The organism is Pseudomonas sp. MWU12-3103b (genome assembly GCF_023100615.1).
Classification (GTDB): domain Bacteria; phylum Pseudomonadota; class Gammaproteobacteria; order Pseudomonadales; family Pseudomonadaceae; genus Aquipseudomonas; species Aquipseudomonas putida_A.
In genome coordinates this window covers 1-55112 of the sequence record NZ_JALMEY010000011.1, presented here as the reverse complement: position 1 = coordinate 55112, position 55112 = coordinate 1, and the positions used below count along the sequence as shown (strand labels likewise).

General features: G+C 60.0%; 56 protein-coding genes and 3 pseudogenes (1 of these 59 running past the window's edge). 34 read left to right on the top strand and 25 right to left on the bottom strand.

Annotated elements, in window-relative coordinates:
• On the bottom strand, window positions 1-94 hold the 5' end (the start) of the coding sequence (trxB, locus tag M0808_RS17605; RefSeq protein WP_139054576.1) for a thioredoxin-disulfide reductase. It extends 866 nt beyond the left edge of the window; the window shows 94 of its 960 coding nt (coding positions 1-94); the start codon lies at window positions 92-94; its stop codon lies beyond the left edge, outside the window.
• Window positions 95-401: 307 nt separating this feature from the next.
• On the opposite strand from trxB, the gene M0808_RS17600 reads away from it, so the two are divergent.
• The 6 genes from M0808_RS17600 to cysG all read left to right on the top strand — a co-directional run bounded on the left by M0808_RS17600 (window position 402) and on the right by cysG (window position 8058).
• A complete protein-coding gene (locus tag M0808_RS17600) occupies window positions 402-2810 on the top strand; it encodes a DNA translocase FtsK (RefSeq protein WP_098968156.1) in 2409 nt (802 codons plus the stop codon).
• Between the two features lie 67 nt (window positions 2811-2877).
• Window positions 2878-3498, top strand: a complete 621-nt coding sequence (gene lolA, locus M0808_RS17595; protein WP_007966612.1) for an outer membrane lipoprotein chaperone LolA — start codon at window positions 2878-2880, stop codon at window positions 3496-3498.
• A gap of 172 nt (window positions 3499-3670) precedes the next feature.
• The gene (locus M0808_RS17590; protein ID WP_003223849.1) at window positions 3671-4993 is read left to right on the top strand and encodes a replication-associated recombination protein A; all 1323 of its coding nucleotides are present in this window, start codon (window positions 3671-3673) and stop codon (window positions 4991-4993) included.
• Window positions 4993-5367: a fluoride efflux transporter CrcB gene (gene crcB / locus M0808_RS17585; RefSeq protein ID WP_217830445.1), complete on the top strand. Its 375-nt coding sequence runs from the start codon at window positions 4993-4995 to the stop codon at window positions 5365-5367. Before M0808_RS17590 ends, crcB begins: the two co-directional genes overlap by 1 nt.
• 15 nt (window positions 5368-5382) lie before the next feature.
• Window positions 5383-6663, top strand: a complete 1281-nt coding sequence (gene serS / locus M0808_RS17580; RefSeq protein WP_007908080.1) for a serine--tRNA ligase — start codon at window positions 5383-5385, stop codon at window positions 6661-6663.
• Entirely contained in the window at window positions 6664-8058 is a 1395-nt protein-coding gene (cysG, locus tag M0808_RS17575) for a siroheme synthase CysG (protein WP_247842019.1), read from the top strand. It abuts the gene before it with no gap.
• A 117-nt stretch (window positions 8059-8175) separates the two neighbouring features.
• Here cysG and M0808_RS17570 read toward each other — a convergent pair whose 3' ends face one another.
• The 8 genes from M0808_RS17570 to M0808_RS17535 form a co-directional block, all read right to left on the bottom strand.
• The gene (locus M0808_RS17570) at window positions 8176-9177 is read right to left on the bottom strand and encodes a glutathione S-transferase family protein (RefSeq protein ID WP_247842018.1); all 1002 of its coding nucleotides are present in this window, start codon (window positions 9175-9177) and stop codon (window positions 8176-8178) included.
• A gap of 91 nt (window positions 9178-9268) precedes the next feature.
• A complete protein-coding gene (locus M0808_RS17565) occupies window positions 9269-10270 on the bottom strand; it encodes a glycosyl transferase family protein (RefSeq protein WP_247842017.1) in 1002 nt (333 codons plus the stop codon).
• The gene (locus tag M0808_RS17560) at window positions 10267-10602 is read right to left on the bottom strand and encodes a TusE/DsrC/DsvC family sulfur relay protein (RefSeq protein ID WP_097088100.1); all 336 of its coding nucleotides are present in this window, start codon (window positions 10600-10602) and stop codon (window positions 10267-10269) included. Before M0808_RS17560 ends, M0808_RS17565 begins: the two co-directional genes overlap by 4 nt.
• Window positions 10599-10892, bottom strand: coding sequence for a sulfurtransferase complex subunit TusB (gene tusB / locus M0808_RS17555; RefSeq protein WP_027614680.1), 294 nt, complete (start codon window positions 10890-10892; stop codon window positions 10599-10601). Before tusB ends, M0808_RS17560 begins: the two co-directional genes overlap by 4 nt.
• Window positions 10892-11248 (bottom strand): sulfurtransferase complex subunit TusC, encoded by a 357-nt coding sequence (tusC, locus tag M0808_RS17550; protein WP_047295096.1) that lies wholly within the window; start codon window positions 11246-11248, stop codon window positions 10892-10894. Before tusC ends, tusB begins: the two co-directional genes overlap by 1 nt.
• A 1-nt stretch (window position 11249) precedes the next feature.
• The gene (gene tusD, locus M0808_RS17545) at window positions 11250-11642 is read right to left on the bottom strand and encodes a sulfurtransferase complex subunit TusD (protein ID WP_027614682.1); all 393 of its coding nucleotides are present in this window, start codon (window positions 11640-11642) and stop codon (window positions 11250-11252) included.
• Between the two features lie 179 nt (window positions 11643-11821).
• Window positions 11822-12526, bottom strand: coding sequence for a YoaK family protein (locus M0808_RS17540; protein ID WP_027614683.1), 705 nt, complete (start codon window positions 12524-12526; stop codon window positions 11822-11824).
• Window positions 12527-12551: 25 nt separating this feature from the next.
• A complete protein-coding gene (locus M0808_RS17535; protein ID WP_247842016.1) occupies window positions 12552-12881 on the bottom strand; it encodes a DUF6388 family protein in 330 nt (109 codons plus the stop codon).
• 134 nt (window positions 12882-13015) lie between these two features.
• Between M0808_RS17535 and M0808_RS17530 the strand changes: the two genes are divergently transcribed.
• Entirely contained in the window at window positions 13016-13366 is a 351-nt protein-coding gene (locus M0808_RS17530) for a hypothetical protein (protein ID WP_247842015.1), read from the top strand.
• A gap of 110 nt (window positions 13367-13476) precedes the next feature.
• Here M0808_RS17530 and M0808_RS17525 read toward each other — a convergent pair whose 3' ends face one another.
• A complete protein-coding gene (locus M0808_RS17525; RefSeq protein WP_247842014.1) occupies window positions 13477-13902 on the bottom strand; it encodes a GNAT family N-acetyltransferase in 426 nt (141 codons plus the stop codon).
• Between the two features lie 147 nt (window positions 13903-14049).
• On the opposite strand from M0808_RS17525, the gene M0808_RS17520 reads away from it, so the two are divergent.
• From M0808_RS17520 to M0808_RS17510, 3 genes and pseudogenes are all read left to right on the top strand, one after another.
• A complete protein-coding gene (locus M0808_RS17520) occupies window positions 14050-14487 on the top strand; it encodes a hemerythrin domain-containing protein (protein ID WP_027614687.1) in 438 nt (145 codons plus the stop codon).
• A gap of 222 nt (window positions 14488-14709) precedes the next feature.
• Entirely contained in the window at window positions 14710-15345 is a 636-nt protein-coding gene (locus tag M0808_RS17515) for a lytic polysaccharide monooxygenase auxiliary activity family 9 protein (RefSeq protein ID WP_027614688.1), read from the top strand.
• A gap of 40 nt (window positions 15346-15385) precedes the next feature.
• A pseudogene (locus tag M0808_RS17510) lies at window positions 15386-16387 on the top strand (chitinase); the annotation flags it as partial.
• A 148-nt stretch (window positions 16388-16535) separates the two neighbouring features.
• Here M0808_RS17510 and M0808_RS17505 read toward each other — a convergent pair.
• Window positions 16536-17981 (bottom strand): PLP-dependent aminotransferase family protein, encoded by a 1446-nt coding sequence (locus tag M0808_RS17505; protein ID WP_247842013.1) that lies wholly within the window; start codon window positions 17979-17981, stop codon window positions 16536-16538.
• Window positions 17982-18169: 188 nt separating this feature from the next.
• Here M0808_RS17505 and M0808_RS17500 point away from each other — a divergent pair, with 188 nt between their 5' ends.
• The 11 genes and pseudogenes from M0808_RS17500 (at window position 18170) to M0808_RS17450 (ending at window position 29379) form a co-directional block, all read left to right on the top strand.
• A complete protein-coding gene (locus M0808_RS17500) occupies window positions 18170-19711 on the top strand; it encodes an FAD/NAD(P)-binding protein (protein ID WP_081730309.1) in 1542 nt (513 codons plus the stop codon).
• Window positions 19708-20919: an MFS transporter gene (locus M0808_RS17495; protein WP_247842012.1), complete on the top strand. Its 1212-nt coding sequence runs from the start codon at window positions 19708-19710 to the stop codon at window positions 20917-20919. The genes M0808_RS17500 and M0808_RS17495 overlap by 4 nt, the downstream gene beginning before the upstream one ends.
• A gap of 47 nt (window positions 20920-20966) precedes the next feature.
• A pseudogene (locus M0808_RS17490) lies at window positions 20967-22160 on the top strand (pyridoxal phosphate-dependent aminotransferase); the annotation flags it as partial.
• 209 nt (window positions 22161-22369) lie between these two features.
• On the top strand, window positions 22370-23149 hold the full coding sequence (locus M0808_RS17485; RefSeq protein ID WP_247842010.1) for a YqcI/YcgG family protein: 780 nt from the start codon (window positions 22370-22372) through the stop codon (window positions 23147-23149).
• Window positions 23149-23988, top strand: a complete 840-nt coding sequence (locus M0808_RS17480; protein ID WP_049827968.1) for an arginase family protein — start codon at window positions 23149-23151, stop codon at window positions 23986-23988. Before M0808_RS17485 ends, M0808_RS17480 begins: the two co-directional genes overlap by 1 nt.
• Window positions 23981-24838: a diaminopimelate epimerase gene (gene dapF / locus M0808_RS17475; protein ID WP_167797070.1), complete on the top strand. Its 858-nt coding sequence runs from the start codon at window positions 23981-23983 to the stop codon at window positions 24836-24838. Before M0808_RS17480 ends, dapF begins: the two co-directional genes overlap by 8 nt.
• The gene (cysK, locus tag M0808_RS17470) at window positions 24825-25787 is read left to right on the top strand and encodes a cysteine synthase A (protein WP_027614693.1); all 963 of its coding nucleotides are present in this window, start codon (window positions 24825-24827) and stop codon (window positions 25785-25787) included. The genes dapF and cysK overlap by 14 nt, the downstream gene beginning before the upstream one ends.
• 48 nt (window positions 25788-25835) lie before the next feature.
• Window positions 25836-26987: a homoserine O-acetyltransferase gene (locus M0808_RS17465; RefSeq protein ID WP_247842009.1), complete on the top strand. Its 1152-nt coding sequence runs from the start codon at window positions 25836-25838 to the stop codon at window positions 26985-26987.
• Window positions 26974-27717 (top strand): SDR family oxidoreductase, encoded by a 744-nt coding sequence (locus tag M0808_RS17460; RefSeq protein WP_027614694.1) that lies wholly within the window; start codon window positions 26974-26976, stop codon window positions 27715-27717. The genes M0808_RS17465 and M0808_RS17460 overlap by 14 nt, the downstream gene beginning before the upstream one ends.
• Before the next feature lie 48 nt (window positions 27718-27765).
• Window positions 27766-28680: a hypothetical protein gene (locus M0808_RS17455; RefSeq protein ID WP_098968172.1), complete on the top strand. Its 915-nt coding sequence runs from the start codon at window positions 27766-27768 to the stop codon at window positions 28678-28680.
• 108 nt (window positions 28681-28788) lie between these two features.
• Window positions 28789-29379, top strand: coding sequence for an NUDIX domain-containing protein (locus M0808_RS17450; RefSeq protein WP_096795624.1), 591 nt, complete (start codon window positions 28789-28791; stop codon window positions 29377-29379).
• Window positions 29380-29506: 127 nt separating this feature from the next.
• Here the strand turns inward: M0808_RS17450 and M0808_RS17445 are convergent, their stop codons facing one another.
• Complete coding sequence (locus M0808_RS17445; RefSeq protein ID WP_098968173.1) at window positions 29507-30022, bottom strand: methylated-DNA--[protein]-cysteine S-methyltransferase; 516 nt, start codon at window positions 30020-30022, stop codon at window positions 29507-29509.
• 150 nt (window positions 30023-30172) lie between these two features.
• On the opposite strand from M0808_RS17445, the gene ggt reads away from it, so the two are divergent.
• Together ggt and M0808_RS17435 are read left to right on the top strand one after the other, a co-directional pair.
• On the top strand, window positions 30173-31900 hold the full coding sequence (gene ggt, locus M0808_RS17440) for a gamma-glutamyltransferase (protein WP_027614698.1): 1728 nt from the start codon (window positions 30173-30175) through the stop codon (window positions 31898-31900).
• A gap of 66 nt (window positions 31901-31966) precedes the next feature.
• Window positions 31967-32500, top strand: coding sequence for a cysteine hydrolase family protein (locus tag M0808_RS17435; RefSeq protein WP_247842008.1), 534 nt, complete (start codon window positions 31967-31969; stop codon window positions 32498-32500).
• Between the two features lie 731 nt (window positions 32501-33231).
• Here the strand turns inward: M0808_RS17435 and M0808_RS17430 are convergent.
• Window positions 33232-33873, bottom strand: a complete 642-nt coding sequence (locus M0808_RS17430; protein ID WP_247842007.1) for a TetR/AcrR family transcriptional regulator — start codon at window positions 33871-33873, stop codon at window positions 33232-33234.
• A 241-nt stretch (window positions 33874-34114) separates the two neighbouring features.
• Between M0808_RS17430 and M0808_RS17425 the strand changes: the two genes are divergently transcribed.
• Entirely contained in the window at window positions 34115-34750 is a 636-nt protein-coding gene (locus M0808_RS17425) for a hypothetical protein (protein WP_150369646.1), read from the top strand.
• A gap of 41 nt (window positions 34751-34791) precedes the next feature.
• On the opposite strand, the gene M0808_RS17420 is transcribed toward M0808_RS17425, so the two are convergent.
• Entirely contained in the window at window positions 34792-35337 is a 546-nt protein-coding gene (locus M0808_RS17420; RefSeq protein ID WP_027614702.1) for a hypothetical protein, read from the bottom strand.
• 82 nt (window positions 35338-35419) lie between these two features.
• Window positions 35420-35710, bottom strand: coding sequence for a hypothetical protein (locus M0808_RS17415; RefSeq protein ID WP_027614703.1), 291 nt, complete (start codon window positions 35708-35710; stop codon window positions 35420-35422).
• A 157-nt stretch (window positions 35711-35867) separates the two neighbouring features.
• Here M0808_RS17415 and M0808_RS17410 point away from each other — a divergent pair, with 157 nt between their 5' ends.
• Window positions 35868-37313: a SulP family inorganic anion transporter gene (locus M0808_RS17410; protein ID WP_134786023.1), complete on the top strand. Its 1446-nt coding sequence runs from the start codon at window positions 35868-35870 to the stop codon at window positions 37311-37313.
• Window positions 37314-37424: 111 nt separating this feature from the next.
• On the opposite strand, the gene M0808_RS17405 is transcribed toward M0808_RS17410, so the two are convergent.
• Window positions 37425-38318, bottom strand: coding sequence for a DMT family transporter (locus M0808_RS17405; RefSeq protein WP_096795618.1), 894 nt, complete (start codon window positions 38316-38318; stop codon window positions 37425-37427).
• Window positions 38319-38406: 88 nt separating this feature from the next.
• On the opposite strand from M0808_RS17405, the gene M0808_RS17400 reads away from it, so the two are divergent.
• Together M0808_RS17400 and M0808_RS17395 are read left to right on the top strand one after the other, a co-directional pair.
• Window positions 38407-39738 carry a PLP-dependent aminotransferase family protein gene (locus tag M0808_RS17400; protein WP_247842006.1) on the top strand — a complete coding sequence of 444 codons (1332 nt, stop codon included), beginning with the start codon at window positions 38407-38409 and terminating at the stop codon, window positions 39736-39738.
• A gap of 64 nt (window positions 39739-39802) precedes the next feature.
• Complete coding sequence (locus M0808_RS17395; protein ID WP_027614707.1) at window positions 39803-40189, top strand: cytochrome c family protein; 387 nt, start codon at window positions 39803-39805, stop codon at window positions 40187-40189.
• Between the two features lie 63 nt (window positions 40190-40252).
• Here M0808_RS17395 and M0808_RS17390 read toward each other — a convergent pair whose 3' ends face one another.
• From M0808_RS17390 to M0808_RS17380, 3 genes are all read right to left on the bottom strand, one after another.
• Window positions 40253-41896 carry a sensor domain-containing diguanylate cyclase gene (locus M0808_RS17390; RefSeq protein WP_027614708.1) on the bottom strand — a complete coding sequence of 548 codons (1644 nt, stop codon included), beginning with the start codon at window positions 41894-41896 and terminating at the stop codon, window positions 40253-40255.
• A 226-nt stretch (window positions 41897-42122) separates the two neighbouring features.
• Complete coding sequence (locus M0808_RS17385; RefSeq protein WP_247842005.1) at window positions 42123-42485, bottom strand: hypothetical protein; 363 nt, start codon at window positions 42483-42485, stop codon at window positions 42123-42125.
• A 124-nt stretch (window positions 42486-42609) separates the two neighbouring features.
• Window positions 42610-43179 (bottom strand): chorismate mutase, encoded by a 570-nt coding sequence (locus tag M0808_RS17380; RefSeq protein WP_247842004.1) that lies wholly within the window; start codon window positions 43177-43179, stop codon window positions 42610-42612.
• A gap of 126 nt (window positions 43180-43305) precedes the next feature.
• Between M0808_RS17380 and M0808_RS17375 the strand changes: the two genes are divergently transcribed.
• Window positions 43306-44664: an MATE family efflux transporter gene (locus M0808_RS17375; RefSeq protein ID WP_247842003.1), complete on the top strand. Its 1359-nt coding sequence runs from the start codon at window positions 43306-43308 to the stop codon at window positions 44662-44664.
• 98 nt (window positions 44665-44762) lie between these two features.
• A complete protein-coding gene (locus tag M0808_RS17370) occupies window positions 44763-45323 on the top strand; it encodes a YceI family protein (RefSeq protein ID WP_247842002.1) in 561 nt (186 codons plus the stop codon).
• Window positions 45324-45338: 15 nt separating this feature from the next.
• Here M0808_RS17370 and M0808_RS17365 read toward each other — a convergent pair whose 3' ends face one another.
• Together M0808_RS17365 and M0808_RS17360 are read right to left on the bottom strand one after the other, a co-directional pair.
• Complete coding sequence (locus M0808_RS17365; RefSeq protein WP_027614713.1) at window positions 45339-45551, bottom strand: YXWGXW repeat-containing protein; 213 nt, start codon at window positions 45549-45551, stop codon at window positions 45339-45341.
• Window positions 45552-45592: 41 nt separating this feature from the next.
• Complete coding sequence (locus M0808_RS17360; protein WP_247842001.1) at window positions 45593-45916, bottom strand: YXWGXW repeat-containing protein; 324 nt, start codon at window positions 45914-45916, stop codon at window positions 45593-45595.
• A 194-nt stretch (window positions 45917-46110) separates the two neighbouring features.
• Here M0808_RS17360 and M0808_RS17355 point away from each other — a divergent pair, with 194 nt between their 5' ends.
• A complete protein-coding gene (locus tag M0808_RS17355; RefSeq protein WP_247842000.1) occupies window positions 46111-46797 on the top strand; it encodes a GNAT family N-acetyltransferase in 687 nt (228 codons plus the stop codon).
• Window positions 46798-46996: 199 nt separating this feature from the next.
• Here the strand turns inward: M0808_RS17355 and M0808_RS17350 are convergent, their stop codons facing one another.
• The gene (locus M0808_RS17350; protein ID WP_096795609.1) at window positions 46997-47635 is read right to left on the bottom strand and encodes a TetR/AcrR family transcriptional regulator; all 639 of its coding nucleotides are present in this window, start codon (window positions 47633-47635) and stop codon (window positions 46997-46999) included.
• Between the two features lie 86 nt (window positions 47636-47721).
• Between M0808_RS17350 and M0808_RS17345 the strand changes: the two genes are divergently transcribed.
• The gene (locus tag M0808_RS17345) at window positions 47722-48309 is read left to right on the top strand and encodes an NAD(P)H-dependent oxidoreductase (protein WP_247841999.1); all 588 of its coding nucleotides are present in this window, start codon (window positions 47722-47724) and stop codon (window positions 48307-48309) included.
• Between the two features lie 92 nt (window positions 48310-48401).
• On the opposite strand, the gene M0808_RS17340 is transcribed toward M0808_RS17345, so the two are convergent.
• Together M0808_RS17340 and M0808_RS17335 are read right to left on the bottom strand one after the other, a co-directional pair.
• Window positions 48402-49520, bottom strand: coding sequence for a P1 family peptidase (locus M0808_RS17340; protein ID WP_247841998.1), 1119 nt, complete (start codon window positions 49518-49520; stop codon window positions 48402-48404).
• A gap of 163 nt (window positions 49521-49683) precedes the next feature.
• Window positions 49684-50799, bottom strand: a complete 1116-nt coding sequence (locus M0808_RS17335) for a polyamine ABC transporter substrate-binding protein (protein ID WP_098968189.1) — start codon at window positions 50797-50799, stop codon at window positions 49684-49686.
• A 111-nt stretch (window positions 50800-50910) separates the two neighbouring features.
• On the opposite strand from M0808_RS17335, the gene M0808_RS17330 reads away from it, so the two are divergent.
• The 3 genes from M0808_RS17330 (at window position 50911) to M0808_RS17320 (ending at window position 53215) form a co-directional block, all read left to right on the top strand.
• Window positions 50911-51690, top strand: a complete 780-nt coding sequence (locus M0808_RS17330) for a helix-turn-helix transcriptional regulator (protein WP_247841997.1) — start codon at window positions 50911-50913, stop codon at window positions 51688-51690.
• Between the two features lie 652 nt (window positions 51691-52342).
• Window positions 52343-52714, top strand: a complete 372-nt coding sequence (locus M0808_RS17325; protein WP_225138553.1) for a hypothetical protein — start codon at window positions 52343-52345, stop codon at window positions 52712-52714.
• Window positions 52715-52852: 138 nt separating this feature from the next.
• Window positions 52853-53215 (top strand): DUF6124 family protein, encoded by a 363-nt coding sequence (locus tag M0808_RS17320; RefSeq protein WP_247842091.1) that lies wholly within the window; start codon window positions 52853-52855, stop codon window positions 53213-53215.
• Window positions 53216-53700: 485 nt separating this feature from the next.
• Here M0808_RS17320 and M0808_RS17315 read toward each other — a convergent pair.
• A pseudogene (locus M0808_RS17315) lies at window positions 53701-55112 on the bottom strand (hypothetical protein); the annotation flags it as partial.

Genomic DNA, 55112 nt, shown 5'->3' with positions numbered 1-55112 from the left:
GTTTGAGGTTGGCACGGGCGGCGTAAACGGCGGCGCTGTAACCGGCAGGGCCGGAGCCGAGAATGATCAGGCGTGAATGCTTCGCTGCGTTCATCAAATACACCTCATAAGCCTTTGTCACAAAAGACAATGCATGCTCAAATTGAACCGCAGGATTTGTGGCAATGGCTATGCTCAGCTATGGGTTGAAGCATGGCATCAGCCGCACAAACCCGTACAATGCCGGGCTGTTACAGAATATTTGTAGAGCGCTGTGTTTATGGCTGTGTTTATAAAAGCTGCGGCACAGTGTTAAAAGTAGTCTCAGATGCGCCGGTTCACTTTTTTACCTGCCTGGATTGGGCAGTTTTTTATCGACATTCAATAGATGGACGCGCCCCGGGCGCAGGAAAAGAAGCGTTTTGAAGAAATCCACCGCAGCACCAAAAACAGTCGTTCCGCTCTGGCGCCAGCAATTGCACTACCGGCTCAAGGAAGGTGCATTGATCGCCATCGGTGCCTTGTGCCTGTTCCTGATGATGGCCTTGCTGACCTACGGCAAGGATGATCCGGGCTGGAGCCACAACAGCAAGATTGACGACGTGCAGAATTTCGGCGGCCCCGCCGGTTCTTACAGCGCCGACATCCTGTTCATGGTGCTGGGTTACTTCGCGTACATCTTCCCGCTGCTGCTGGCGGTCAAGGCGTATCAGATCTTCCGTCAACGCCACGAGCCGTGGCAGTGGAGCGGCTGGCTGTTCTCCTGGCGCCTGATTGGTCTGGTGTTTCTGGTGCTGTCGGGCGCCGCGCTGGCGCATATCCATTTTCATGCGGCCACCGGCCTGCCGGCGGGCGCGGGCGGGGCGCTGGGCGAAAGTCTCGGTGATCTGGCGCGTAACGCGCTGAATATCCAGGGCAGCACGCTGCTGTTCATTGCGCTGTTCCTGTTCGGCCTGACCGTATTCACTGACCTGTCGTGGTTCAAGGTGATGGACGTCACCGGCAAGATCACCCTCGACCTGTTCGAACTGTTCCAGGGCGCGATCAACCGCTGGTGGTCGGCGCGTACCGAGCGTAAGCAACTGGTTGCGCAACTGCGTGAAGTCGATGATCGCGTCCACGACGTGGTGGCGCCGACCGTTACCGACAAGCGTGAACAGGCCAAGGTCAAGGAGCGCCTGATCGAGCGCGAGCAGGCCCTGAGCAAGCACATGTCCGACCGCGAGAAGCAGGTACCGCCGGTCATCGCCCCGGCCCCGGTCAAGGCGCCCGAGCCAAGCAAGCGTGTGCAGAAAGAGAAACAGGTGCCGTTGTTCGTCGACAGCGCCGTGGAAGGCACCTTGCCGCCGATCTCGATCCTCGATCCTGCGGAAAAGAAACAACTCAACTATTCGCCGGAATCCCTGGCAGCGGTCGGCCACTTGCTGGAGATCAAGCTCAAGGAATTCGGTGTCGAAGTCACCGTGGACTCGATCCACCCGGGCCCGGTGATTACCCGTTACGAAATCCAGCCTGCAGCCGGCGTCAAAGTCAGCCGCATCGCCAACCTGGCGAAAGACCTTGCACGTTCGCTGGCCGTGACCAGTGTGCGGGTGGTCGAGGTGATTCCGGGCAAGACCACGGTCGGTATCGAGATCCCCAACGAAGACCGGCAGATCGTGCGTTTCTCCGAAGTGCTGTCGACCCCCGAGTACGACAACTTCAAGTCGCCGGTCACCCTGGCCCTGGGCCACGACATCGGCGGCAAACCGGTCATCACCGACCTGGCGAAGATGCCGCACCTGCTGGTCGCCGGTACCACTGGTTCCGGTAAGTCGGTGGGCGTGAACGCGATGATCCTGTCGATCCTGTTCAAGTCCGGCCCGGACGACGCCAAGTTGATCATGATCGACCCGAAAATGCTCGAACTGTCGATCTACGAAGGCATTCCGCACCTGCTGTGTCCGGTAGTGACCGACATGAAGGACGCCGCCAACGCCCTGCGCTGGAGCGTTGCCGAGATGGAACGTCGCTACAAGCTGATGGCGAAGATGGGTGTGCGTAACCTGTCCGGCTTCAACGCCAAGGTCAAGGAAGCCCAGGACGCCGGCGAGCCGTTGAGCGATCCGCTGTACAAGCGCGAAAGCATTCACGACGAAGCGCCGCTGCTGCAGAAGCTGCCGACCATCGTCGTGGTGGTCGACGAATTCGCCGACATGATGATGATCGTCGGCAAGAAGGTTGAAGAACTGATTGCGCGTATCGCACAGAAAGCGCGTGCCGCCGGTATTCACCTGATCCTCGCGACCCAGCGACCTTCGGTGGACGTGATCACCGGTCTGATCAAGGCCAACATTCCGACGCGTATGGCGTTCCAGGTGTCGAGCAAGATCGACTCGCGGACCATCATCGACCAGGGTGGCGCCGAACAACTGCTCGGTCACGGTGACATGCTCTACATGCCACCGGGCACCAGCCTGCCGATCCGGGTTCACGGCGCGTTCGTTTCCGACGATGAAGTACACCGCGTGGTGGAAGCCTGGAAACTGCGTGGCGCACCGGAATACAACGATGACATCCTCAATGGTGTCGAAGAGGCGGGCAGCGGTTTCGAAGGCAGCAGCGGTGGCGGTGACGGTGACGATCCGGAAGCCGACGCGCTGTATGACGAAGCCGTACAGTTCGTCCTGGAAAGCCGCCGGGCGTCGATTTCCGCGGTACAGCGCAAGCTGAAGATTGGTTACAACCGCGCTGCGCGCATGATCGAAGCCATGGAAATGGCCGGGGTCGTCACCTCAATGAACACCAACGGTTCGCGTGAAGTTCTGGCCCCGGGCCCGGTTCGCGACTGATTGCAAAAGCAAAGGGCGGGACAATGATGTGCCGCCGCTCTCCCAACGAGTATTCAAGAGGACTCCCATGCGTCTTATCCGCATGCTGTTGCCAGTACTGGCGCTGACCACGTTCACGGCCCACGCCGACGACAAGGACGTGGCGCGTCTGACCCAATTGCTGGAAACATCGAAAACCCTGACCGCGAACTTCTCGCAACTGACCCTCGACGGCAGCGGCACGCAGTTGCAGGAAACTCGCGGTGATATGGTCCTGCAGCGTCCGGGCCTGTTCTACTGGCACACCGAAGCGCCAAACGAGCAGACCATGGTCTCCGACGGCAAGAAGGTCACCCTGTGGGACCCGGACCTGGAACAAGCCACCATCAAGAAGCTCGACGAGCGCCTGACCCAGACCCCGGCGCTGCTGCTGTCCGGTGACGTGTCGAAGATCAGCCAGAGCTTCGAGATCAGCGCGAAAGAGGCAGGTGGCGTGATCGACTTCACCCTCAAGCCTAAGACCAAGGACACCCTGTTCGACAGCCTGCGTCTGTCGTTCCGCAACGGCCTGGTCAATGACATGCAACTGATCGACAGCGTTGGTCAGCGCACCAACATCCTGTTCACCGGGGTCAAGGCCAACGAAGCGGTGTCGGCGTCGAAGTTCAAGTTCGACATCCCGAAGGGTGCTGACGTTATCCAGGAATAAACCCTCAGCCCTGTAGTTCTGTGAAGGGGCTTTTGTGGCGAGGGGATTCATCCCCGATGGGCTGCGAGCAGCCCCAAAAAAGGTGACTGCTGCGCAGTCAGTCGGGGATGAATCCCCTCACCACAGGGTTCCCGACAGACTTTAAGACAATCAGAGGTTTCAACGCTACGTGATGGATCTGTTTCGCAGTGCACCGATTGCCCAGCCACTGGCCGCGCGTTTGCGTGCGACCAATCTGGATGAGTATGTCGGTCAGGAGCACGTGCTCGCTCGCGGCAAGCCTCTGCGTGAGGCGCTGGAGCAGGGTGCCCTGCATTCGATGATCTTCTGGGGGCCGCCGGGCGTGGGCAAGACCACCCTCGCGCGCTTGCTTGCGGAAGTCTCGGATGCGCACTTCGAAACGGTCTCGGCGGTACTCGCCGGGGTCAAGGAGATCCGTCAGGCCGTTGAAATCGCCAAACAGCAGGCCGGCCAGTACGGCAAGCGCACGATCCTGTTCGTCGATGAAGTGCACCGCTTCAACAAATCGCAGCAGGATGCGTTCCTGCCGTACGTCGAAGACGGCACGCTGATTTTCATCGGTGCCACCACCGAAAACCCTTCATTTGAATTGAACAACGCGCTGTTGTCGCGGGCCCGCGTCTATGTGCTGAAAAGCCTCGACGAGACCGCGCTGCGCAAACTGGTACATCGCGCGCTCACCGAAGAGCGCGGGCTGGGCAAGCGCAACCTGACCCTCAGTGATGAAGGCTTCCAGATGCTGCTGTCGGCCGCCGATGGCGATGGCCGGCGCCTGCTCAATCTGCTGGAGAACGCCTCGGATCTGGCCGAAGACAACAGCGAGATGGGCACCGAGCTGCTGCAAAGCCTGCTCGGCGATACCCGACGGCGCTTCGACAAGGGCGGCGAAGCGTTCTACGACCAGATCTCGGCGCTGCACAAATCGGTACGCGGCTCCAACCCCGATGGCGCGCTGTACTGGTTCGCGCGGATGATCGACGGCGGCTGCGATCCGTTGTACCTGGCGCGGCGCGTGGTGCGTATGGCCAGCGAAGACATTGGCAACGCCGACCCGCGCGCCCTGAGCCTGTGCCTGGCGGCGTGGGAGGTGCAGGAGCGTCTCGGCAGCCCGGAAGGCGAATTGGCGGTGGCTCAGGCCATCACTTATCTGGCCTGCGCGCCAAAAAGCAACGCGGTGTACATGGGCTTCAAGACCGCGCTGCGCGCCGCTGCCGAATACGGTTCGCTGGAAGTGCCGCTGCACTTGCGCAATGCGCCGACCAAGCTGATGAAGCAACTGGGCTATGGCGACGAATACCGTTACGCCCACGACGAACCGGACGCTTATGCCGCCGGCGAAGATTATTTCCCGGAAGAGCTTGAGCCGATTCCGTTCTATCAACCGGTGCCTCGTGGCCTGGAATTGAAGATCGGCGAGAAGCTCAACCACCTCGCCCAGCTCGACCGTTTAAGCCCAAGACAGCGGAGGAAATAGTGATTCCATTGATCGTTGCGGTCTCCGTCGGCGGGATTGCCGGCACCCTGTTGCGCTTCGCCACCGGCAATTGGGTTAACGCCAATTGGCCGCGGCACTTCTATACCGCGACGCTGGCCGTTAATATCGTGGGCTGTCTGCTGATTGGCGTGTTGTACGGCCTGTTTTTGATACGCCCGGAGGTGCCGATCGAGGTGCGTGCCGGGTTGATGGTCGGCTTCCTCGGGGGGCTGACGACTTTTTCATCCTTTTCACTGGATACGGTGCGCCTGCTGGAAAGCGGGCAAGTGCCGCTGGCCCTGGGCTATGCGGCGATCAGCGTATTCGGCGGGCTGCTCGCGACGTGGGCCGGCCTGTCCCTGACCAAACTTTGATAACGAGAAACCGACATGCTCGATTCCAAACTGTTACGTAGCAACCTTCAGGACGTAGCGGACCGCCTGGCTTCCCGTGGCTTTGCCCTGGATACCGCGCGCATCGAAGCGCTGGAAGAACAGCGCAAGACCGTCCAGACCCGCACCGAAGCACTGCAGGCTGAGCGTAACGCGCGTTCCAAATCCATCGGTCAGGCCAAGCAGCGCGGCGAAGACATCGCGCCGCTGATGGCGGACGTCGAGCGCATGGCGGGCGAGCTGAGTGCCGGTAAAGTCGAGCTGGACGCGATCCAGACCGAGCTGGACTCGATTCTGCTGGGTATCCCCAACCTGCCGCACGAATCGGTACCGGTCGGCAAAGACGAAGACGATAACGTTGAAGTGCGCCGCTGGGGCACGCCGACTGCTTTCGATTTCGAAGTGAAAGACCATGTCGCGCTGGGCGAGAAGTTCGGCTGGCTGGACTTTGAAACCGCCGCCAAGCTGTCCGGCGCCCGTTTTGCTCTGCTGCGCGGTCCTATCGCCCGTCTGCACCGCGCTCTGGCGCAGTTCATGATCAACCTGCACGTCAACGAGCACGGCTACGAAGAGGCCTACACGCCTTATCTGGTCCAGGCCCCGGCGCTGCAAGGCACCGGTCAGCTGCCGAAGTTCGAAGAAGACCTGTTCAAGATCGCTCGCGAAGGCGAAGCCGATCTGTACCTGATCCCGACGGCCGAAGTGTCGCTGACCAACATTGTGGCCGGTGAAATCGTCGACTCGAAACTGCTGCCGATCAAGTTCGTCGCGCACACCCCATGCTTCCGGAGCGAGGCCGGTGCGTCGGGCCGTGACACTCGCGGCATGATCCGTCAGCACCAGTTCGACAAGGTTGAAATGGTCCAGATCGTCGAGCCGTCGACTTCGATGGAAGCGCTGGAAGGCCTGACCGCCAACGCCGAAAAAGTCCTGCAACTGCTGGGTCTGCCTTACCGCACCCTGGCGCTGTGCACCGGCGACATGGGCTTCAGCGCCGTGAAAACCTACGACCTCGAAGTGTGGATTCCGAGCCAGGACAAGTACCGCGAAATTTCGTCGTGCTCCAACTGCGGCGACTTCCAGGCCCGCCGCATGCAGGCGCGTTTCCGCAACCCGGAAACCGGCAAGCCTGAGCTGGTACACACTCTCAACGGTTCGGGTCTGGCGGTCGGTCGTACGCTGGTGGCGGTGCTGGAAAACTACCAGCAGGCCGACGGTTCGATCCGTGTGCCGGACGTGCTGAAGCCGTACATGGGTGGCCTCGAGGTCATCGGTTAAATGAAATATCTGCCGCTGTTTCACAACCTGCGCGGCAGTCGTGTGTTGGTGGTCGGTGGGGGGGAAATTGCCTTGCGCAAATCCCGCCTGCTGGCCGATGCCGGTGCGCTGCTGCGGGTGGTCGCACCTCAAATCGAAGCGCAACTGCGCGAACTGGTCAGCGCCAGCGGTGGCGAGTGTCTGTTGCGTGGTTACGTGGAAGCGGATCTGGACGGTTGCGGGCTGATCATCGCCGCCACCGACGACGAAACGCTCAACGCTCAAGTCTCCAGCGATGCCCATCGGCGTTGCGTGCCGGTCAACGTGGTCGATGCGCCGCAGCTGTGCAGCGTGATCTTCCCGGCGATCGTCGATCGCTCGCCGCTGATTATTGCAGTGTCCAGCGGCGGCGATGCGCCAGTGCTGGCGCGGCTGATTCGCGCCAAGATCGAAACCTGGATTCCCTCAACCTATGGCCAATTGGCCGGACTGGCCGCACGTTTCCGCAATCAGGTGAAAAACCTGTTTCCGGATGTGCAGCAACGTCGCGGTTTCTGGGAAGACGTGTTTCAGGGCCCGATTGCCGACCGACAACTGGCCGGGCAGGGTAATGAAGCCGAGCGGCTGTTACAGGCCAAGATTGATGGCGAAGCGACCGTCACCACCGGTGAGGTGTATCTGGTGGGGGCGGGGCCGGGTGATCCGGATCTGCTGACCTTCCGCGCCTTGCGCCTGATGCAGCAAGCCGACGTGGTGCTGTACGACCGCTTGGTCGCTCCGGCAATTCTTGAGCTGTGCCGTCGCGATGCCGAGCGCGTCTACGTCGGCAAGCGTCGCTCTGATCACGCGGTGCCACAGGATCAGATCAACCAGCAACTGGTCGATCTGGCCAAGGCTGGCAAACGCGTGGTGCGCTTGAAGGGCGGTGATCCGTTCATCTTCGGTCGCGGCGGTGAAGAGATCGAAGAGCTGGCGGCCCACGGGATTCCGTTCCAAGTGGTGCCGGGCATCACGGCGGCCAGCGGTTGCGCGGCGTATGCCGGGATTCCGCTGACCCATCGCGATTACGCGCAGTCGGTGCGCTTCGTCACCGGGCACCTGAAGGACGGTTCCACCGATCTGCCTTGGGCCGACCTCGTCGCCCCGGCGCAGACGCTGGTGTTCTACATGGGCCTGGTGGGCTTGCCGGTGATCTGCGAGCAGTTGATCAAGCACGGTCGCAGCGCGGATACCCCGGCGGCGTTGATCCAGCAGGGCACCACAGTCAATCAGCGAGTCTTCACCGGCACGCTGGCCGACCTGCCGCGTCTGGTGGCGGAGCATGAAGTGCATGCGCCGACGCTGGTGATCGTGGGGGAAGTGGTGCAGCTGCGCGAGAAGCTGGCGTGGTTCGAAGGGGCTCAGGCGCAGGTCTGAAAACCGAGTTGCCCTCATTCGCGAGCAAGCCCGCTCCCACATTGGATCTGTGTCATGCACAAATCCAATGTGGGAGCGGGCTTGCTCGCGAAGAGGCCCTCAAAAACACCGAATCAATTAACCCCGCCGCCAAACTCCTTTCCCGCTCAGCCGCTCCCGATCATGAGCGATGGTGAAATCCTGCTTCGGCCCCTTCGGCACAATCCCCGTCGGATTGATGGTCTTGTGGCTACCGTAGTAGTGGTTTTTGATGTGCTGAAAATCCACCGTCTCGCCAATCCCCGGCCACTGATACAGCTCTCGCAGCCAGTTCGACAGGTTCGGGTAATCGGCAATCCGCCGCAGATTGCACTTGAAGTGCCCGTGGTACACCGCATCGAAGCGAATCAGCGTGGTGAACAGTCGCACATCGGCCTCGGTCAGGTATTCACCCGTCAGATAGCGATTGGCGCCCAGCACCCGTTCCAAGTGATCCAGCTCGGCAAACACCTCATCGAACGCCTCTTCATAAGCCTGTTGCGAGGTGGCAAAGCCGGCGCGATACACACCGTTGTTCACCGCCGGATAAATCCGTTCGTTCAGTGCATCAATCTCGCCGCGTAACGGTGCCGGGTAGAAGTCCAGTTCATTACCAGTCAGGCCATCGAACGCGCTGTTGAACATGCGGATGATTTCCGCCGACTCATTGCTGACAATGCGCTTGAGCTTTTTGTCCCACAGCACCGGCACAGTGACACGGCCGGTGTAGTCCGGGGTGTCGGCGGTGTAGCGCTGATGCATGAAGTCGAAGTGGTCGAGCTTGTCGCCGGTCGAGCCAAGGGTCTGGTCGAAGGTCCAGCCGTTTTCCAGCATCAGCCAGCTGACCACGGACACGTCGATCAGGCTTTCCAGACCTTTGAGCTTGCGCAGGATCAGCGTGCGGTGTGCCCACGGGCAGGCGAGGGAAACGTAAAGGTGATAGCGCCCGGCTTCGGCGGCGAAACCGCCTTCACCGCTCGGCCCGGGCTGGCCATCTGCGGTGACCCAGTGGCGACGCTGCGCCTGTTCGCGCTGGAACGCGCCGTCTTTGCTGCTTTCGTACCACTTGTCCTGCCAGTGGCCATCGACGAGTAAACCCATGATCAAGACTCCATGAACCAATAAGCGTTGGAGCCGAGTCTATTCCGATGAGTTCGAACAAAAAGCGCAAAGATCGGGCGTCTATGATCGGTTAAATCGATTTGTTGCGCGCCGCCCAGTATTGCTCGGCGGTTGCGAACGCTTGCTCGCGGCTTTGACCGAGGCCGCGCAGGGCCAGGGCCATGGTCGAAATCAGGGCCATTTGCGGATAGCTGTCGACCACCTCGCCGCGCCACACAGCCTTGAGATGTTCGACGTCCAGCGAGGCCGGTTTGACGTGGCGCTGGCTCGACAGCTGCGGCCATTCCTCGTCCCAGCTCTCGCCGCCCCTGGTGCCGTAAAGATGGCTGTCGGCATCCGGGTTGATCTCGATTTCGCCGCCGTCACCCTTGACCACGATCGCCGTGTCGCCGAGCAGGCCGCTGGCCTCGCGATGCACCGCTTGATAGCCCGGGTGGAAGATACTCTGCAGACCACAACGGGCGCGCAGTGGATTGAGAATCCGTGCCAGCGAATGGATCGGCGAGCGCAGGCCCATGGTGTTGCGCAGGTCGATCATCTTCTGCAACTGCGGCGCCCAGTCGATCAGCGGCATGAACGCCAGACCGCCGTGGTCCAGCGCGCTGCCGACTTGCTGCCAGGTGCGGCACAGCGGGATGTTCAGCTCGCCAAGCAGTTGTTCGGTGTACAGACGTCCGGCGGTGTGCGCGCCGCCGCCGTGCATGAAAATCCGCACGCCGTGTTGCGCCAGGCACTTGGCCGACAGCAGGTACCACGGCAGATGGCGTTTCTTGCCGGCATAGGTCGGCCAGTCCAGATCGACATTCAGCGTTGGCGCTGACAGGCGCTCGCGCAAGGCTTCGGTGAAACCGGCCATTTCCTCGGCGCTTTCTTCCTTGTGCCGCAGCAGCATCAGGAAGGCCCCGAGCTGGGTGTCTTCGACTTTGTCGTCGAGCACCATGCCCATGGCTTCCCGCGCTTCTTCACGGGTCAGGTCGCGGGCGCCGCGTTTGCCCTTGCCGAGGATCCGTACGAACTGCGCGAACGGGTGTTCGGCGGGCGTTTCAAGGGTCAGCGCTGGAAAGTCGGTCATAAGCAATTCGTCGGTTTGGGCAGGCCCGCCAGTTTCGCGGCGAGTTTGGCAGGGGTGCCTTTGAACAGTCGGTTCAGGTGCAGGCTGTTGCCTTTGTCCGGGCCGAGTTTGAGTGCGGTGTACTTGATCAGCGGGCGGGTGGCTGGCGACAACTGGAATTCCGCGTAGAAACTGCGTAGCAGTTCGAGGACTTCCCAGTGTTCGGGGGTCAGTTCGATGTCTTCAGCGGCGGCGAGGGCGCTGGCAACGTCATGGGACCAGTCGTCGAGGTCGACCAGAAAGCCGTCCTTGTCCAGTTCGATGGCGCGGGCGCCGACAGTCATCGAGTTCATAGCCAACTGTTGACCTTGTCGTGGTGGATCGACAGTTCGACGAAGGCCGGGTAATCGATGGCTTCGGCCCAGTCGGGAGCAACGATGGCACGGGCCTGCAGGTCTTCGGCGAGGGCGAACAGCTTGACCCGGCGCTCGTTCAGCGTGGCGAATGGCGCAGTGCCCGGTTGCAGGGCGTAAACCGCATCACCGGATAACAGTAAGGCGTCGGCAGCGCCGATCACGCGCAGGCAACTGCTCAGGCGATCATCGCCGAACGGGGAATGAGACAACACATGCAAAGTCGACATCAGAGGGTGATCACCTGGTCGTAACGGTCAATAAGGGCGGTGATTTCGCTGGCGCCGAGCGGCTGCGCTTCGTCCAGCGACAGCGTGCTCAGGCCACGGGCGCTGGCGCTGTCGGTGCAGTAGAACAGTTCTTCAACGCCGAACATCGGCAGCGCCTGCAGATTGGCACTGAGGTCTTTCTGTTGCAGGGCCTTGGCGTTCTGCCCGGCGGCCAGTTGCAACACGCCATCGTCGAGAAACAGCAGGCCGATCGGCAGGTCGAACGCGCCGCCGGCGAGGACGATGTCCAGCGCTTCGCGGGCACCGGGGCCGGACCATGGCGACTGGCGGCTGATGATCAACAGGGATTTGGCCATTTCACGCGCCTCCGAAACAGATCAGTCGATCGGCGTCCTGCACCGCGTCGTGCAACTGGCCGAGGCCGGACAATTCCCACGGCGCGCTGACCGCGACGGCATCACGCTGGTAGCGTTTGGCTTCTTCGTCATTCAGCACGCCACGGCGCAGGGCGGCGGCGATACACACCACACCGTCTAGTTGCTGCTCGCTGATGAACGCGCGCCACTGTTTGGGCAGGTCCAGTTCGTCCTGCGGGGTGACCACCGCGTCCGAGGCGTTGTAGACGCCGTCCTGATAAAAAAACAGCCGGACAATCTCATGCCCGCCGGCCAGCGCAGCCTGCGCAAACAGCAGGGCACGGCGCGAGGAGGGCGCATGGGCGGCGGAAAACAGCGCAATGGCGAACTTCATGACGGACTCGATCAGCAAAACTGCGGCCATGATAAAGCTTTATGAAGGCAGCCGCGAAACCAAGTGAAGCACATGCCCTCTGTGGGAGCGGGCTTGCTCGCGAAGGCGTTGGGTCATTCGACACATCTTTGACTGATGCACCGCTTTCGCGAGCAAGCCCGCTCCCACAGGATCGTATTTCAGCGCGGCATATAGCCCAGTTGCCAACGCCGCGGAATGCTCAGGGACAGCACGCCCAGCACGGCCGCCAGCAAGCCGCTGGCGAACAATGCCCGAAGTCCGAAATGATGTTCCAGCACTGCGCCGAGTATCGCGCCGATGAACATCCCGCTCCACGGCACCAGTTGCACCCGCCAGCCGTTACGGCGTTCGCCGAGCATCCAGCGCCCCAGTCCACGGCCGAACCGCGACAGCGCTCCGGTCACGTACGTCAGGCCCACTGGCAGGCCGTTCACTTCCTCGACCGCCGCGTTGAGCATGCCCATCGCGATGATCGCCGCCAGCAGCGCCGGCAGTTGCGTGTCGTACGGCCATGCCGCCGCCAGGCAAAGCAGGGTGGCGATGCAGAGCAACAAGGGCAGCGTGCGCCGGCCACCGAGGCGCCCGATCACGATCCCCAAGGCATTACCGATCACGAAGGTGACGACGAGGATGATCAGGCGCAAGGTCAGTCCGAGGTCGCCGTCACTGATCGCCACCGCCAGCCGCGTGGTGTTGCCGCTCATGAACGAAACAAAATCGCCGCTGGCCATGAAGCCGATTGCATCGGTCATGCCGGCGAGTACCGACAGGCTGGCCACCAGCGCCAGACCGATGCGCCCGCGCCATTTCTGCCGATGCAGATGCCCGGAAGTGGCGCGGTGAGTCGAAGTGGAGGGCAGCATCGGCGACGATATCCTTCAGCGGCGTTTACGGTTCCAGCCCATACAGATCGCAGTAATCCTTCCAGCTCATGTGGGCCATTTCCGCTACCTCGCGATGCACCTCCATGCGCTGGGCCTGATACTCCTGGGGCGATGCAGCCGTGAGTCGCAAGGTCAGTTCCCAGGCGAACAGCCCCTGATTTTCCGCCTCGGCCTCGAAGGCTTCGTGCAGGCGTTCTGCACGATACTGCGCCGGGGTTTCGCCTTTGGCCTGGGCCAGCAGCGGATTGAGATGATCGAGGGTTTCGCGCAATTCGGGGCGCGCGTCGAGAAACAATTTCAGGGCTTGTTCATGTCGCTGGTCGGTGGGCGCCATGTGTGTTCCTTGTGAGGCTGAAGACCTTAGGGTGCCGGAGCGGCTGTCGCATGTCGCGCTATAAATGCAGTAAAGCAGAACGATTTTGCCTGTTGCGGTGATACAGTCCGCTTTTTTCTGAATGAGCGAATGCAATGCGAATTCTGATGGTAGCGCTGGCCGCGACCGTGCTGGCCGGTTGCGCGGGTTCGGTGATGGACGATTCTCGCGCCAAAGCCCCGTACAAGGTTCTGACTTCGGACAAGCCGGAGAAAGTTGTCGCTCAGTGCGTACAGTTCGGCTGGCAGGACGAAGCAGTGTTTGGCGTGGACGCCGGAGCGTATCTGCAACCGGGCAAGAAGGGTGGCTCGACGGTGTACACCCGTTCCGCAGAGTCGTTTGTCGACGTGACCAGCGATGCGTCGGGAACCGTGCTCAACTACTACGCGCAGAAGGACGATTTTGTTGCCAAACGCCGTTTGGCGGCGTTGGCGACCTGTCTCTGATATTGCGCTGAAGCGGCTGCCGTTATCGCCAGCAGGCTGGCTCCCACACTGGATTTGTGTTTGCCACCGATCCTGTAGGAGTGAGCCTGCTCGCGATGAGGCCAATGAATTCAACCGATCAAGCGCTTCTGGAAATAATGCCGGCTATGCCCCGGCGGGTAATCAACGATCTCGCCAAACTGGCTGAATCCCAGCTTCTCGTAGAACGCCGGCGCCTGAAAGTCGAAGGTGTCCAGCCAGATGCCGAGGCAGTTCTTCTCCTTGGCCAGATTTTCCGCCATGGCCATCAGTTCCGAGCCGATGCGTTGCCCGCGACCCTGTTCCGGGACGCACAGCAACTCGATGTACATCCACTGGAAGATCACCCGGCCGTACAAACCGCCGAGAATCGTGTCCTGTTCATCGCGCACCAGCAGGGCGAAAGGTTCAGATGTGGAACCACCGGTCCGGGCGTCGTTATACGCAATCAAAGGCTCGAGAATGGCTTTGCGCTGTTCTTCCGTAGGGTTCTGCGACAGCTCGATTCGCAACGTCATGTGCAACTTCCTTGTGAGATGAACCGCCAGCCTATCCTGCCCGGGGAGCGTCTTCCAAGTCCTTCCTCATCCCTTTGGAACCGCCGCTGTCGCGCCGGGGTCTAGCTTTTACAGCGTCATTCCGAACGCGGTTGATGAGGATCCCCCATGAATATTTTCGAAGCCCTTCGCGAAAGCCACGACCGCCAGCGCAGTTACGCCAAAGCCCTGGTCGAAACCAGCGGTGATACTCCGGAGCGGGTTGAGGCCTACAAACAGCTCAAGGCTGAACTTCAGGCCCACGAAACCGCCGAAGAGCGCCACTTCTACATCCCGCTGATGGAGTTCGACAACGGTGTTGACCTCAGTCGCCACGCCATTTCCGAGCACCATGAAATGGACGAGATGATGGAAGAGCTGGACGAGACCGAGATGTCCAGCCCGGCGTGGCTGGCAACGGCGAAGAAGCTCTCCGACAAAGTCCATCACCATCTCAAGGAAGAAGAGCAGAAGTTCTTCCAGATGGCCGGCAAATTGCTCGATGACAAGCAAAAGGAACAGCTCGCTGGCCAGTACGAAAAGGAGTACCAGGCGCAACTGCCATAAGTACTGAATGCCAGTTTTTGCAGTGTCGGCGTGTAGGCCTTTGGCCATGCGTTGGGTGGGTCTTGTCGCAATTAGCTGTATATTCATCCAGTGTTTTCGGCGTTTTTGACTTGAGACGCCGATTGACTGCGACAAAACCGCCGATGGACAAAAAAACCACCTCCGTTAGCTTGAAGGCCTCTCCTCGGACAGGAGAGTTCTTAAATCAACGGAGTGAAAAACATGAATCAACCACAAGCTCAAACCCAACTGCGACACGGTCGCGTCACCTCTCCAGCCAGCCGCGGTGCGGTAGCCATCGAGCAAGGATTGCTCGGTGCCTGGCAGGTCAACGAAATGGAAGGCGGCAAGAACTTCCCGGCGCTGACGGCAGGGCCTTTTCCTGCTCCCTATGGCAGCGACAGTGACAGTGTCACGCCGCCCGCCGACGGTTACATCCTCAGCGGTGGCAAGACCGATGCCCGTGACTGCGTGAACTTCACCGACGAGGAAATGAGCAAAAAGCTCAATCGTCCGTTCAGCTGGCCACTGCTCAGTGTCACCCCGGGCCAGACGCTGGAAGTGAAGTGGGAATACACCGCGCCACACACCACCCGTGGTTATCGCTGGCTGATCACCAAGGATGGCTGGGATCCGAAACAGCGTATTTCCCGTGCACAACTCGAAGCGCAGCCTTTCGCCGAAGACTTCTACACTCAAGTGCCGTATTACAGCTATCCGGGGGAATTGAAGGCCAAGGTCAATCATTCGGTGAAATTGCCGGCCACCAAAAAGGGCCGTCACGTCATCGTGCTGATGTGGATCGTCGCCAACACCGGCAACGCGTTCTATCAGGCGTTCGACGTCGACTTCAAATAACGGCGTTACGCTCAACTCACAGGTTCTGAAGGATTAGAACATGTCAAATATCGACTTCACGCTAGTGCAAAACCAGGCGGCCGACGCGGCCTCGCTGATGCCGAGCATCGCCGGCAAAAAAATACTCATGGGCTTCTGGCACAACTGGCCGGCGGGTCCAAGTGACGGCTATCGTCAGGGCCGCTTCGCCGAAATCGCTCTGGAAGCGGTGCCCAAGGAGTACAACGTGGTCGCGGTGGCGTTCATGAAGGGCAGCGGGATTCCAACCTTCAAGCCGTACAACGTCTCCGATGCCGAGTTCCGGCGTCAGGTCGGCGTGCTCAACAGCCAGGGGCGGGCGGTGCTCTTGTCCCTGGGTGGCGCCGATGCGCACATCGAGTTGCGGGCCGGACAGGAACAACCACTGGCCAATGAGATTATCCGTCTGGTGGAAACCTACGGCTTCGATGGGCTGGACATCGATCTTGAACAGAGCGCGATTGATTTCGCCGCCAACAAGACCGTGCTGCCGGCCGCGCTGAAACTGGTCAAGGATCACTACGCAGGCCAGGGCAAGCACTTCATCATCAGCATGGCCCCGGAGTTTCCGTACCTGACCACCAATGGCAAATACGTCGGTTACCTGCAGGCGCTTGAAGGCTATTACGACTTCATCGCGCCGCAGTTCTACAACCAGGGCGGCGACGGGGTCTGGGTACCGGAAGCCAATAATGGCAATGGTGCGTGGATCGCGCAGAACAACGATGCGCTGAAAGAGGACTTCCTCTACTACCTGACCGAAAGTCTGGTGACCGGTACCCGGGGCTTCACCAAAATCCCCGCGGACAAATTCGTCATCGGCCTGCCGGCCAACGTCGATGCGGCTGCCACAGGTTACGTGATCGACAGCACCGCCGTCGGCAATGCGCTCAAACGTCTGGCGATCAAAGGGCTGCCGATCAAGGGCCTGATGACCTGGTCGGTAAACTGGGACAACGGCGTCAGCAAGGATCGCGTGCCGTATGGCTGGGAATTCAGTCGGCGTTATGGACCGCTGATTCACGGAGCGAAAACAGCGGCACAGGAAACGGATGACACGTTGTCGCGCGTCGCCCGTTAGCAGCAATTAAAGAGCCCGGTAGCGCTGCCGGGCTTTTTTGCGTGGGCCAGGCAAACAATGCCCGGGTGTGAGTCATAGCGGAGCGGGTTGTTTATCCGATTGGGACGCGCTCGATACATTGAGTGAATGACTTGACGAGATCCAGCAAGCAGGCAGCCGCCTGATTGATCTGCGTATCGGTAAGCGCCGCGTAGCCAATCAGCACGCCAGGTTTGACCGCGTGACTGCTGGTGAATGCGGATACCGGTTGCAGGCAAAGATTGAAGAGGGCAGCCCGTGCGCAGAATTCTCTTTCATCAATGTCTGCGGGTAACCAGAGCACAAAATGTAATCCGGATTGCTCGCCGGAAATCTGCAGATCAGGGTTTTCTCGCAGCTTTGAGATCAGCAAATCGCGTCGATGTTGATACGTCTGTCGCGAGATGCGCAAATGCCGTACATATTTTCCGGTGCAGAGAAACTGGTTGAGTGCGAGCTGACCCAGTATGCCGGGCGTCTGGCCGGTGTCTTCTATGAGGTTGATGACTTTCTTCTGTAAATGTTTGGGAATGACCATGAAGCCCAGACGAAAGTTGCTGAACAGGGTTTTATTGAAGCTGCCGCAGAAAATCACCCGGTCGTTTGTATCTATTGATTTGATGGCGGGCAGGGGAGCACTGCCATAGTTGTACTCGCTGTCGTAGTCGTCCTCGATGATGATCGCATTGGCTGCGGTCGCCGAGGCCAGGAGGGCCTTACGACGTGCCATGCTCATGCAGACACCCAGAGGAGCCTGGTGAGAGGGCGTGACATAAATGGCCTGAACCGGACTGGCGGGTGACAACGCTTCAACGATCAGACCTGCATCGTCCACTGGAATATCGATGATTGTGTTGCCGGAACAATTGAATATCCGCCGGGCCCAGTAATAGCCGGGATCTTCCATGGCAACGACGGCCTCTTTTCCCAATACCCGGCTGATAAGGTCGAGACAGTGCCTGATGCCGTGGGTAATCACGATGTCCTGAGGTGAGCAGTCAATTCCCCGGTAGATCTGGATATGGTCGCAAATGGACTTGCGCAAGTTCTCGTCACCGCCGAGTGACGAGGCCGATACTGCGGTGCCGAGGTCTTTGGCGGAAGGTGTGCATAACGACTTTACATCTTTTTCTTCGAGCAATCCCGGATCGGCCAGTCTGGCAATAAACGGTACATACGGCTGTAAATAAGTAATGGGAGCAGGTGAATCGGATGACCGGTGAGTATCAAGTTCGACTTGCAGTTCCTTAGTTCTGGCGGCGGCGATCAGATTATCCGGCAATGTTGTGCAGACTACCGAGCCGGCACCTCGCTTGCGAATGATGAAACCTTCTTCGCGCAATTGATCGAAAACAGTTTCCAGGGTCCCTCGGGAAACTCCCCATCTTTGCGCAAGCGTACGCGTGGAGGGCAGCGCTTCGCCGGATTGGAGCCGACCGGAACTGATCAGGTGTTCAAGGAAACGGCACAAAAGCTGATGTTTGGTGGACAGCGAATGTTCGGTCAATTCGAACGGCAAGACTAGGTCGAGGCCAACTGGCCGCTTACCTCTGGTCATAGTGGTACACACCAAAATCCATTTAATGGATCTTCATCTTAGCGCGGCATACAAATACGCTCAACGCCGCTCAAGCTAACGCGTTGAGGGGTGGCGCGCGAGTCATTGGGGTCAAGAGAAACTGGATTGGTATAGGGATATCGTCGGCAATGACTGCTTTTGAAAAACTGTCAACACTCAATAAGACTAATCATCGCGAGCCGCAACTAAAGATTGCGATAGTCGGAGGGGGTGCAACAGCGATTAGTGTAATTGATGCGTTGCAGCGCGACGTTAAGCTGAAAAATATGGATGTTGCAATTACCCTCTATGAGCCTGACAAGAAAATCGGTCCAGGTCGCGCTTATCAAAACGATGGTGATTATGGATTGATTAATCGCCAGGCCCGATTCATGTCCGTGAAAAGTGACGATCCCCGGCACTTTGTAGGATGGGTCACTCATAAATATGGAAGTGCACTGGCGCAACTTGATTTCTTGCCCCGTCACTATTTTGGTGAGTACCTGTCCGATTGTTTTGCCGAGCAAGTGGCGCTGGCGCGCGACCTCAAGCGGCCGATTCGGGTGATCGGGCAAAAGGTCACCAGCCTGACAATGCACGATGACAAAGCGGTCGTCGGTGTCGAAAACGGGCCGCAACAAGTATTTGATCGGGTGATTCTATGCATCGGTACCGCTGAACCGGCGGATATCTTCTCGTTGGCCTGCTCCCAGAACTACATCGGCAATCCGTATCCGATGTGGACCAAGTTTTCCGCGATTGGCGGCGACGATCAGGTGGCGATCATTGGTTCCAGCCTCTCTGCTGTGGATGCAGTCCTGGCCCTGAATGCCCAGGGACACCGCGGCAAGATCGTCATGCTGTCGCGCAATGCGCTGCTGCCAGCGGTGCGCATGCCGCATCACGACTTCACTTACAAGGTCATCACCCGCGAACGCATCGAAGAGCTGCGTGATGAAGCGGGGATGATCTCCTGGTCGAAATGGCTTGGCCTGATCACCTTCGAACTGACAGCCCAAGGCGTGGATCTGGAGAAGCTCAAGGCTGAACTGGCGCCAGGTCAACTGCCGTTCGAGCGGCTGGAGCGCCATCTTCAAGCATCGGCCCGTGGCGAAAAGTGGCTGTCCATCCTGATTGATATTGCCAACGACTACGTCGAGCTGGCCTGGGACAGCCTGAGTGCGGGCGATCGCAGTTATTACATGGCCAACTATCACTCGATTTTCATGAGCCTGTGCAACCCGATGCCTCCGGCAACGGCCAACAAGTTGCGCAACATGCTCGAATCCGGGCACCTCGTGATTCGTCCTGGCCTGAAGGGCGTGGAACTGAGTCCCGGAGGCGGTTTCGTCCTGAATTACCAGGCAGGCGCCTGTCATGCCGACTGGGTCATCAACGCCACGCGATCTGAAACCGGTGGTGTCGGGCAGACCGGTACCGAGCTGGTGTCTTCGATGGTCAACAATGGCGTCGCTCAGCACCATCCGTTTGGTGGCCTGCACGTGTCATTCGGCTCGCACAAGGTCATCGACCGCAGTGGCAAGGCTAGCGACGCTATTTATGCCTTGGGCCAACTGGCTGCCGGTAACCATTACTACACCAGTTCACTGGCCATGATCACACGTCAGATCGACCGGGTTCTGCCGCATTTGCTGACGACTGATCAATACCTCAAGGAGCTTTCTGCGTGAAATCCAGCCGCCCCGGAATCCTGTTACCTGCAGCGTTGTTGTCGGCCGTAATCGTGCCGCAGCTTGGACTCGGTCTGATGACGCCCACCGTTGCAAAACTGGCGGAAGAGTTTCGAGTCCCCCATGAGGCGATTCAGGAAACGTTTGTTGTTTACATGATCGGGTATGCGTTGTCCGTGGTATTGGCGGGGATTCTTGCCGATCGTATCGGAGCCCGTCGCGTACAGATTTCGGGGTTGCTGATTTGTGCTGCCGGGTGCCTGCTTGCAGCGTTCTCGGACTCCTTTTACCTGTTTGCGGTTGCGCGTTTCATGCAGGCCCTCGGAGGGTGTGTAGGGACCGTAACCACCAGGCTGATCGTGAAATCCGATTATCCGGAAAGCAAACGCCTGCGAATTCTCACCACCCTTGCCTCGGCGATAGCGCTCACGCCGTGTATCGCACCGTTGCTCGGCGGCATGCTGTTACCTTCGCTGGGATGGCGCTGGATGATGGGCGGCGTGGGGATGTTCAATCTCGCGGCATTGGTGCTTTTCTGGCAGGTCGACACCTCCCCGGGGGCATCGGATTCGACGGGGCGCAGCATCATTGCCGTTTATGCCGCCAACTTCAAAAATGCGGATTATCTGGCTTATGCCGCCGGCATCAGTCTGGTGTGGATGAGTTACTTCGTGTTCCTGTCCTGTTCGACTTATGCGTTGCAGACGGAACTGGGCATGTCCAGCCTGGGTTACGGTGCGGTGATCTCCCTGTGCGCCGTCGGTTATGTGATTGGCAGTACGTTGGCGCGAGCATTGAGCGCCAGGTGGGCGTTGAACGAGATCCTGCTGCTTGGAAGCAGGGTAGGCATGGCCGGGTGCATGTTGCTGGGCATTCTGCTTTCGATGTTTGGCAGTGTGCTGCCGGCGCTGCTGATTCCGATGGTGTTCATTCTGTTGTCGGTCGGGATGGTGATTCCCGCGACTCAGGCCGGGCTATTGAAGAGTGTCAGTCGCGATATCGGTATCTCCTCCGGGCAGTTTTTCTTTTTCCAGATGGCGGCGGGGGCCGGTTACGGTTTGCTGGTCAGTTCCTTTTCCGAACTGGGCGTTCGTGGCCTGGCACTGTTTATCGCCATTCCGATTGTCGTGTTGTTCGTTTTCCTGAATATGTCGCGGGCACTGTCGAAGTCCCCGGAAGAACAGTTGAAGGCAGTCTCTCGGACCTGAGTTTGCTGTTGCTGCGACCCTGATAAAAAAAACAAGGATGTGTAGTCGTGCAGTATCTGAAATCGCTGAAGTTGAACAGTGTGTGTTATGACATTCGTGGCCCGGCACTGGAGCAGGCCAGAAAGATGGAGGAGGACGGCCAGCGCATTCTCAAGTTGAATATCGGCAATCCCGCGCCCTTCGGTTTCGAGGCGCCCGACGAGATACTCCAGGATGTGATCCGTAATTTGCCGACGGCGCAAGGTTACAGTGACTCCAAAGGCTTGTTCAGCGCCCGCAAGGCCGTCATGCAGTACTGTCAGCAGAAGCAGATCGAGGGCGTCGGCGTCGACGATATCTACCTGGGCAATGGCGTCTCCGAGCTCATTGTGATGTCACTGCAGGCGCTGCTGAACAACCGCGACGAAGTGCTGGTGCCTGCTCCGGATTATCCGTTGTGGACCGCCGCGGTGAGTCTTGCCGGGGGCAATGCGGTGCACTACATGTGCGACGAGCATCAGGACTGGTGGCCGGACCTCGATGACATACGGGCCAAAATCACCCCCAACACCCGAGCGCTGGTGATCATCAACCCCAACAATCCCACCGGTGCGGTGTATCCGCGAGACGTGCTGCTGGGAATGCTGGAGATCGCGCGCCAGCACAATCTGGTGGTGTTCTCCGACGAGATCTACGACAAGATTCTCTACGACGAAGCTGTGCACATCAGCACCGCCTCGCTGGCGCCGGACCTGCTGTGCCTGACCTTCAACGGGTTGTCCAAGTCGTACCGGGTGGCCGGGTTCCGCTCCGGCTGGCTGGTGATTTCCGGGCCGAAGCAGCATGCCGCCGGCTACATCGAAGGCATCGACATGCTGGCGAACATGCGCCTGTGCGCCAACGTTCCGGCCCAGCATGCGATCCAGACCGCGCTGGGGGGTTACCAGAGTATCAATGATCTGGTCTTGCCTCAGGGGCGCCTGCTCGAACAGCGCAACCGGGTGCATGAACTGCTCAACGCTATTCCTGGCGTCAGTTGCGTCAAGCCGATGGGCGCGCTGTACGCATTTCCAAGGATCGATCCGAAAATTTGCCCGATCAAGGATGACGAAAAGTTTGTCCTCGAACTGTTGATGTCGGAAAAGCTGCTGGTGGTCCAGGGAACCGCGTTCAACTGGCCCGCGCCCGACCATTTCCGCGTGGTCACGTTGCCGGCATTGCCGGACATCGAAGACGCCATGGCGCGGATTCATCGATTCATCAGCAGCAGGTCAGTCAACAACCTGAGCGTTCGTCGAGTGGCGAATAACGCCCGGGACCTGTGGCCGGTCTTCTGATTCCAGACGCAGATCAAGTAAGCAAGTTGTCATGCCTGACGTAAGTTCGTGGCAGGTGTGACAGCGCAAAGTGCCAGACGGCTGGATGCCACACTCGGCCATCTCTCTAAGTTGTGCAGCATAAAGGAATGAGTATGCGGAACTTTGATGCGCAGGTTTCTTATCGGGTCATGCTTTCTCAGGATGAGATTAATCATCGTGGGGCCGGTTGGGAAAAAGAGGCCTTGAATGCACTGGAAGAGCGACTTGGAGCAGGGTCCGACTTTCCCTGCATCTTTTCCAAGAATGCATTCAAGAAGTCTTCGATCAAGTTTGTATTTGTCGACACTTTGGATGCTCAAGGGCTGGCGAAACTGGCTGAAGGGTTAAAAGAGTATGTAACGCTTTCCAGAACATGGAGTGGTTCAATCGAGGACGCTTATCCGCTCATCGTGTTCTTTTCAACCGATGCGATATCGGCGAGTACCGCGCAGGAGTATCAGGCCGCCGGGTGGGGCGTGCTGCAGAGCCTGCACTGGCTGGATGAAAGCCCGTGGCCGGACAGCGTCGATGTCGACCCGGAGTCACCGTTCTGGTCGATGTGCTTCGCGGGAATGCAACTGTTTGTGAATATGAGTTCTCCCGCACACAAACTTCGCAAGAGCAGAAACCTCGGGTCGAGATTTGCGCTGGTGATTAATCCGCGTGAACGCTTCGATGTATTTGCCGGCGATACCGTGGGCGGACGTAATGTTCGCGCCAATATACGCAAACGCATCCTTAAATATGATTCGGTGCCCCACGCCTTGCAATTGGGCGGCTTCGGCTCTGACGCCAAAGAGTGGTGGCAATACGGTTTGATTGAAGAAAATGCAGAGCGCACGGATGTTTGCCCGTTCAAACATTCCAGCCATGAAAATAAAGAGGAAGCCTGATGTTCAAGTTGATTGTATCCAACGGCAGAGTGGCAGACCGCACGGCATTTACCCGTATCGGTGCGTTGAAGGCCGCGTCGGCACTTGAAGCAAAGTACGGTGTAGCGCCGCTGTATATCGGTGACGGCAGCTGCGAGCCGGCGGCCGATGACTGGACAGTCAGTCTGCCGGCAGGACGTGAGCAGATCGATTCGCTGCATCGCGCCGTGGCCTGTGCGGTAGAGGAGCAGCAACTCACAGTGGTCATCAACGGCACCTGCCCGGCCAGCCTGGGCAGCGTACCTGCGGTTGCCAGACATTACCCGGACCTTTGTCTGGTGTGGGTCGATGCCCATGGTGACTTCAATATTCCGACGACCACTGACACGGGCTACCTGGGCGGGATGGTGGTGTCGGCATTATGTGGCCTCTGGGACAGCGGCTGTGGCGCCGGCGTGCGTGCAGAGAACGTCATTCTGGTCGGCGCGCGTGACATCGACGGGCAAGAGCAGCGTCTGCTGAGCGCCAATAATGTGCGCACGCTTTCTCCGCAGCAGGCCACCGCCGAAGCGGTGCGCAGCGCGATCGGCCAATCGAAGGTCTGGGTGCACATCGATTGGGACTCTCTTGAGCCTGGCTACGTGCCCGCCGACTACGCAGTGCCTGACGGTCTGCTGCCGCAACAGCTCGCGGCGATCCTGGGAGCAATTCCGCTGGAGCAGATCGTCGGCCTGGAAATCGCCGAGTTCAACGCCTCCTGCGATGCGGCGACGGCACAGCGTGCGACCCAGTGCATCATCGATATCGTTGACCCGCTCCTGTCCAAAGCGTGTCTTGAGGCGAGTGTGTGCCATGCATAAGCCGCCTGCTGCTGCCCGGCTGCGTTTCAGCAAGATGCACGGTGCGGGCAATGACATGATCATTCTCGATCTGCGTGATGCGCAGGATCCGTCGCGCGAATTGTGCAAGTACCTGGCTAACCGCCATAAAGGTATCGGCGCCGATATGGTTCTTGGCGTCAAGGCTGCGCGCAATCCATCGTCCGTGGCCTCGTTCGATATCTGGACGGCGCAGGGCGAGTCCTCCCGGCAATGCGGCAACGGCGCGCGGTGTGTCGCCGCATGGCTGGTTCGGGCAGGCCTGACGGAGGCGTCCGAGTTCACCCTCGACAGTCCCTCCGGTACCCACCGGGTCCGGGTCATGGAGGACGGCAACTATCAGATCAGCATGGGCGCACCGAATTTCTCGCCCGCCGCCATCCCGGTGTTCGGCTTCGACCAGGCGCAGTCGGCTTATCAACTCGAACTCGCCGGGCAACACCTGGCGTGTTCGGCGGTATCGATGGGCAACCCGCATGCGGTGATCGAAGCCGAACGTGATCAGTATGAGATTCCAGCTGTCGGCAGCGCCCTGCAAAACTCCGGGTATTTCTCCCCTGACGTCAACGTCGGGTTTGTACAGCTGCAATCGCGCAACAGGATAAAACTCAAGGTCTACGAATTCGGCGCAGGCGAGACGCTGGCCTGCGGCAGCGGTGCCTGCGCGGCGGTCGCGGTGCTGGCGCGGGCCGGGCGGGTCGACCGCTCGGTCGATGTCGAACTGCCCGGCGGAACCCTTGAAGTGACATGGGAGAGTGACTTGTCCGCGATGTACCTCTCCGGCCCTGCTGAATTCGTATTTGATGGAGAACTCGCTCATGCCGTTGTATGAAAGCATTCTGGACACGATCGGCCGTACGCCAATCGTCAAGCTGCAAAGGCTCGCCCCGGAACACGTCAGCATTTATGTGAAGGTCGAGTCGTTCAACCCCGGCGGTTCGGTCAAGGACCGGCTGGCGCTGGCGGTGGTACTCGACGCCGAAGCCAGAGGCCTGTTGAAGCCTGGCGATACGATCGCCGAATGCACCTCCGGCAACGTCGGCATTGCGTTGGCGATGGTTGCCGCGGCACGCGGCTATAACTTCGTGGCGATCATGTCCGACAGTTACTCAATCGAACGGCGCAAGCTGATTCGTGCCTATGGCGGCAAGGTTCTGCTGTTTCCTGCTCATCTGGGCAGCAGCGGCGGTAACCAGATTGCCGATGAACTGGCGCAGAAGTTTGGCTGGTTCAGATCGCGACAATTCGATAACCCGGCCAACCCTTCCTATCACCGCGAAACCACCGCCACCGAAATCCTCGGTGATTTCGCCGGTAAACGCCTGGACTACTTTGTCACCGGTTTCGGCACCAGCGGCACACTGACCGGCGTTGGCCAGATGCTGCGAGTCGCGCGACCTGCGGTGCAGATCGTTGCCGCAGAACCGGAAAATGCTGCGTTGCTGTCGGGCGGCACCTGGGGCGTGCACCAGATTCAGGGCCTCGCGCCCAACTTCACGCCGACCATCATGGACAAGACCGTCATCGATAAAGTCCTGACCGTGAACGAGTACGAGGCGCGCGACACTTCGCAGCGCCTGGCCAGGGAGGAGGGGATCTTCGTCGGCATTTCTTCGGGCGCTTCGGTCGCCGCAGCGTTGAAGGTTGCCGAGACCGCAGCGGCCGGTTCGGTGCTGCTGGCCATGTTGCCGGATACCGGTGAACGTTATCTCTCGACGTTCCTGATGGACGGCATCGCCGAAGGTTCCGACGATGACTGGTTGCAGTCGCTCGAGCCGTAACAGGCAACCGGTTACTTGGCGAAGCAGGCGCTCTAAGGGATTAGCATCATGGTGGAAACTCTTCCGGCAGCAGATTACATCGAGTTCGCGCGCCCGTTTCCAATGCATCGTGGAGGTGTACTGGAAGCTTTCAGGCTGACGTATGAGACGTTCGGGCAACTGAATGATCGTCGCGACAACATCGTCCTGGTGTTGCCCGGCATGTCCGCCAACAGCCACGTCTGCAGTGTCGCCCGCGATCCTGAGGCGGGCTGGTGGGAGGACTTTGCCGGTTCAGGCAAGCCGATCGATACAGACCGCTGGTATGTGATCTGTTTCAACTATCTGGGGGGTTGCAAGGGCTCGACGGGGCCGCTGTCCACCGAGCGGGCGAGTGGCAGGCCTTACCAGTCGCGCTTTCCCGAGCTGAGCATCGAAGACATCGTCGATACGATCGTCATGGCCGTGAAAGCGCTGGGCATGGCGCAAGTGACCTGCCTGATCGGCGCTTCGATGGGTGGCATGTGTGCGCTGGCCCTGTTGACCCGGCATCCGGGGTTTGTCCGGCATCACATCAACCTGTGCGGCGCGGCGAGTTCGCTTCCCGTGTCCACGGCCTTGCGTTCATTGCAGCGGGAAGCCATCCGCAGTGATCCGCTGTGGGCCGGTGGCGAGTATTCGCCGGATGCGCGCCCGATCCATGGCATGACGCTGGCTCGCAAGATCGGTCTGTTGAGTTATCGCTCCGGCGCGCAATTGAATCGCCGTTTCAGCCGCAGCGATCAGGCGGCGGGGAAATCCGCCGGCATGATCCACGACTTTGAAGTCGAGGATTATCTGCAGGCCAATGCCTGGCGATTCGCACGGGATTTCGACCCCAACAGTTATCTGCAGCTAAGCCGCGCAATTGATCTTTATGCCTGTCTGACGCCGCCGCAGGGCGGTTTTCAGACTGCCGGGCTGGAGCAGGTTCTGGTGGTCGGCGTCGAGAGCGACACGCTGTTTCCTGTTGCGCAACAGCAGCACATCGCTCAAGGGCTCGAGCAGGATGGTGCCGAGGTGACCTTTGTCCGGCTCGATTGCCCGGACGGCCACGACGCCTTTCTGACCGATCTGCGGGCGTTCGGGCCGCTGCTGGAACATTTCATGAATCGTATTGGTTCCGTCCTTCCTGCGGGCAGGGCGGAGCGTTGTCTGGAGTTGCACGATGAACGATTTTGACAAGGTTGCATTGGTGACCGGTGCCAACCGTGGCATCGGTTTTGAGGTGGCGCGACAACTGGCCGCCGAGGGCGTGACGGTGGTGCTCAGTGGCAGGAATTATCAGGCTGTCGCTCAGGCGGCCGACGAATTGGTCGGCATGGGCCTGAAGGCGTTCCCGTGCCTGCTGGATGTTACGGATGAAGACAGCATCGCCTCGGCGGTGAAATTGCTGGAGGCGAAGTTCGGTCGACTGGATATCCTGATCAATAACGCGGCGATCCGTATCGAATCCTACGGGTTGAACCCTTCGCAACAACCACTTCAACAGTGGCGCCAGACGTTTGAAACCAACCTGTTCGGCATGGTCGCGGTGACCCAGCATTGTCTGCCGCTGATTCGCCAGTCTGCGGCCGGGCGCATCGTCAACGTATCCAGTCTGCTGGCATCGCTCACCACCCATACGGACGTCGATTCCTACGCCTATTCACCGATGTTCAAATCCTTGCCGGGCTACAGCGCCAGTAAAAGCGGGGTGAATTCGTGGACGGTTCATCTGGCTTACGAGCTTCGCGACACGCCCGTCAAGGTTAATGCCGTGCACCCCGGTTACACCAAAACCGGCATGAATGACGGCGCCGGTGATCTCGATGTGCAGGAAGGCGCGCGGACCAGTGTCGCGCTGGCGCTGATCGGTGCCGATGGCCCCACGGGCACTTACCGCCATCAGGACCGCGTGATTCCTTGGTGAGTCGTCGCTGTTTTTCTGCTTCCAACTGTCCAGTAGAAAGGATTCTTCATGATTAAGCTTGCACTCGTCACCGATAAGCCGAACCTGCACATTGACTACGACATGCCGCCATTGCTGGAAGCCTGCAAGCAACTGTCGATCAACGCCGATGTGTGTTTCTGGGACGATCCGTCAATCGATTGGGCGGCGTATACCGCCGTATTGATCCGTTCACCGTGGGACTGCATTGAAAGCCTCGACGAATTCTTTGCCTGGTGCGACAAGGTGCATGCACTGACCTGCCTGTTGAACGTGCCGTCCGTGGCCCGGTGGGGCTTGAACAAGCTGTACCTGAAGGACATCGCTGCGCGCGGCGTGCCGATTATTCCGAGTGTGTTCCTGGCGCCCGACGACGCTCCCGAGGGTTATCTGGCTGACTTCCTCGACGCGAACACCGACAGCCACGAATTTGTCGTCAAACCGACGATCGGCTCGTACTCGCGCGGGGTTAAAAGATTTGTCCGCGGCGGTTCCGAGGCCGCGCTGGCACACATTCGCGCGCTGCAAAAGCGCGGTTCGCACGTGATCATTCAGCCGTACATCACCACCATCGACACTTACGGCGAGACGGACCTTACCTTCTTCGATAACACTTTCAGCCATTCCATCCGCAAGGGCGCCATGCTCATGGCGGACGGTACGGTGAACGTGCCAACCCCCGAGTTTCGCCAGCCGCGCGAGGCGGATGCCGAGGAGCAGGCGGTGGCGCTATCGGCGCTGGTGGCTTCTGCCGAGGTGCTCGGGCTTGAGCTGCCGTTGCTCTACGGCCGGGTCGACGTGATCCGCGACTATGACGGTCGGCCGATGATCATGGAAATGGAGATCTGCGAGCCTTCGCTCAACCTGCCGTTTCGCGCCGACAGTGCGATGAACCTGATCAAAGGCGTGCTCAAGCGCATCGACCGGCACCTGGTCGATCTCTGACAACCTCCTTGAACGCCAGTAAACAGGCCCGACAGCATTGCCGGGCTTTTTTTGTGCGCGCGATTATTCGACTATGGGCGTTTTCCGATGGCACAAGGAACAGGCGTCATGACCAAGACAGCCGAGCGGGTCAACATTGTCGATACTCAGGTGTTGTCCCACGACTGGTATCTGTTGCAGAAAATCACCTTCGACTATCTACGCAACAACGGTGACTGGCAGCGGCAGACTCGCGAAGTCTACGACCGTGGCAATGGCGCGGCGATTCTGTTGTTCAACCGCGAAAAGCGCACGGTGGTGCTGACCCGCCAATTTCGCTTGCCGGTGTTCGTCAACGGCCACGACGGCTTGTTGATCGAAGTGGCGGCGGGGCTGCTGGAAGGTGCGGCGCCGGAACAGCGGATCCGCGACGAGGCCGAAGAGGAAACCGGTTACCGCGTGCATGAGGTGAAGAAGGTCTTCGAGGCCTACATGAGCCCCGGCTCGGTGACCGAGAAGCTGCACTTTTTTATCGCCGAATACGACGCGAAGTCGAAGGTCAGCGAGGGCGGCGGCCTGGAAGAGGAAACCGAAGAACTGGAAGTGCTGGAGTGGCGCTTCGATGAGGCACTGGCGGCGTTTCAGCGCGGCGAGATCTGCGACGCCAAGACCATCATGCTGCTGCAATACGCGGCGATGAATAACCTTTTCGACAGCTGATTCAACGCCAATCCATTGTGGCGAGGGAGCTTGCTCCCGCTGGGCTGCGCAGCGGCCCCAGGTTTTTGCCCGTGCTGCGCACTGGAGCGGGAGCAAGCGCCCTCGCCACCCAATGGCATTTACGGGGTTAAAACAGGTCCCCTGTTCTACCGACATCAGACCAGTCACCCCCCTCCAGTGTCAGCAACCGCTCCTTGGCCTCAAGCCCACCCGCAAACCCGGTCAACTTCCCCGACGCGCCGATCACCCGATGACACGGCGCCACAATCGAAATCGGGTTGCGCCCGTTCGCCGCGCCCACCGCACGCACCGCCGTCGGGTTGCCGATCTGCTCGGCGATCTGGCTGTAGGTGCGAGTCTCGCCAAAGGGGATGGTCAGCAGCGCCGCCCAGACCTTCTTCTGAAATTCGGTGCCGACAAAATCCAGTTCCAGGTCGAAGCGATCACGCTTGCCGGCAAAATATTCCTCAAGCTGCTGCGCGGTTCGCTGCAGCAGCGGATTGTCCGGCGCTTCGCTCATCGGACCGAGGCGCACCCGGCCCGGTTTGTCGTTTTCCCAGAGGATGGCCGCCAGTCGTGAGCCGTTCGCAACCAGCTTCAATTCGCCGACCGGTGAGGGCAGGGTGATGAACGTGTACGACATGGGCAGAACTCCGGATCGGTACGGCGAGAGCGCCCAGCATACTGCCTGAGCGGGGAGGCGCAAATCGCAATAGCGACCATACTGCTTGGTGCTTTTGCTGCGTTCCCCTCTGTTCTGCACAGAACCCGAAAACAAAAAAGAGATCGACTCATGAAGTACGAACCTTTGGCCAAAACGCTGATTGCGACGTCACTGGCACTGAGCTGCCTCATGGCCCACGCCGCTTCCGTAGCACCGGTTGCCGCCGAAAACGGCATGGTGGTCACCGCTCAACACCTGGCCTCGCATGTCGGTGTCGATGTGTTGAAAAACGGCGGTAACGCGGTAGATGCGGCGGTCGCTGTGGGCTATGCGTTGGCGGTGGTTTATCCCGCCGCAGGTAACCTCGGCGGTGGCGGTTTCATGACCATTCAACTGGCGGACGGGCGCAAGACGTTCCTCGACTTCCGCGAAAAAGCCCCGCTGGCGGCGACGGCCAACATGTATCTGGACAAGGACGGCAACGTCGTCCCGGATCTGAGCACCCGTGGTCACCTCGCCGTGGCGGTGCCGGGCACCGTGTCGGGCATGGAGCTGGCGCTGAGCAAGTACGGCACCAAACCGCGCAAGGACATGATCGCCCCGGCGATCAAACTGGCGGAAGACGGCTTCGAGCTGGAGCAGGGCGACGTCGATCTGTTGGACTACGCCACCGATGTGTTCAAGAAGGACATGCGTGATTCCGGCTCGATCTTCCTGCACAACGGCGAGCCGATGCAGGTCGGGCAGAAGCTGGTGCAGAAGGATCTGGCGAAAACCTTGCGCACCATTTCCGAAAAAGGCGCTGACGGTTTCTATAAAGGCTGGGTGGCCGACGCCATCGTCACGTCCAGTCAGGCCAACAAGGGCATCATCACCCAGGCCGACCTCGACAAATACAAGACCCGCGAACTGGCCCCGGTGGAGTGCGATTACCGTGGCTACCATGTGGTTTCGGCACCACCGCCAAGCTCCGGCGGGGTGGTGATCTGCGAGATCATGAACATTCTCGAAGGCTATCCGATGAAGGATCTGGGCTTCCATTCGGCCCAGGGCATGCACTACCAGATCGAAGCGATGCGCCACGCTTACGTGGATCGCAACAGCTATCTGGGCGACCCGGATTTTGTGAAGAACCCGATCGAGCACCTGCTGGACAAGAACTACGCGACCAAGCTGCGCAACGCGATCCAGCCGCAGAAGGCCGGGATCTCCGCCGAACTGAAACCCGGCGTCGCCCCGCATGAGGGCAACAACACCACGCACTATTCGATCGTCGACAAGTGGGGCAACGCGGTGTCGGTGACTTACACCCTCAACGACTGGTTCGGCGCCGGGGTGATGGCGAGCAAGACCGGTGTGATCCTCAACGACGAGATGGACGACTTCACCTCCAAGGTCGGCGTGCCGAACATGTACGGTCTGGTGCAGGGCGAGGCCAACGCCATCGCCCCGGGCAAAACCCCGCTGTCGTCGATGAGCCCGACCATCGTCACCAAGGACGGCAAAGTGGTGATGGTGGTTGGTACGCCGGGTGGCAGTCGGATCATCACCGCGACCTTGCTGACCATGCTCAACGTCATCGACTACGGCATGGGCCTGCAGGAAGCGGTCGACGCGCCGCGTTTCCACCAGCAATGGATGCCGGAAGAAACCAACCTCGAAGACTTCGCCGCCAGCCCGGATACGAAGAAGATCCTCGAGAGCTGGGGCCACAAGTTCGCCGGGCCGCAGGATGCCAACCACATCGCCGCGATCCTGGTCGGCGCGCCGTCGCTGGGCGGTAAACCGGTGGGCAAAAACCGTTTCTACGGGGCCAACGATCCACGGCGCAATACCGGGTTGTCGCTGGGTTACTAAGAGGCGTAAAAACGGGGTGGGCTCAGGTCCGCCCCTGTTTCAAGGATCGATCAAGGAAGACTCATCATGTCTACTGCATTGCTGATCATCGACGTCCAACAGGTGCTCTGCTCGGGCCAATACCAGTGCTTCGACATCCACCGCGTGATCGACACCATCAACCAGCTCAGCACCCGCGCGCGAAAGGCTGGCGTGCCGGTGGTGCTGATTCAGCATGAAGAAAAGGACAGTCCTTTGGCCTACAGTGCCGAAGGCTGGCAACTCGCCGACGGCCTGCTGACGACGGAGCAAGACCTGCGCGTACGCAAAACCACCCCGGATTCGTTCTATCAGACCGAGCTGGGCAAACTGCTGCCCAGCGAAGACTTCGAACGCCTGATCATTTGCGGCCTGCAGACCGACTACTGCGTCAACGCCACCGTGCGCAAGGCTCATCAGTTGGGTTACGACGTGGTGCTTGTGGCAGACGCCCATTCCACCCTCGACAACGGCACCATGAGCGCCGAAGACATCATCGCCGAACACAACAAGGATCTGGCGCACCTGACCGGCGCCACGGCCCGGGTCGACGTCAAACCCGCAGCCGAGATCACTTTCTAAAACCAGCGCATACCCCTGTGGGAGCGGGCTTGCTCGCGAAAGCGGTGGGCCTGTGACGCATGTGTGGGCTGACCCGGCGCCTTCGCGAGCAAGCCCGCTCCCACAATGATTGAAGGTGTTCACCAATTCCCATGTCCAGCACAAATCCCCTGTGGGAGCGAGCTTGCTCGCGAAAACGGTGGGTCTGTGACGCATGTGTTGGCTGACCCGACGCCTTCGCGAGCAAGCCCACTCCCACAATGATTGAAGGTGTTCACCAATTCCCACGTCCAGCACAAATCCCCTGTGGGAGCGAGCTTGCTCGCGAAATCGGTGGGCCTGTGAAGCATGTATTGCTGACCCGACGCCTTCGCGAGCAAGCCCACTCCCACAATGATTGAAGGTGTTCACAGATTCCTTGCCCAGCACAAATCCCCTGTGGGAGCGGGCTTGCTCGCGAAAACGGTGGGTCTGTGAAGCATGTGTTGGCTGACCCGACGCCTTCGCGAGCAAGCCCACTCCCACAATGATTGAAGGTGTTCACCAATTCCCACGTCCAGCACAAATCCCCTGTGGGAGCGAGCTTGCTCGCGAAATCGGTGGGCCTGTGAAGCATGTATTGCTGACCCGACGCCTTCGCGGGCAAGCCCGCTCCCACAATGATTGAAGGTGTTCACCAATTCCCATGTCCAGCATGAGTTCCCTGTGGCGAGCGAGCTTGCTCGCGCCGGCTGCGTAGCAGCCCTCACACTTCAAGTCGCAAACAGAACCCCACGAATCTCCCCAACCCGCGGGGCCACGACGCCCTCCAGCACCAACCGCGTAATGGTCTCGGCTGCCGTCGCGTAATCCTCATCCTGCGGCACTTCGCGTCCGGTGATGCAGCCCATCTGCCAGCCAATATTGGTGTAGGTGCGGGTCGCCGACCAGATGAACAGCATCAGGTGTTCCGGGTCCACCGGGGCCAGCAGGCCGCGTTCGATCCAGCTGCGAAGGCACTCGACGTTGCGTCGGGCTTCGGCGTGCAACAGGTCGCGGCATTCGTCTGGCAACTGGCGCCCGCCGAGCAGCAGCTCGCCGCTGAATACCTTGGCAATCGCCGGGTGTTCACGGGCGATGCGGATACGCGCGGCAATGTAGGCGCGCAGGCCGATCAGCGGGTCATCGCTTTCGCGCAACGCTGCCGAGGCTTCCAGCAGCGGTTCGACAAATCCCAGGAGGACTTTCGAGTACAGGTTTTCCTTGGTCTGGAAGTAGTAATACAGGTTGGCCTTGGGCACGCCGGCACGGGCGGCGATGTCGCGGGTCTGGGTCGCGTCGAAGCCGTTGGCGGCGAACTCTTCGCTGGCGGCGGCGAGGATCAGTTGCTCGTTGCGTACGCGGATGGCGCTCATGGGAACACGGTGTGAATAGAAGGCATGGGCAGATACGGGCAATTTCGGTTTCGCAATATACAAAACTATATAGCGGCGAAGCCAGCTAACTGTTCCACTTGCGACAGGGCTGAGCGGATATTTTTGTGTAAATTTCCTGATTCAGTCTTTCCTCAAGCGAGCGCTCTCTCTAGAATCCGCCCCGCCTCCGCAATGGAGGCTCATTGCTATCATTTGGCTCGGTTCACATAGGGAAGACAACATGCAATTCGGGAAAATCCTGGCGCTGGGCCTGGTGCTTGCGCTCGGTGGTTGTGCCAGTTTCACCAAAGACGAAGTGGCGCCGGTCAAACTGCCATCGATGGCCAGCTACGCCAACAAACCCAATGTCTATGTGGACTTCGACTTCTATCAGGGCGAGCCGAAAAGCGCTTCGGCCGTAGAAGTGCCGCAGGCGCGTGACCAGCTCAAGCCTGAGCTGCAAAAGATTCTGAGTGATTCGGGCCTGTTCGGCCGTGTCACCCTGGACGAGTTCCAGAAGCAACCGGGCGACTACAGCCTGCGTCTGAAAATGTACAACCATCCGCCGAATGCCGGTTCGATGGTGCTGGGCTTCATCAGTGGTTTCAGCCTGGGGGTGATCCCGGCATACGGCACCGATCAGTACACCATGAGTCTCGAAGCCGTGGACGGAACGGGTCAGGCCCTGACCACCGCGAGCAACCATGATGCGGTCGGTACCTGGATCGGCATCTGGTTCATTCCGCTGATGGGCAACACTCCGAAGGCGGCGGTCAACGACACCTTCGCCCGTCAGGTCAATGCGCTGCTCAAGCAGATGATCGACAACAACAACCTGAAATACTCGGCACTCGAGACCCGCACTCCGCGGGCCTGATGCCAAAAAAAAGAGCCGCAATCGCGGCTCTTTTTTCGCCCTTACTTCAGGGCCTGGATGAACTGAGGATCGCTGTACAGTTCTTTCAGCAAGTCACGCAGCATCGGGTTGTAGGCGTTGACCGCGTTCGGAATCGCAATGAAACCGAAGAAGCTGCTGCTCCACTGGCTGCTGACATGCTTGGTCGCGTCGTAAACCACATTCTGGCCATTGAGCAGGGTGAAGCGTGCCGCGAGTTGGCCTTCGCCCGTGCCCATGCCGGCCGACAGGTTGTTCTTCACCACCAGCACTTTCAACTGACGCTGAGCCTGCGGATCAAGCAGACCGGCCTTGCGCAGTTCTTCGGTGATCGCGTCCTGGATATGCGCCGGGATGCTGCCGGATGGCGAGCGCACCGGGTTGGCCCGCACAGTCAGCGAACCTTCGCCAGACTCGGCAGTTACCTGAGGATTGCTGATCGCCTGCAGGGGCGGAGTCTGCTTGAGCTTCTGAACGTTTTCGAAGCTCGGCTCATAGCGGGTCATGGTCATGCCACAACCTTGCAGCAGCACTGCGAGCATCGGGATCAACAACAGAGACTTTTTCACGGCGTTTCCTTGCGTGAGGAATAAGGGGGGCGAATTATGGGCAGAGTGCCATCATTGAGCAACCGACTTCACCGTGAAGCGCTCAGAGCTTCAACAGATTCTCGATCTGCGCCAGTTCCCAGGTACTGAGCAGATTCACCGGGTCGGTGCCGTAACGGCTGTTGAATTGCCATTCGCGGCCATCCGGGCAGCGGCACTGTTCACAGTGATGCAAGTGCCCACCCTCAAAATCAAGCAACAGGCGCCAGCCCTCGATATCGACCGCGATCAGTCCGGCATCACTGGGTGTCTTGGATCTGTTGAACATCAGCACGCCCAGCGCAGCCTCGCGCAAGCGCTGGCAGACGTCGCGGGCGGTCAGCAATGCAGTCATGGTCATACTCGGTGGAGGCATAAGCGCGTCAGGATAAATCGCTCGGCCAAGGGTGTCAGCGATCACTGGCCCGATTCCGAACTATTCCGTAACATCCGCTCCCCGCTTTTTTACGAACATCAGCGGCCGTACTCGTCGGCCGTCAGTCAGGTAAGCCATGAAACCGAAACGTCTGCGCGCCGATGTCCTGGCCGGACTCACCACCTCGTTTGCCCTGTTGCCCGAATGCATTGCGTTCGCGCTGGTGGCGCATCTCAATCCGCTGATGGGCCTGTACGGCGCCTTCATCATTTGTACGCTGACCGCGTTGTTCGGTGGCCGGCCGGGAATGGTCTCCGGGGCGGCGGGTTCGATGGCGGTGGTGATCGTCGCGCTGGTAGTGCAGCACGGCGTGCAGTACTTGCTGGCGACGGTGTTGCTCGGCGGTTTGATCATGATGGCGTTCGGCTTGTTGCGCCTGGGCAAACTGGTGCGCATGGTGCCGCATCCGGTGATGCTCGGTTTCGTCAACGGCCTGGCAATCATCATTGCACTGGCGCAACTGGAGCATTTCAAGAGCGGTGAACATTGGCTCAGCGGCACGCCGCTGTACCTGATGACCGGGCTGGTGCTGCTGACCATGGCCATCGTCTACATCCTGCCGCGCCTGACCCGCGCAGTGCCGCCGGCATTGGTGGCGATCCTCGGCGTGGGCCTGCTGGTCTACCTGTTCGGTCTGCCGACCCGCACCCTTGGCGACATGGCGCACATCGCCGGCGGTCTGCCGACTTTCGCGCTGCCGGACATCCCGTGGACGCTGGAAACCCTGCGCATCATCGCCCCGTACGCGATTCTGATGGCGCTGGTCGGTCTGCTGGAAACCCTGCTGACCCTGAACCTCACCGACGAAATCACCGAAACCCGCGGCTACCCGGATCGCGAGTGCGTGGCGCTGGGCGCGGCGAACGTGGTCTCGGGCGCGTTCGGTGGCATGGGCGGTTGCGCGATGATCGGCCAGACCGTGATCAACCTCAGCTCCGGCGGCCGCGGGCGTTTGTCCGGGGTGGTGGCGGGGGTGCTGATTCTGCTGTTCATCCTGTTTCTGTCGCCGCTGATCGAGTGTATTCCGCTGGCGGCACTGGTAGGGGTGATGTTCGTGGTCTCGCAGCAGACCTTCGCCTGGGCTTCGTTGCGGGTGTTGAACAAAGTGCCGCTCAACGATGTACTGGTGATCATCGCCGTGACCACTATCACCGTGTTCACCGACCTGGCCACGGCCGTGCTCTGCGGGATCATCATCGCCGCGCTGAATTTCGCCTGGCAGCAGGCCCGCGAGTTGTACGCCGATGAGCATCTTGAAGCCGACGGCAGCAAACTCTACCGCCTGCACGGCACGCTGTTTTTCGCCTCGACCACGCCGTTCCTCAACCAGTTCGACCCGGCCAATGACCCAGTACGAGTGACCCTCGATTGCCGACATTTGAGCTTCGTCGATTACTCGGCGATTGCCGCGTTGAAGACCCTGCGCGAGCGTTACGAAAAGGCGGGCAAGGAGCTGCAGGTGTTTCATCTGTCCGAGCGCTGCAAGAAGCTGTTGAAACGCGCCGGCGTCGAACACCACTGAGTGCAGTTGTGGGCGCGGCTTGCTCGCGAAGGCGGTATGTCGGTGAAACGGTATCGACTGCCACTACGCCTTCGAGCAAGCCCGCTCCCACAGAGGCGATGCCAAAGATCACTATCGGGAGAACTTCTTCGCCCCGGCCACACAAAGAATCACGCCCACCGTCACCACCAGCATGCCGATGCTGACTTGCTCATGCAGCAACGTCGCTGCCAGCGCCAGGCCGAAAAACGGTTGCAGCAACTGCAGTTGACCAACCGCGGCAATCCCGCCCTGGGCCAGGCCGCGATACCAGAACACGAACGCGATCAGCATGCTGAACAGCGAAACGTAGCCCAGACAGACCCATGCCGACACGCTGATGCCGCTGAAGGATGGTGGGGCCAGCCACAGGCTCGCAATTGCCATCGGTGGCAGCGACAAGACCAGCGCCCAACAGATCACCTGCCAGCCACCCAGGGTGCGCGACAGTTTTGCGCCTTCGGCATAACCCAGACCGCAGACCAGAATCGAGGCGAGCATCAGCAGGTCACCGGTGGGCGAGGCGGACAATCCCTGTGACAAGGCGAACCCCACCACCAGAGCACTGCCGAGGATTGAGAAGAACCAGAATACCGGGCGCGGACGCTCGCCACCGCGCAACACGCCAAACAGCGCAGTGGCCAATGGCAGCAAGCCGACAAAGACGATCGAATGCGCCGATGTCACGTGCTGCAATGCCAACGCCGTCAGCAGCGGGAAACCGAGCACGACGCCCAATGCCACGATCAGCAACGAAAACCACTGATCCCTGGACGGTCGCCGCTCACGGAACAACCACAACAGGGCAACGGCCAGGACGCCGGCAATGGCGGCGCGCGCGACGGTGAGAAACACCGGGTCAAACTCCAGCACGGCCAGGCGCGTCGCCGGCAGCGAGCCGCTGAAGCACACCACGCCAATAAAGCCGTTGATCCAGCCGCTGGTTTTTTCCAGTGCCGGGTTGCTCACGTTTGAAGTCCGTTCCATACGATTCACACTCATTGTGGGTTGCTTTGAGAGAATCCTATGATCGAGAATCAGGACAATCAAAAAATTGTCATGGATACATCCCGACATGTCCCGCTCTCGCTACAAGACCATCGTCGACACTTACGCCGCCGACATTCGCACCGGACGTCTGGCGCCCGGCACCCGTCTGCCGACGCACCGGCAACTGGCCACGCAGGAAGGGCTGGCGCTGGTCACGGCCTCGCGGGTGTACGCCGAACTCGAAGCCATGGGGCTGGTCAGCGGCGAAACCGGGCGCGGCACCTTCGTGCGCGAAACCTCGTTGTCGCCGGGGCAGGGCATCGACCAGAAAGACGTGGCCGTCGGCATGATCGACCTGAATTTCAACTACCCGTCCTTGCCCGGTCAGACGCAATTGTTGCGCACCGCACTGCGCCAGTTGGCGTTGTCGGGAGATCTGGAAGCATTATTGCGCTATCAGCCCCATGCCGGCCGGGCCCACGAACGGGCTTCGGTCGCGCGCCATTTGCTCAGCCGCGGTGTCAGCGTCGACGCCGAACAAGTGCTGCTGGTCAACGGCGCCCAGCAGGGGCTGGCGGTGACGCTGATGGCGTTGCTCAAGCCCGGCGATGTGATCGCCGCCGATGCGCTGACCTATTCCGGGTTCAAAGTGCTGGCCGAGGCGTTGCATCTGGAAGTGGTGGCGATCCCGGTCAACGAGCAGGGGCCGGATCTGGCCGCGCTGGAAAAACTCTGCCGCAGTCGCTCGGTGCGTGCGGTGTACAGCATGCCGACCCTGCACAACCCGCTTGGTTGGGTGATGCCTATCGAGCAGCGCGAAGAATTGGCTGCCATCGCGCGGCGGCATGATCTGACCCTTATCGAAGACGCGGCCTACGCTTTTCTGGTGGAGGACCCGCCGCGTCCTCTGATCGACCTGGCGCCTGAGCGCACGGTCTACGTTTCGGGCCTTTCGAAGAACATCGCCACCGGCCTGCGCGTCGGTTTCATTGCTGCGCCTGCGGCCCACGTTCCGGCACTGGAGCGGGTGATTCGCGCAACCACCTGGAACACCCCGGGACTGATGACCGCGATCGTCTGCGGCTGGCTCGACGACGGCACCGTGATCGAACTGGAAGCGCAAAAACGCCACGATGCTCAGGCGCGCCAGGCACTGGCTGCCGAGTTGCTCAAAGGGTTGCCATGCGTCGCCCATCCGAACTCGTATTTCCTGTGGCTGCCCTTGCCGGAAGACGTGCGTGCCGATCAGATTGTGGTGGAGCTGATGCAGAAGCAGATTTCGGTCACCACGGCCGAGCCGTTCGCCGTATCGGCCCATGTGCCGCATGCGATTCGATTGGCCCTGGGTTCGGTGGAAATGGATGTGTTGCGGCAGGCCTTGACCACCGTCAGGAAGGTCATTGCCGCTTACCTGTAAAACGAGGCCCGGGGGACAGATGTTACCCTTGCGCAGCCAGATTCAAGCCGTTCCGGAACCTTAGATGAAAAACACCGTTGCACTCTTGCTTGCCTTGACCGCCACCGCCGTACTGTTCAGCTCGACCACCCGCGCCGCAGGCGATCCGCAGGCCGGCGAAAAGATCTTCCCGCGCCTGTGCGGCGGCTGCCACCAGGTTGGCCCGGATGCGCGCCCGGGGTTCGGCCCGCAACTCAACGGCATCATCGGTCGAGCGGCCGGAACCTCGGCCAATTACGTGTATTCCGAGGCGATGAAAAACTCGGGCAAGACCTGGGACCGCGAAACGCTGACTGCGTATCTGAAAGATCCAAAGGGCGTGGTGCCGGGCACACGAATGATTTTCTGGGGGCTGAGTGACGAGGAGAAGATCGATAATTTGCTGGCGTATCTGCAGCAGTTCTCCAATTAAAGATTTTGCTCGGCCGGCCCGGCAAACCAGGCCAACGGCATTTGCGAAGTCAAAGAGGGCTGATCAAGCCACCTGATTACGGCCCGCCGCTTTCGCCTGATACAGCTGCTGGTCGGCACGTTTGATCAGCATCGTGTGGCTGTTGTCCGCCGGGTCGGCCAGCGCGACGCCAATGCTCACCGTGACCTGTCCGATCTCGGGAAAGTGCGCCTGGGCCACGGCGACACGGATCTTTTCGGCGACCACCTCTGGAGTATCAGGCTGGGCGACTTCCGGCAGCAGTACGGCGAATTCCTCGCCGCCATAACGGGCGACGAAGTCTGTGGCGCGCACGCTGACCTGAATGAGTTGCGCCAATTGCTGCAACACGTCGTCGCCAATCGCGTGGCCGTAGGTGTCGTTGATACGCTTGAAGTGATCGGCGTCGATCAGCAGCAGGGCAAACGGTCGCCCGGTGCGGCGGAACAGCAGACTGTACTCGCTGAGTTTTTCATCGAAGCGGCGACGGTTGTAGACGCCGGTCAGGGCGTCGTGGGTCGCCAGGTTCAACAGGTCGGCATTGGCCTGCATCAGTGCCGCGGTGCGCTGGGCGACGGTGGCTTCCAGCGAGGCGTTGGCTTCCTGCAGTTCGCGCTCCTTGGCCAGCAGCGACCGGGTCATGGCGTCGATCGACTGCCCAAGCTGGGCGATTTCCCGCACCGGGTGCTGCAGCGGGAAGTGTGCGCCGGGCTGTTGGTTCTGCACCTGTTTGGCCGAGTGCGCGAGTTGCTCGATCGGCCGGCTCAGATACTGCGCCAGATAGTACGCCACCAGCCCGAATGCCACGGCGGCGGCCACACCCAGCAGCAACAATTTATAGAGCAGCAGGCGCGCCGGCTCCAGAGCGGTGTCCAGTGGCTGGCGCACGGCAATCGACCAGGACAACGCCGTACTCGAAGGCGTCGGTACGGTGACCATGCTGGTCAGGTAACCGTTGCCGACCGACCAGCCCGGCGACTTCGAATCATTCACCGCCAGTTGCTGGCCCATCAGGGCTTCCGGGTACAGCACCTTGCCGTCGTGATCGATGATCAGCGCTTCGATATCCGGCGACGCATTTTTATGCGAGAACGCTGCCGATTCGACGATACGCGTCACCCAGCTCCAGTGCGCGTGCGCGCCCAGTACGCCAATCACCTGGCCGTCGGCGTTGCGGATCGGGGCGGCGAAGTCGATGAAACGCAGCGGTTCGCCGTTGGGCGTTCCCGGCAGCAGTTTGGCCAGCAACACCGCTTCGTGCGGGTCACCGGTGTACTCACCCCGCAGGCCAGCCTGGAACCATGGCCGTTGCTGCACCGATTGCCCGACCAGCAAATTATTCACCGCTTGATGCACATGGCCATCGGCATCGGTCACGCCCATCCACGCATACTCGGCCCGGGCCTGGGTGCGCAGTTGCATCGATTTGAGAATCGCCGGGTTGTCGAGGTCGCCGCGTTCCAGATGCGGCGCACGGCTGAGCAGGTAGACCTCCAGCTGGCGCTCGCGTAATTGGTCACCGAGCAACGTTGCCGCAGAACGCGCGGTATTGAGCAGTGAATTGCCGCTGACCTGTTTCATCTGTTCGGTGGCGATATGCCCGACATAGAAGCCGACGATCGCCAGGGTCAGCAGGGACAAACCGGCGAACCAGAGGGTCAGGTGACTTCGCAGACTGGCTTTGAGCATGGGCAGGCAAATTCTGTTTGGACGTTGTGGCCGCATGGTATGCGCATTAAGCGTCGGGCTGCCAGTCGGTCGCTTCGGATAAGCACCGTCGGAAGTTTCGCCAATGCCCTACAAGGCAAGATCCTTTCCGACGCGGGTTGTTGAAAAGAACCACGCCAGCAAACGACGAAATGCAAAAGCCCGGCTAATCAGGCCGGGCTTCTTTGACTGCTTTAGAGCCGTTGTTTTATGCATTGCGGCTTTCGATCAGACGATCCGAACCACCTTCAGCGACGCGGCGTTCCTGCAGACGATCCGAGCCACCTTCAGCGACACGGCGCTCCAGCAGACGATCCGAGCCACCTTCAGCGACACGGCGTTCTTGCAGACGATCCGAGCCACCTTCAGCGACACGGCGCTCCAGCAGACGATCCGAGCCACCTTCGGCAACACGGCGCTCCAGCAAACGATCAGAACCACCTTCAGCCAGACGGCTTTCAATCAACTTGTCCGAGCCGCCTTCAGCGACCAAGGTGTGAACGGGTGTTGCTGCAAAAGCGTTAACTGCAAGAACCGAGAAAGCGATGCCGAGGATGGTTTGGCGTTTCATGATCGTGTGCTCCGGGGTGTATTGGGTTGGTATGGAGCTGATGTTACGCCGCGGATTTTTTATGAGAACTTCATTGGCGTGATGGTGACTATCGACGCCAGCGATGTATGCCGCAAGTCCGGATTCAGAGCTTCTGCGCCCGAATGCATAGTTCTCCGGTGGCGCGGGTCAGGGCCAGATCATGCAGTGCGTCGTGTGTCAGGCCCTGCCGGGCCTTGGCCAGCCAGACCGGGCAATTCGGGTCGCGGCGATGCGGCGCGAAGTCGGCGTACTGGCGCAGCAGGCGGGTTTGCAGCTCGTCCAGGCGCGGACGAATCTGCCCGGCCAGATCCGGTCGCGGGGTGTCCGGCGCCGCACCAGCCGCCTGCCATTGCGCGAGCAATCCGTACTGCACCAGTTTGTTTGCCTCCATTTGTGCAGCGATCAACTGGGCGACTTCTTCGGGGTCGAGCTGGTGTTCGGTCGCCAGGTTGCGGGCATTGGCGATGACCTGGGCTTCGCGCGGGCTGTCCTGAATCGGCTTGCCACTGTCCCATTTGGTCAGGGCGACGAGGTCGCCGATGTTCAGGCGTTCGTTCAAGGTTGTCAGCAACGGACGCAACGATTCGGAGGAAACAGGGGGCTCGGCGGCGCCGGCAGCGTGGCTGAACAGAACCAGCAGGGAACAGGTCAGAGCATTTCGCAACGGAGTCATGGGCAGGCGCGTTCCACAAAAAATAGTGCCGACATTTAAGCCTTGAGCAGAGGCGATGTCGACCGACTTTATCCCGCCCATCTAGCGTAATATCCCTCGCATCTCCCACCCCGAGAACGATCCTCAATGCAAACCCCCGGCACCATCAAACCGCTCTGGCAAACCTACCTGCTGTTCCTTGCGCCGATGGTGTTGTCCAACTTCCTGCAATCGATGTCGGGCACGGTCAACAGCATTTACATTGGGCAGATGCTCGGTACGCAAGCGCTGGCGGCGGTGTCGGGGATGTTCCCGGTGATCTTTTTCTTTATCGCGCTGGTGATCGGCCTGGGCGCGGGCGCCGGGGTGTTGATCGGCCAGGCGTGGGGCGCGCGCGAGGCACACATGGTCAAGGCGATCGCCGGGGCAACGCTGTTGCTGGGGGTGTTGATCGGTTTGCTGGCGGCGGTACTCGGCAGCGTGTTTGCGCGTCAGGCATTGCAAGGGTTAGGAACGCCGGCGGATGTACTGGACGACGCAGTGGCGTATGCGCATGTGATGATGTGGATTCTGCCGTCGATGCTGGTGTTTGTGCTGTTCACGCAATTGCTGCGCGGAGTCAGCGACACCGTGTCGCCACTGTTGGCGCTGATCGTGTCGACCTCGGTCGGGCTGGCGCTGACCCCGGCGTTGATTCGTGGCTGGTTCGGTCTGCCACAGTTGGGCATTCAAAGTGCCGCCTTCGCCGGCCTGGCCGGTAACCTGTCGGCCATGACGTGGCTGGCGTGGCGGCTGATTCGCAAGGACCATCCGCTGGCGCCGGACCGCGAGTTCTTCGCGGCACTGCGCCTGGACGCGGCGATTCTCGGCAAGGTGCTGCGCATCGGCCTGCCGACCGGGGTGCAGATGATTGTGTTGTCGCTGTCGGAGCTGGTGATTCTGGCGCTGGTCAACCAGCACGGCTCGCAGGCGACAGCGGCCTATGGCGCGGTGACGCAGATCGTCAACTACGTACAGTTTCCGGCGCTGTCGATTGCCATCACCGCCTCGATCCTTGGCGCCCAGGCCATTGGTGCCGGGCAACTGCAACGCCTGGCAGCGATCCTGCGCACCGGGCTGTTGATCAACGTGTGCCTGACCGGCGGTTTGATTGTGCTCGGTTACCTGTTGTCGCACTGGCTGCTGGGATTGTTCCTGACCGAAGATTCGACCCGGGCGATGGCTGAGCACTTGCTGCACATCATGTTGTGGAGCCTGTTGGTGTTCGGCTTCCAGGCGATCATCGGCGGCATCATGCGCGCCAGCGGAACGGTGCTGGTGCCGGTGATTATTGCGATTGTCTGCGTGGTCGGCGTGCAGTTGCCGGCAGCTTACTGGCTGGACGGTCAGTACGGTTTGCAGGGCGTTTGGATGGCGTTCCCGGTGGCGTATCTGGGCATGCTGGTGTTGCAGACGCTGTATTACAAACTGGTCTGGCAGCATCAGAAGATCGAGCGGCTGGTCTGAGCCCGAGCCACATCGGCAGACAAATGACATGGCGCATTCGCCGGTTGTTTGCTTAAGTCAGTCGAGGCCTCGAAGGTTTGCCCTGTCCGGAGAATCCCATGCGTGCCCGATTCACCGCTGTGGCACTGTTTGCCTGCCTGTGCGTCACGAGCGCGGCGCAGGCTGCTGAATACAACCGCGTCAACACCACCGCCAGCCAGATCAGCTTTACCTACAACCAGATGGGCTCGCTGATGTACGGCACCTTCGGCAAGTTCGACGGGACACTGCAGTTCGACAGCGACAACCTCGCCGGCGCCCACACCACATTGCACATCGACCTCAACAGCATCGACGCCGGCAGCACTGACGCCAACACCGAACTGGTGAAACCGGCGTGGTTCGATACGCAGCGCTTTCCCGTGGCGGTGTTCGAGTCCAGCCGTTTTACCTGGGTCACGGGCAATCATTATCTGATCGCCGGCCAGCTCACCCTCAAGGGCATCACCCGCGAGGTGCAGGTGCCGGTCGAGCTGAAACCGGACAGTTCGATCGGCATTTTCGACGGTGAACTGGTGCTCAAGCGTGACCAGTTCGGACTCGGGGCGGGGGAGTGGGCGGACACTGTGGTGTCCAACGACATCGCGATCAAGTTCAAGGTGGTGGCGCCACAGCAGTGACGCCAGCCGCTCAGGTCAATAGGCGCGCCAGTGTCCCGGTGCCCAGCGCCACTCACGTCCATCCCAACGATAGTGACCGGCGACCCAGTGATAACCGGGCGCTGGCATGACCGGCACGACTTCCACCGGCGGCGGTGGCCGATGCGGTCGTACCGGTTCGACAATGCAGCCCGACAGGGTGATCGCGACCAGTGAGGCGGCGAGCAGGGTTTTCAGGTTTCGCGACATGGTGGTCTTCCCGGTAGATAAGTTGTTGTTGCCGAGCGGGTTCAACGGGCCCAGCGGCCTTCGACCCAGTACCAGTTAGGACCGCGCGCCTGCCAGTGGCCTGGTCGCCAGTGCGCGCCGTACCTCACCGGTTGCCAATGACCGGGCATCCACACGTAGCCGCGTCCTTCCCAGCGCCAATGGCCCTGATCCCAGACATAACCGGGGCGCGGGCCGGGCATCACTTCCATGCGCATCGGCGGCGGTGCCTGCTGAATGTAAACCGGGGGTTGTGCAAACACCGGGGTGCTGGCCAGCGCTGCCAGGGTCAGCGGCACCAGCAACAAGGCTTGCCGCCATTTGAACAGTGAACGCAAAACGCTCATGTGAACTCCTCAAGGCCTGCGTTAAAAAAGTGAACGCAGCTGAAGAATTGGACGCTAAATCGGCGAAAGATCCGAGCCTTGGCAGATGAAATTTTCTTCAGGTCAACCGTCAGCTTGCTTCGGTATTTCTTGCGACGGTGGCAGGCGTCGGGACACGGTATGATGTCGCGGTTTTCCGCCGGAGTTCAGTTGTCATGCCATGCATCACCCACTACAAATCCCCATGCCCCGAAAGCGTCAACAGCCAGATTCTGCAACTGGTGGTCGATTACCTGACCGACATCAGCGCGGTCGGTCTTGGCCCGAGCAATCTGCTGTACAACGTCTATCAGTACGCGGTCGGCTATGAGGTGCATCTGTATCTGGAGGCGCTGAATGGCGAGAAGGGCACCGAGGTGGAATTGCTGGTGGCGACGGCCGAGGACGACCCGGAGCGGGTCACCGGTTTCCTCTTGTACCTGCCGGTGCAAGGCGATTGGGAAGCGTGCAGCGTCGCCTACATGGCCGTGCGCGAAGGCTATCGGCGTCAGGGCGTGGCACGGGCGATGATCGGCGAGATGGTCAGCCGTTATCCGCATGCCGAACTGACCTGCAGTGTCGGCAAAGTGCCGTACTTCGAGGCGCTGGGTTTCGAGGTGATCGGCGCGCGCGAAACCCAGGTGTTGATGAGCACCCGGCATTACCGCAGCAATGGCCTGCGCGGTTTCATCAACACCTCACCGATCTATCGCTCGCTGGAAGTGCAGCAGATCCACACCTACCTGCTGCAGAAAAACGGCAAGCGCGCGATGCTCGATGCCGAAAAACAGCGCGACCGGCATCTGGATCAAACTACCCGTCACGTCGAAGAGTTTGTCCGTCAGCGCCTGACGCTGCACTGAGTCCTGAGTCCGGCGCAAAAAACGTACAAAAAAAGAGCCTCAAGGCTCTTTGATGGGGAGAAGTAGAGCCCATGAGGCTCAAGCTGCGCATGAAACAGGGAACAGGCTTGATTTGGGGTTCAGAACACCCGTTCCCTACGCAGTCGCTCAGGAGTGAAGCGCCTGCGTACCTTCATCATGGGAACGCGCGGGGGCCGACTCAAGTACCGCTAGTCGCACGGGCGGCGGCCCGTTCCACCATCGCGATGATGGTGGCGAACAATTCGTCCTTCGCTTGCCCGGCACTGATTTCAGCACTGGCGGCAGCATTCGACAACGCCTCGGCGGCACCGAGCATCGCGCGCAAACCGGCTTGGGTGATTTCCCCGCCAGCAGCCAGCGGTTGCAGCACACTGCGGCACTTTTCGAGGAAGATTGCCTCGTAGTCGCGCTTGATCTTTTCCAGCTCCGGCGTGCTGCCCAGCGCGGCAATCACTCCAGGAATCTCATTGCCCTGCAATAACACGCAATCGACGTACGCCGTGGCGATCACCGTCGCGGTGTCGATCAGCGTTGGCGGGCACTGGTCGATCGCTGCATCCATCACCGCAGTCTGGCGAGTATCGAAGTCGCGATACAGCGCCGCGAGCAAGCCCGAGCGAGTGGTGAAGTGGTCGTAGACCACCGGTTTGGTCACCCCGGCCTTGTCCGCCAGATAACCCAGGGTCAGGGCATCGGTGCCCTCGGCCCGAATGATCTGCCAGGCGACGTCGAGCAACTGGCGGTTGCGATCTTCGCGCGACAGGCGACGTCGCGGCTGGGCAGGGGAATCGGCTTCGGTCATTTCTGTGGTTGACATCGCTTATATACCAAACGTAACTTACTGTTCGTAACTTACCAAGAGTATATAGCCCTTGGTCAGCGCAAACTTACAGGAGAATGACCATGCACGCATTGATTGTTGTGGCGCATCACGAACCGCGTTCGCTGACCCACAGCGTGGCAACGCAGATTGCCGAGGGCTTGACCGGCGCCAACCCCGCCAATACCCGGGAAATCGCCGATCTTTACGCCGAGGGATTTCAGCCGGTGTTCGGCGCAGCGGATTTCGCCGTGCATCACCGCGAGGCGCAGCGGCCAGCCGACGTATTGGCTGAACAGGCGCGGATTGATCGGGCCGACGCTCTGGTGCTGGTGTTCCCGGTGTACTGGTGGTCGATGCCGGCGTTGCTCAAGGGTTGGATTGATCGGGTGTTCAGCAACGGCTGGGCGTTTGATTTCGCTGGCGACCTCAAGCATGTGAAGAAGCTGCAGCGCCTGCGCGTGCATCTGGTCGGCCTTGCAGGGGCCGATGAACGCGCCTACGAACGTCACGGTTATGGCCCGGCGATGAAGGCGCAGATCGAACACGGGATTTTCGATTACAGCGGGGCGACGGTGGTGAGTTCGACACTGATGGTGGAGTCGGAGGTGCGTGATCCGCAGGAGCATCTGCAAACGGCGCGACATATCGGCGCCCAGATGTTCACCTGAATCTCACCTCCTGCAGGAGCTGCCGAAGGCTGCGATCTTTTGATTTATGAAAGCAAGGTCAAAAGATCGCAGCGTGCCGCAGCTCCAACAGGTCAGCGGGCGCCGGGCCAGCCGGCCTTGGCGAGGGCGGCGAGCAGAGTTTCCTTATCCAGCCCAGGCACTGCATGCCCGTTGCCCGCGGTGCTCTCGCTGGCGAGCAGGGCGTTGATGATCGCTTCTTCGACCGCCTCGGTAGCCGCGAGGAACAGCTCGCTGATGTGGTCGTTGTTGACCATGCGCAAGCCGTCGCAGGTTGGCGCGCCTTTACCCTCGTAAGCGGCGGATGGCACCTGCTCGTTGCCGGTGGCAAAGGCAATGAAAATGTCGCCGCTGTGGTCTTCGTTACCGCCGCCGCTGCGCGCCAGACCGAGGCTGGCGCGCTGTGCCAGGCGCGTGCATTGATGCGGCAGCAGCGGTGCGTCGGTGGCCAGGCAGACCACGATCGAACCCATGCCCGGATGCGGCAGCGAAGCCCGCAGGAACGGCGAATCCACCTGTTCCATGTAACGGCCCACCGGATAACCGTCGACCCGCAACTCGCTGCGAATGCCGTGGTTGGCCTGCACGATCGCCCCCACGGTCCAACCGCCCTGAGCGCTGCTCAAACGGCGTGAGGCGCTGCCGATGCCGCCCTTGAATTCATGGCAGATCATGCCGCTGCCGCCACCGACGGCGCCTTCTTCAACGGCACCGTCATGCGCTGAGCTCAGCGCCTCGGCGACATGCTCGGGTTTGACGTGAAAACCGTTGATGTCGTTGAGCAAGCCATCGAAAGTTTCCAGCACCACCGGCATGTTCCAGTAGAGGCGCCCATCGTCCGGTTGCTGTTGGCGATCCAGCGCAATCAACGCATCGCGCACGACGCCGAGGCTGTGGGTGTTGGTGAAGGCGATGGGACTGGTCAGCAGCCCGGCCTCGCGAATCCACTCAAGGCCGGTGGCATCGCCATTGCCATTGAGCACATGCACCCCGGCGAAGCACGGTTGCTGGTTGGTCGAGCCGCGGCGCGGTTCGATCACTGTGACGCCGGTGCAGATGTCACGTCCGCTGTCGCTGCGGCCACGCACGTTACTGTGGCCGACGCGCACGCCGGGGACGTCGGTGATGGCGTTGAGCGGGCCGGGTTGCAGTTGGCCAATGCGGATGTTGAGGTCACGGGCACGAGGTTTCATGGGATGTCTCTCTATAAAAAGGCAGAAATGAATGAGCGGGGCTGAACGCGAAACCCTGTGGGAGCGCGGCTTACCCGCGAAGGCGGTGTGTCATTCAAAGGAGATGTTGACTGACCCGACGCATTCGCGAGCAAGCTCGCTCCCACAGGGAAATGTGTTGGGGTTACTGGCCGTTCTTGACCTTGCTCCACACCCGCGTGCGCACGCGTTCGGTGGCTTTGGGCAGCGGTTCCAGGGTGTACAACGTGGCCATCGCCGCGGCCGACGGATACACCGCCGGGTTATCCCGGGTGGCCGCAGCCACCAGTGGCGTCGCGGCGCGGTTGCCGTTGGGGTACGACAGGTGATCACTGACCGGCGCGATCACTTCCGGGCGCAGCAGGTAGTCGATAAACGCCAGACCCTGAGCGCGGTTCGGCGCATCCTTGAGCAGCACCAGCGTGTCGAACCACACCGGCGCGCCTTCCTTGGGCAGGCTGTAGGCGATCTTCACGCCGTTGTTGGCCTGCTCGGCGTTGGTCTTGGCTTCGAGCATTGCACCGGACCAGCCGACTGCCACGCAGATGTTGCCGTTGGACAGGTCACTGATGAATTTCGACGAGTTGAAGTAGGCAATGTGCGGGCGCAATTTGAGCAGCAGCGCTTCGGCTTTCTGGTAGTCCTCGGGGTTGGTGCTGTTGGGCGGCAAGCCCAGGTAGTGCAGGGCGACCGGGAGCATTTCCGACGGCGAGTCGAGCATCGCCACCCCGCACTGGCCGAGCTTGGCGAGGTTCTCTTCCTTGAACACCAGATCCCACGAATCCAGCGGTGCCTTGTCGCCGAGTGCGGCGCGCACTTTGTCGACGTTGTAGCCGATGCCGTTGGTGCCCCACAGATAAGGCACGGCATATTGATTGCCGGGATCGTTGTTGGCCAGTTTGCTCAGCAGATCGCTGTCCAGATTGTTCCAGCCCGGCAATTGATCGCGCGGCAGCGGGGCGAGGGCGCCGGCCTTGATCAGCGTCGGCAGGCTGAAGTTGCTCGCCACCACCACGTCGTAACCGCTGCGGCTGGTCAGCAGTTTGCCTTCGAGCACTTCGGCGCTGTCGAAGGTGTCGTAAACCGGTTGAATGCCGCTGTCGCGCTTGAAGTCAGCCAACGTCGTAGGGCCGATGTAGTCGTACCAGTTGTAAACGTGCACGCTCGGCGCATCGGCGGCACTGGCGACGGATGCGACGCCAAAACAGGCGAGCAGGCCAAGGTTGATGCCCCGGTTGATATAGCCACGACGACAACGCATGATGCGGCACTCCTGGCCTGCGGCAGGCCGGTGATTGACAGGAGTGCTCAGCCTATCGGGGCGGGCACGCCTGACCCATTCCCATCATGGGTTACTCAAAAGGGGTAGAGCGTGGACGCGTTGTTGCAGGAGTTGCCGGTGCACCAAAGTCTGGCGCGGGTGTTTGCCGCCGTCGGCCAGGACGCTTTCTGGCGCGCGTTGGTCGACACGCTGCGCCTGCTGGTGCCGCTGGACAACGCGCTGGTGGCGTTGATGAAGGCGGGGCAGGCACCGCAATTGCTGATTGACTTCGACAGCAAGGGCCGCGCCGACGAGCAGGAAGAACTGGCCAGCTACACCGCTGGCATGTATCTGCTCGATCCGTTCTACCAAACCGCCTCGACCGGCATCGCCGACGGCCTGCACAGCCTGGCCTCGGTGGCGCCGGACCAGTTTCTGCACAGCGAGTATTACCAGAGCTATTTTCGCTCGGTGGTCGGTGAGGACGAGTTGCAGTTCATGATCAACATCGAAGGCGGCGTGCTTGGCCTGTCACTCGGGCGCTCGACGACTTTCGATCTGGCCGAACAGGGTCGTCTGCTGTGCGTGCGCGACTGGGTGCTGGCGGCGATGCGCCGACACGTGCAGCTGTTGCCGCCACAAGGGACCGGCACCGAGTCGGTGGCGGGGGATTTGGCAACGCTGCTCGATCGCTTCGATGCGCGCCTGACCACCCGCGAAGTCGACACCGCGCGGTTGATTCTGCAGGGCTTTTCCAGCAAGGCCATCGCCCAGCAGATGGGCATCTCGCCGGAGACGGTGAAAGTGCATCGGCGCAATCTCTATCACAAGCTCAATGTGAACGGGCATGGCGAGCTGTTTGCGCTGGTGTTGCGTCCACCGACTGCCTGAACCTGTGGGAACTGGCTTGCCAGCAATGACGCCCTTACAGCCAACCAATCCCCAAATGAATACACCCAATACAACTGTAAGGGCCAGCCTGCTGGCGAAGGCGGCTCACCAGCCAACCAATCCCAAACTGAATGCACTCAGTCAAATTGTGGGAGCGGGCTTGCTCGCGATGGCGGCCTGCCAACCGACCAACCTCCCACCTGAATGCACTCATTCCAACTGTGGGAGCGGGCTTGCTCGCGAAAGCGGCCTGCCAGACAAAATAAAAACAACAGAGCAAACGCCGCACATAAACATCACCCCGCAACCACGTTTAAAGTACACGAACCGTTACGCCATACCGGCTACAACGCCTTGCGCCGTTACCTACGCGTACGCCAGAATCCGCCGGCTTACACGGCTATGGGCCGGGCTATATCGTTTCCCTGTCACTGAAAATCAGTGATCGGGTTTGGTAGCCCGTCTGTAATAGCTGTATGGCAACACCTTTGCAGTCCCTTTGTGGGGCTCGTTTTTATGGTGGTCATGCGTGGGGCTCACTCGTGAGCGCCGGGTTCCTATTGCAGCCGGTCTACCAACCCGCGTATGGCCACCACCCCTCGTTTGGTAGCGAGAGTGATGGCTCCTGAATAACTGCAATAGGAGTACATCCATGTTCAAAGCCACACCCAACCCCCCGGACACTTCGATCCCGTACGACCCAGCCCTCGACCCGCAGAAGATAAAAGCGGCAACCGACCGCGCCATCAACTTCTACCTCAACCCCGGCGCACTGAAGATCTCGATCCCTTCAACCTCGTCATGCAAGGCGAACAGAATCTTCCTCATCGACCCCACCGTGGACGAAGAAACCTTGCTCGTCGAAGCCTGCGAATCCTTAGCCGCGGCCAGCGACATGGCCCGTGATATCGGCGACTCCGTCGACAACCCACAGCGCCGGGCCATGCTGATGCTGCATCAGGTGATCATGCTCAGTGAACTGATGGTCAACCGGGTACTCGATGGCCGCCGCGTGCCGAACTAACTGCCCGGTCCCCCTGTAGGAGCTGCCGCAGGCTGCGATCTTTTGATTTTGTTTTTCAAGATCAAGATCAATAGATCGCAGCCTGCGGCAGCTCCTACAGTGAGTAATCCTTTCAAAGTGCCCCGATCGGAGTTCCAGCTGACGCCCGAAACCTCAACCAATCCGCCAATCACAGACCCGCTATCACCCTACGAATCCCTCAACTCCAGAAAACTCCACGAAGCCGCCGAACGCGCCCTCGACCACTACCTCGCGCCCGCGCAAATCATGGCCACACCCTACATCCCCAGCAGCATGTTCCTGGTCAACCCACAAACCGACACCGAATCCCTGTTGGCCAACGCCTGCGAATCCCTGGCCTCGGCCACGGTCATGCTCGGCGATTTCGCCGGCACGCTGGAGGGGCCGAGTCGTAATACGGTGTTGGGCATTGCGCAGGTGGTGATGCTGGGGGAGTTGGCGGTGAATCAGGCGCTGGATAATGTTGTGCCCAAGGAATAGGTGCTGACAGTTCTGGCCTCTTCGCGAGCAAGCCCGCTCCCACAGTGGATCTGCGTTAGTCACAGGTTATGTGTCCGGCAAAGATTCCTTGTAGACGTGAGTCTATTAAATAAGTTCGTCCCCTTATCCCGCCTTATTCCAGATTGTTTTTCGCAGCCCAAGAATTGGCCTGCATATACTTTGTGTAATGGAGGTGAGTATTTGGATAAAACTGTGCTCGGGTCAATTGGTCGGGGTAGCACTTTCGTGGGAAAACGTTACCCCTGCCAATAGCCTCCTGTGTTCACTTTAGTTCATCGAAAATACACCAGCTTTAGTGCAAGTGCTAAGCACCTCCCCATCCAGGAGAGGCGCTTAGCGTGGATTGCCGGTTTTCGTGTCAGCGATGCTCTTGGAAAAGTGATCTTCTCTGACCTTATGTTTTTTTGAGGGGCCACCTTTTGTTTACCGCCGCCCCTTCATTGATGTGAATAATAGAGGAGCTTTTAGCTTTTGAAAGTGATCTCCGTTATCATAAGTAGAGCCATTGTAGAGTTCGAAGTCAGCGACTTGATCTCGAACTTTAGTGTATCGAACGCCTGGCCGTTGATTGGGGCATATTCTCCATCAACTGAAATGCTTTGTTCGAGAGAGCCCCGGAAGAGCTCTTTTGAGTCCACCACAACATTTTTTTGCAGGAACGCAAGTTTGAGGTAAAAAGGCTGAAAGCTATTGCTTGAGTCAAGATATCCATTGATGATTGCACTCTTGGAACTCCCATGCTTCAGTGCTAAGGAGTACGCAAGTATATTTTGAGCAGTCCGGGTGTCCGTTACAACAAACAAGTGCGGCCATGGCACCATATCCAAGTTAACCCTATGGTTCCAATTGTTAAAATAGCCCCCGAAGGATTCAGTAAGCGTTACTCTAGAGTTGTCCCCCTGCATGGATTGCCCCGGTTGTTTGAGGGTCACGGAGGCTGACGGATATGAACTAAAATCTTCAACGAGGTCAACGAGATCGGCCACGACCACGATCCACGAATCCGATGCCTGCTCACTGCCATATCTGGCGATGGCGGTGAAGCTGTGATCACCCACGCTCAAGCCCGTTACAGTCAACTTCCACAGGCCCGTCGCAGGATCAACCATCGCCTCTCCCTTGTCGGTATCACCATCCTTGACCTGGACTTTCTGACCTTTAGCCCCGGTGCCCTCAAGCGTAATCGAGTTGTCGCCAGTCGTGCCGCCCGGGAGAATCTCATTCCCTTTGGAGTCTTTCGCACCGGTAATTTCTGGGCGCACATCCTCAATCGCTTTGATCGTATAAGTGCGCAACGGAAACTCCACCGCCTCACTCTCCACCGTGCTCTGACCAAGCGCCGCTTTAAACGCCAGTGCCAGGCTGCTGCCATCCTGCAGAGCTTTGAGCTCATCGGCTGGAAGCGGAAAAGTGAAGAACCGGTCAGCGATCCAGTCGGGGTTGGTGAAGGCCGTCGGTGCGCTCCAGATCTCGCGTGTGTAGGCGCTGCCGTCGGCATTGGTCCCGCGCAGACGCAACCAGACGTATTGGTTGAGGGCGATCAGCGGCCAGTCACCCATGCGTACGGACGCTTGGGTCAGGTTGCCGGTATGCAGTTCCGGGCCGGCGCCGTTGTTGTCGGCCTGCTCGATGGTGGGGCCGGCCAACGCGCTCTGCGGCATTGCTTGCACCGTCAGGTCAAATTCCCGGGACGGTGTTGGATGACCATCAATGATGACGACGTAGGAGATTTTTACCTGCTTACCCAGATTGAACGCCACCACGCTGTTGGGGATCGCAAACTCAAGCCCTTCGCTTACCGCGCGCGGCACTGAGGTGTGCGACCCGCCGGCCGGTGTGCCGTCAGCGCCAGTCCAGGTGACGCTGATTGCATGGT

What these genes read in the sequence shown, in the direction of transcription:
- M0808_RS17565 (WP_247842017.1), bottom strand. Translation starts at nt 10,270, where the DNA reads ATGACCGACTTTCCAGCGCTGACCCTTGAAACGCCCGCCGAACACCCG.
- tusC (WP_047295096.1), bottom strand. Translation starts at nt 11,248, where the DNA reads ATGGCCAAATCCCTGTTGATCATCAGCCGCCAGTCGCCATGGTCCGGC.
- M0808_RS17460 (WP_027614694.1), top strand. Translation starts at nt 26,974, where the DNA reads ATGAACGATTTTGACAAGGTTGCATTGGTGACCGGTGCCAACCGTGGC.
- M0808_RS17380 (WP_247842004.1), bottom strand. Translation starts at nt 43,179, where the DNA reads ATGACTCCGTTGCGAAATGCTCTGACCTGTTCCCTGCTGGTTCTGTTC.
- M0808_RS17435 (WP_247842008.1), top strand. Translation starts at nt 31,967, where the DNA reads ATGTCTACTGCATTGCTGATCATCGACGTCCAACAGGTGCTCTGCTCG.
- M0808_RS17410 (WP_134786023.1), top strand. Translation starts at nt 35,868, where the DNA reads ATGAAACCGAAACGTCTGCGCGCCGATGTCCTGGCCGGACTCACCACC.
- M0808_RS17500 (WP_081730309.1), top strand. Translation starts at nt 18,170, where the DNA reads ATGACTGCTTTTGAAAAACTGTCAACACTCAATAAGACTAATCATCGC.
- M0808_RS17340 (WP_247841998.1), bottom strand. Translation starts at nt 49,520, where the DNA reads ATGAAACCTCGTGCCCGTGACCTCAACATCCGCATTGGCCAACTGCAA.
- M0808_RS17335 (WP_098968189.1), bottom strand. Translation starts at nt 50,799, where the DNA reads ATGCGTTGTCGTCGTGGCTATATCAACCGGGGCATCAACCTTGGCCTG.
- M0808_RS17525 (WP_247842014.1), bottom strand. Translation starts at nt 13,902, where the DNA reads ATGACGTTGCGAATCGAGCTGTCGCAGAACCCTACGGAAGAACAGCGC.
- tusD (WP_027614682.1), bottom strand. Translation starts at nt 11,642, where the DNA reads ATGAAGTTCGCCATTGCGCTGTTTTCCGCCGCCCATGCGCCCTCCTCG.
- M0808_RS17535 (WP_247842016.1), bottom strand. Translation starts at nt 12,881, where the DNA reads ATGGCGCCCACCGACCAGCGACATGAACAAGCCCTGAAATTGTTTCTC.
- M0808_RS17485 (WP_247842010.1), top strand. Translation starts at nt 22,370, where the DNA reads ATGCGGAACTTTGATGCGCAGGTTTCTTATCGGGTCATGCTTTCTCAG.
- serS (WP_007908080.1), top strand. Translation starts at nt 5,383, where the DNA reads ATGCTCGATTCCAAACTGTTACGTAGCAACCTTCAGGACGTAGCGGAC.
- tusB (WP_027614680.1), bottom strand. Translation starts at nt 10,892, where the DNA reads ATGTCGACTTTGCATGTGTTGTCTCATTCCCCGTTCGGCGATGATCGC.
- M0808_RS17385 (WP_247842005.1), bottom strand. Translation starts at nt 42,485, where the DNA reads ATGAAACGCCAAACCATCCTCGGCATCGCTTTCTCGGTTCTTGCAGTT.
- M0808_RS17425 (WP_150369646.1), top strand. Translation starts at nt 34,115, where the DNA reads ATGCAATTCGGGAAAATCCTGGCGCTGGGCCTGGTGCTTGCGCTCGGT.
- M0808_RS17360 (WP_247842001.1), bottom strand. Translation starts at nt 45,916, where the DNA reads ATGAGCGTTTTGCGTTCACTGTTCAAATGGCGGCAAGCCTTGTTGCTG.
- cysG (WP_247842019.1), top strand. Translation starts at nt 6,664, where the DNA reads ATGAAATATCTGCCGCTGTTTCACAACCTGCGCGGCAGTCGTGTGTTG.
- M0808_RS17350 (WP_096795609.1), bottom strand. Translation starts at nt 47,635, where the DNA reads ATGTCAACCACAGAAATGACCGAAGCCGATTCCCCTGCCCAGCCGCGA.
- M0808_RS17405 (WP_096795618.1), bottom strand. Translation starts at nt 38,318, where the DNA reads ATGGAACGGACTTCAAACGTGAGCAACCCGGCACTGGAAAAAACCAGC.
- M0808_RS17540 (WP_027614683.1), bottom strand. Translation starts at nt 12,526, where the DNA reads ATGCTGCCCTCCACTTCGACTCACCGCGCCACTTCCGGGCATCTGCAT.
- M0808_RS17520 (WP_027614687.1), top strand. Translation starts at nt 14,050, where the DNA reads ATGAATATTTTCGAAGCCCTTCGCGAAAGCCACGACCGCCAGCGCAGT.
- M0808_RS17570 (WP_247842018.1), bottom strand. Translation starts at nt 9,177, where the DNA reads ATGGGTTTACTCGTCGATGGCCACTGGCAGGACAAGTGGTACGAAAGC.
- cysK (WP_027614693.1), top strand. Translation starts at nt 24,825, where the DNA reads ATGCCGTTGTATGAAAGCATTCTGGACACGATCGGCCGTACGCCAATC.
- M0808_RS17390 (WP_027614708.1), bottom strand. Translation starts at nt 41,896, where the DNA reads ATGCTCAAAGCCAGTCTGCGAAGTCACCTGACCCTCTGGTTCGCCGGT.
- M0808_RS17455 (WP_098968172.1), top strand. Translation starts at nt 27,766, where the DNA reads ATGATTAAGCTTGCACTCGTCACCGATAAGCCGAACCTGCACATTGAC.
- M0808_RS17365 (WP_027614713.1), bottom strand. Translation starts at nt 45,551, where the DNA reads ATGTCGCGAAACCTGAAAACCCTGCTCGCCGCCTCACTGGTCGCGATC.
- M0808_RS17590 (WP_003223849.1), top strand. Translation starts at nt 3,671, where the DNA reads ATGGATCTGTTTCGCAGTGCACCGATTGCCCAGCCACTGGCCGCGCGT.
- M0808_RS17430 (WP_247842007.1), bottom strand. Translation starts at nt 33,873, where the DNA reads ATGAGCGCCATCCGCGTACGCAACGAGCAACTGATCCTCGCCGCCGCC.
- ggt (WP_027614698.1), top strand. Translation starts at nt 30,173, where the DNA reads ATGAAGTACGAACCTTTGGCCAAAACGCTGATTGCGACGTCACTGGCA.
- M0808_RS17370 (WP_247842002.1), top strand. Translation starts at nt 44,763, where the DNA reads ATGCGTGCCCGATTCACCGCTGTGGCACTGTTTGCCTGCCTGTGCGTC.
- M0808_RS17560 (WP_097088100.1), bottom strand. Translation starts at nt 10,602, where the DNA reads ATGAACTCGATGACTGTCGGCGCCCGCGCCATCGAACTGGACAAGGAC.
- M0808_RS17445 (WP_098968173.1), bottom strand. Translation starts at nt 30,022, where the DNA reads ATGTCGTACACGTTCATCACCCTGCCCTCACCGGTCGGCGAATTGAAG.
- dapF (WP_167797070.1), top strand. Translation starts at nt 23,981, where the DNA reads ATGCATAAGCCGCCTGCTGCTGCCCGGCTGCGTTTCAGCAAGATGCAC.
- M0808_RS17395 (WP_027614707.1), top strand. Translation starts at nt 39,803, where the DNA reads ATGAAAAACACCGTTGCACTCTTGCTTGCCTTGACCGCCACCGCCGTA.
- M0808_RS17515 (WP_027614688.1), top strand. Translation starts at nt 14,710, where the DNA reads ATGAATCAACCACAAGCTCAAACCCAACTGCGACACGGTCGCGTCACC.
- M0808_RS17415 (WP_027614703.1), bottom strand. Translation starts at nt 35,710, where the DNA reads ATGACTGCATTGCTGACCGCCCGCGACGTCTGCCAGCGCTTGCGCGAG.
- M0808_RS17355 (WP_247842000.1), top strand. Translation starts at nt 46,111, where the DNA reads ATGCCATGCATCACCCACTACAAATCCCCATGCCCCGAAAGCGTCAAC.
- M0808_RS17375 (WP_247842003.1), top strand. Translation starts at nt 43,306, where the DNA reads ATGCAAACCCCCGGCACCATCAAACCGCTCTGGCAAACCTACCTGCTG.
- M0808_RS17480 (WP_049827968.1), top strand. Translation starts at nt 23,149, where the DNA reads ATGTTCAAGTTGATTGTATCCAACGGCAGAGTGGCAGACCGCACGGCA.
- M0808_RS17465 (WP_247842009.1), top strand. Translation starts at nt 25,836, where the DNA reads ATGGTGGAAACTCTTCCGGCAGCAGATTACATCGAGTTCGCGCGCCCG.
- M0808_RS17400 (WP_247842006.1), top strand. Translation starts at nt 38,407, where the DNA reads ATGTCCCGCTCTCGCTACAAGACCATCGTCGACACTTACGCCGCCGAC.
- M0808_RS17345 (WP_247841999.1), top strand. Translation starts at nt 47,722, where the DNA reads ATGCACGCATTGATTGTTGTGGCGCATCACGAACCGCGTTCGCTGACC.
- M0808_RS17530 (WP_247842015.1), top strand. Translation starts at nt 13,016, where the DNA reads ATGCGAATTCTGATGGTAGCGCTGGCCGCGACCGTGCTGGCCGGTTGC.
- M0808_RS17450 (WP_096795624.1), top strand. Translation starts at nt 28,789, where the DNA reads ATGACCAAGACAGCCGAGCGGGTCAACATTGTCGATACTCAGGTGTTG.
- lolA (WP_007966612.1), top strand. Translation starts at nt 2,878, where the DNA reads ATGCGTCTTATCCGCATGCTGTTGCCAGTACTGGCGCTGACCACGTTC.
- M0808_RS17325 (WP_225138553.1), top strand. Translation starts at nt 52,343, where the DNA reads ATGTTCAAAGCCACACCCAACCCCCCGGACACTTCGATCCCGTACGAC.